43 protein-coding genes, 1 pseudogene and 1 riboswitch (2 of these 45 only partly in view) are annotated in these 57,671 nt (G+C 70.3%); of the genes and pseudogenes, 22 read left to right on the top strand and 22 right to left on the bottom strand.

Translation table 11 applies throughout. The features are described from left to right. Window positions 1-437: the 3' portion of a VOC family protein gene (locus tag ACGFIW_RS18885; protein ID WP_393317414.1), read on the top strand. Its footprint begins 13 nt before the window's first position; 437 of the gene's 450 nt are visible here — the last part of the coding sequence; its start codon lies beyond the left edge, outside the window; its stop codon occupies window positions 435-437. Between the two features lie 111 nt (window positions 438-548). Further along, a complete protein-coding gene (locus tag ACGFIW_RS18880; protein WP_393317030.1) occupies window positions 549-3,245 on the top strand; it encodes an AAA family ATPase in 2,697 nt (898 codons plus the stop codon). Window positions 3,246-3,308: 63 nt separating this feature from the next. Here ACGFIW_RS18880 and ACGFIW_RS18875 read toward each other — a convergent pair whose 3' ends face one another. The 3 genes from ACGFIW_RS18875 to ACGFIW_RS18865 form a co-directional block, all read right to left on the bottom strand. After that, the gene (locus ACGFIW_RS18875) at window positions 3,309-3,956 is read right to left on the bottom strand and encodes an SRPBCC family protein (RefSeq protein ID WP_393317027.1); all 648 of its coding nucleotides are present in this window, start codon (window positions 3,954-3,956) and stop codon (window positions 3,309-3,311) included. Further along, window positions 3,953-4,438 carry an SRPBCC family protein gene (locus tag ACGFIW_RS18870; RefSeq protein WP_393317024.1) on the bottom strand — a complete coding sequence of 162 codons (486 nt, stop codon included), beginning with the start codon at window positions 4,436-4,438 and terminating at the stop codon, window positions 3,953-3,955. The genes ACGFIW_RS18875 and ACGFIW_RS18870 overlap by 4 nt, the downstream gene beginning before the upstream one ends. Window positions 4,439-5,078: 640 nt before the next feature. After that, a complete protein-coding gene (locus tag ACGFIW_RS18865; protein ID WP_393317022.1) occupies window positions 5,079-5,426 on the bottom strand; it encodes a winged helix-turn-helix transcriptional regulator in 348 nt (115 codons plus the stop codon). Between the two features lie 129 nt (window positions 5,427-5,555). On the opposite strand from ACGFIW_RS18865, the gene ACGFIW_RS18860 reads away from it, so the two are divergent. The 5 genes from ACGFIW_RS18860 to ACGFIW_RS18840 are packed head-to-tail and all read left to right on the top strand — an operon-like array spanning window position 5,556 to window position 10,024. Continuing rightward, a complete protein-coding gene (locus tag ACGFIW_RS18860) occupies window positions 5,556-5,906 on the top strand; it encodes a hypothetical protein (RefSeq protein WP_393317019.1) in 351 nt (116 codons plus the stop codon). A 32-nt stretch (window positions 5,907-5,938) separates the two neighbouring features. Beyond that, window positions 5,939-7,150 (top strand): acyl-CoA dehydrogenase family protein, encoded by a 1,212-nt coding sequence (locus ACGFIW_RS18855; RefSeq protein ID WP_393317016.1) that lies wholly within the window; start codon window positions 5,939-5,941, stop codon window positions 7,148-7,150. Further along, window positions 7,147-8,028: a hypothetical protein gene (locus ACGFIW_RS18850; protein WP_393317013.1), complete on the top strand. Its 882-nt coding sequence runs from the start codon at window positions 7,147-7,149 to the stop codon at window positions 8,026-8,028. The genes ACGFIW_RS18855 and ACGFIW_RS18850 overlap by 4 nt, the downstream gene beginning before the upstream one ends. Beyond that, a complete protein-coding gene (locus tag ACGFIW_RS18845; RefSeq protein ID WP_393317010.1) occupies window positions 8,025-9,023 on the top strand; it encodes a HesA/MoeB/ThiF family protein in 999 nt (332 codons plus the stop codon). Before ACGFIW_RS18850 ends, ACGFIW_RS18845 begins: the two co-directional genes overlap by 4 nt. Further along, window positions 9,020-10,024 (top strand): TauD/TfdA family dioxygenase, encoded by a 1,005-nt coding sequence (locus ACGFIW_RS18840; RefSeq protein ID WP_393317007.1) that lies wholly within the window; start codon window positions 9,020-9,022, stop codon window positions 10,022-10,024. The genes ACGFIW_RS18845 and ACGFIW_RS18840 overlap by 4 nt, the downstream gene beginning before the upstream one ends. On the opposite strand, the gene ACGFIW_RS18835 is transcribed toward ACGFIW_RS18840, so the two are convergent. Beyond that, window positions 10,025-10,426 (bottom strand): MarR family winged helix-turn-helix transcriptional regulator, encoded by a 402-nt coding sequence (locus ACGFIW_RS18835; protein WP_393317005.1) that lies wholly within the window; start codon window positions 10,424-10,426, stop codon window positions 10,025-10,027. It lies immediately after the preceding gene. Window positions 10,427-10,483: 57 nt separating this feature from the next. Here ACGFIW_RS18835 and ACGFIW_RS18830 point away from each other — a divergent pair, with 57 nt between their 5' ends. Genes ACGFIW_RS18830 through ACGFIW_RS18810 form a run of 5 tightly spaced genes read left to right on the top strand, consistent with a single transcriptional unit; the run spans window position 10,484 to window position 14,953 of the window. Continuing rightward, window positions 10,484-11,953 carry an MFS transporter gene (locus ACGFIW_RS18830; protein WP_393317002.1) on the top strand — a complete coding sequence of 490 codons (1,470 nt, stop codon included), beginning with the start codon at window positions 10,484-10,486 and terminating at the stop codon, window positions 11,951-11,953. Beyond that, window positions 11,950-13,299, top strand: a complete 1,350-nt coding sequence (locus ACGFIW_RS18825) for an amidase (RefSeq protein ID WP_393316999.1) — start codon at window positions 11,950-11,952, stop codon at window positions 13,297-13,299. Before ACGFIW_RS18830 ends, ACGFIW_RS18825 begins: the two co-directional genes overlap by 4 nt. Next, the gene (locus tag ACGFIW_RS18820) at window positions 13,292-13,477 is read left to right on the top strand and encodes a hypothetical protein (RefSeq protein ID WP_393316996.1); all 186 of its coding nucleotides are present in this window, start codon (window positions 13,292-13,294) and stop codon (window positions 13,475-13,477) included. Before ACGFIW_RS18825 ends, ACGFIW_RS18820 begins: the two co-directional genes overlap by 8 nt. Next, the gene (locus ACGFIW_RS18815; protein ID WP_393316993.1) at window positions 13,470-13,727 is read left to right on the top strand and encodes an acyl carrier protein; all 258 of its coding nucleotides are present in this window, start codon (window positions 13,470-13,472) and stop codon (window positions 13,725-13,727) included. Before ACGFIW_RS18820 ends, ACGFIW_RS18815 begins: the two co-directional genes overlap by 8 nt. Continuing rightward, window positions 13,724-14,953, top strand: coding sequence for a beta-ketoacyl-[acyl-carrier-protein] synthase family protein (locus ACGFIW_RS18810; RefSeq protein WP_393316990.1), 1,230 nt, complete (start codon window positions 13,724-13,726; stop codon window positions 14,951-14,953). Before ACGFIW_RS18815 ends, ACGFIW_RS18810 begins: the two co-directional genes overlap by 4 nt. Window positions 14,954-15,155: 202 nt before the next feature. On the opposite strand, the gene ACGFIW_RS18805 is transcribed toward ACGFIW_RS18810, so the two are convergent. The 9 genes from ACGFIW_RS18805 to ACGFIW_RS18765 form a co-directional block, all read right to left on the bottom strand. Beyond that, window positions 15,156-18,014 carry a glycoside hydrolase N-terminal domain-containing protein gene (locus ACGFIW_RS18805; protein ID WP_393316987.1) on the bottom strand — a complete coding sequence of 953 codons (2,859 nt, stop codon included), beginning with the start codon at window positions 18,012-18,014 and terminating at the stop codon, window positions 15,156-15,158. A 688-nt stretch (window positions 18,015-18,702) separates the two neighbouring features. Next, a complete protein-coding gene (locus ACGFIW_RS18800) occupies window positions 18,703-20,256 on the bottom strand; it encodes an amino acid adenylation domain-containing protein (protein ID WP_393316984.1) in 1,554 nt (517 codons plus the stop codon). Next, complete coding sequence (locus tag ACGFIW_RS18795; protein ID WP_393316981.1) at window positions 20,249-23,122, bottom strand: type I polyketide synthase; 2,874 nt, start codon at window positions 23,120-23,122, stop codon at window positions 20,249-20,251. Before ACGFIW_RS18795 ends, ACGFIW_RS18800 begins: the two co-directional genes overlap by 8 nt. Next, the gene (locus ACGFIW_RS18790; protein ID WP_393316978.1) at window positions 23,119-26,505 is read right to left on the bottom strand and encodes an amino acid adenylation domain-containing protein; all 3,387 of its coding nucleotides are present in this window, start codon (window positions 26,503-26,505) and stop codon (window positions 23,119-23,121) included. Before ACGFIW_RS18790 ends, ACGFIW_RS18795 begins: the two co-directional genes overlap by 4 nt. Next, window positions 26,502-26,780 (bottom strand): phosphopantetheine-binding protein, encoded by a 279-nt coding sequence (locus tag ACGFIW_RS18785; protein ID WP_393316976.1) that lies wholly within the window; start codon window positions 26,778-26,780, stop codon window positions 26,502-26,504. Before ACGFIW_RS18785 ends, ACGFIW_RS18790 begins: the two co-directional genes overlap by 4 nt. Beyond that, window positions 26,780-29,074 (bottom strand): type I polyketide synthase, encoded by a 2,295-nt coding sequence (locus ACGFIW_RS18780; RefSeq protein ID WP_393316974.1) that lies wholly within the window; start codon window positions 29,072-29,074, stop codon window positions 26,780-26,782. The genes ACGFIW_RS18785 and ACGFIW_RS18780 overlap by 1 nt, the downstream gene beginning before the upstream one ends. Further along, window positions 29,067-32,264, bottom strand: a complete 3,198-nt coding sequence (locus tag ACGFIW_RS18775; RefSeq protein ID WP_393316971.1) for an amino acid adenylation domain-containing protein — start codon at window positions 32,262-32,264, stop codon at window positions 29,067-29,069. Before ACGFIW_RS18775 ends, ACGFIW_RS18780 begins: the two co-directional genes overlap by 8 nt. Next, window positions 32,261-33,532 (bottom strand): MFS transporter, encoded by a 1,272-nt coding sequence (locus tag ACGFIW_RS18770; RefSeq protein WP_393316968.1) that lies wholly within the window; start codon window positions 33,530-33,532, stop codon window positions 32,261-32,263. The genes ACGFIW_RS18775 and ACGFIW_RS18770 overlap by 4 nt, the downstream gene beginning before the upstream one ends. Further along, entirely contained in the window at window positions 33,532-34,407 is an 876-nt protein-coding gene (locus ACGFIW_RS18765) for an aminoglycoside phosphotransferase family protein (RefSeq protein ID WP_393316965.1), read from the bottom strand. Before ACGFIW_RS18765 ends, ACGFIW_RS18770 begins: the two co-directional genes overlap by 1 nt. A gap of 1,044 nt (window positions 34,408-35,451) precedes the next feature. Between ACGFIW_RS18765 and ACGFIW_RS18760 the strand changes: the two genes are divergently transcribed. Further along, window positions 35,452-35,823 (top strand): peptidase inhibitor family I36 protein, encoded by a 372-nt coding sequence (locus ACGFIW_RS18760; protein ID WP_393316962.1) that lies wholly within the window; start codon window positions 35,452-35,454, stop codon window positions 35,821-35,823. Beyond that, window positions 35,808-36,677 (top strand): hypothetical protein, encoded by an 870-nt coding sequence (locus ACGFIW_RS18755; RefSeq protein ID WP_393316959.1) that lies wholly within the window; start codon window positions 35,808-35,810, stop codon window positions 36,675-36,677. The genes ACGFIW_RS18760 and ACGFIW_RS18755 overlap by 16 nt, the downstream gene beginning before the upstream one ends. Window positions 36,678-36,683: 6 nt before the next feature. Here the strand turns inward: ACGFIW_RS18755 and ACGFIW_RS18750 are convergent, their stop codons facing one another. The 3 genes from ACGFIW_RS18750 to ACGFIW_RS18740 form a co-directional block, all read right to left on the bottom strand. Next, complete coding sequence (locus tag ACGFIW_RS18750; protein WP_393316956.1) at window positions 36,684-38,981, bottom strand: ATP-binding protein; 2,298 nt, start codon at window positions 38,979-38,981, stop codon at window positions 36,684-36,686. 92 nt (window positions 38,982-39,073) lie between these two features. Then, window positions 39,074-39,703 (bottom strand): 5,6-dimethylbenzimidazole synthase, encoded by a 630-nt coding sequence (bluB, locus tag ACGFIW_RS18745; protein ID WP_393316954.1) that lies wholly within the window; start codon window positions 39,701-39,703, stop codon window positions 39,074-39,076. A gap of 29 nt (window positions 39,704-39,732) precedes the next feature. Next, a riboswitch (cobalamin riboswitch) is annotated at window positions 39,733-39,933 on the bottom strand. A gap of 218 nt (window positions 39,934-40,151) precedes the next feature. Beyond that, window positions 40,152-40,598, bottom strand: a complete 447-nt coding sequence (locus ACGFIW_RS18740) for an Rrf2 family transcriptional regulator (protein ID WP_393316951.1) — start codon at window positions 40,596-40,598, stop codon at window positions 40,152-40,154. Between the two features lie 196 nt (window positions 40,599-40,794). On the opposite strand from ACGFIW_RS18740, the gene ACGFIW_RS18735 reads away from it, so the two are divergent. The 4 genes from ACGFIW_RS18735 to ACGFIW_RS18720 all read left to right on the top strand — a co-directional run bounded on the left by ACGFIW_RS18735 (window position 40,795) and on the right by ACGFIW_RS18720 (window position 43,319). Beyond that, window positions 40,795-41,544 carry an SDR family oxidoreductase gene (locus ACGFIW_RS18735; RefSeq protein ID WP_393316948.1) on the top strand — a complete coding sequence of 250 codons (750 nt, stop codon included), beginning with the start codon at window positions 40,795-40,797 and terminating at the stop codon, window positions 41,542-41,544. A gap of 166 nt (window positions 41,545-41,710) precedes the next feature. Next, the gene (locus ACGFIW_RS18730) at window positions 41,711-42,154 is read left to right on the top strand and encodes a VOC family protein (RefSeq protein ID WP_393316945.1); all 444 of its coding nucleotides are present in this window, start codon (window positions 41,711-41,713) and stop codon (window positions 42,152-42,154) included. Between the two features lie 126 nt (window positions 42,155-42,280). Next, on the top strand, window positions 42,281-42,700 hold the full coding sequence (locus ACGFIW_RS18725) for a nuclear transport factor 2 family protein (RefSeq protein WP_393316942.1): 420 nt from the start codon (window positions 42,281-42,283) through the stop codon (window positions 42,698-42,700). A gap of 217 nt (window positions 42,701-42,917) precedes the next feature. Further along, window positions 42,918-43,319: a nuclear transport factor 2 family protein gene (locus tag ACGFIW_RS18720; protein WP_393316940.1), complete on the top strand. Its 402-nt coding sequence runs from the start codon at window positions 42,918-42,920 to the stop codon at window positions 43,317-43,319. Window positions 43,320-43,398: 79 nt separating this feature from the next. Here ACGFIW_RS18720 and ACGFIW_RS18715 read toward each other — a convergent pair whose 3' ends face one another. Beyond that, the gene (locus tag ACGFIW_RS18715) at window positions 43,399-44,892 is read right to left on the bottom strand and encodes a sulfatase (RefSeq protein WP_393316937.1); all 1,494 of its coding nucleotides are present in this window, start codon (window positions 44,890-44,892) and stop codon (window positions 43,399-43,401) included. 259 nt (window positions 44,893-45,151) lie between these two features. Here ACGFIW_RS18715 and ACGFIW_RS18710 point away from each other — a divergent pair, with 259 nt between their 5' ends. Then, window positions 45,152-45,325 carry a hypothetical protein gene (locus tag ACGFIW_RS18710; RefSeq protein WP_393316934.1) on the top strand — a complete coding sequence of 58 codons (174 nt, stop codon included), beginning with the start codon at window positions 45,152-45,154 and terminating at the stop codon, window positions 45,323-45,325. Window positions 45,326-45,488: 163 nt separating this feature from the next. On the opposite strand, the gene ACGFIW_RS18705 is transcribed toward ACGFIW_RS18710, so the two are convergent. The 5 genes and pseudogenes from ACGFIW_RS18705 to ACGFIW_RS18685 all read right to left on the bottom strand — a co-directional run bounded on the left by ACGFIW_RS18705 (window position 45,489) and on the right by ACGFIW_RS18685 (window position 48,723). Continuing rightward, on the bottom strand, window positions 45,489-46,043 hold the full coding sequence (locus ACGFIW_RS18705; protein ID WP_393316932.1) for a TetR/AcrR family transcriptional regulator: 555 nt from the start codon (window positions 46,041-46,043) through the stop codon (window positions 45,489-45,491). Window positions 46,044-46,288: 245 nt separating this feature from the next. After that, a pseudogene (locus ACGFIW_RS18700) lies at window positions 46,289-46,840 on the bottom strand (maleylpyruvate isomerase family mycothiol-dependent enzyme); the annotation flags it as partial. A gap of 1 nt (window position 46,841) precedes the next feature. Continuing rightward, window positions 46,842-47,807, bottom strand: coding sequence for a hypothetical protein (locus tag ACGFIW_RS18695; RefSeq protein WP_393316929.1), 966 nt, complete (start codon window positions 47,805-47,807; stop codon window positions 46,842-46,844). A gap of 18 nt (window positions 47,808-47,825) precedes the next feature. Next, window positions 47,826-48,368 (bottom strand): carboxymuconolactone decarboxylase family protein, encoded by a 543-nt coding sequence (locus ACGFIW_RS18690; protein WP_393316926.1) that lies wholly within the window; start codon window positions 48,366-48,368, stop codon window positions 47,826-47,828. A gap of 40 nt (window positions 48,369-48,408) precedes the next feature. Continuing rightward, window positions 48,409-48,723 (bottom strand): hypothetical protein, encoded by a 315-nt coding sequence (locus ACGFIW_RS18685; RefSeq protein WP_393316924.1) that lies wholly within the window; start codon window positions 48,721-48,723, stop codon window positions 48,409-48,411. Between the two features lie 346 nt (window positions 48,724-49,069). Here ACGFIW_RS18685 and ACGFIW_RS18680 point away from each other — a divergent pair, with 346 nt between their 5' ends. The 3 genes in view from ACGFIW_RS18680 to ACGFIW_RS18670 are tightly spaced (each overlapping or abutting the next) and all read left to right on the top strand, a layout consistent with a single transcriptional unit that may run on beyond the window. Beyond that, entirely contained in the window at window positions 49,070-50,989 is a 1,920-nt protein-coding gene (locus ACGFIW_RS18680) for an ASPIC/UnbV domain-containing protein (RefSeq protein WP_393317411.1), read from the top strand. Further along, window positions 50,986-51,981 (top strand): enediyne biosynthesis protein, encoded by a 996-nt coding sequence (locus tag ACGFIW_RS18675; RefSeq protein ID WP_393316921.1) that lies wholly within the window; start codon window positions 50,986-50,988, stop codon window positions 51,979-51,981. Before ACGFIW_RS18680 ends, ACGFIW_RS18675 begins: the two co-directional genes overlap by 4 nt. After that, window positions 51,978-57,671, top strand: partial view of an SDR family NAD(P)-dependent oxidoreductase gene (locus ACGFIW_RS18670; protein ID WP_393316918.1) — the 5' portion only. The gene runs 93 nt beyond the window's last position; 5,694 of the gene's 5,787 nt are visible here — the first part of the coding sequence; it begins with the start codon at window positions 51,978-51,980; its stop codon lies off the right edge, out of view. Before ACGFIW_RS18675 ends, ACGFIW_RS18670 begins: the two co-directional genes overlap by 4 nt.

Raw genomic sequence — 57,671 nt, 5'->3', positions numbered from 1 at the left:
GAGTGCCGGTCAGCGATTTGGCGCGGTCGGTGAGGTGGTACGAGGACGTCCTCGGCATCGCGCCGAACGGCGTGACGATCTCGGCGACGAACCCGGCGATCGGTGCGGTTGTCGAGGTAGAGAATGCGTCGATGCGGGCATCCTTCGCGCTGGCCGGTGACAACGTCCTGCTGGAACTCATCCAGTACGACAGCCCGCAGCCGAGGCCCTTCACCGGGCGCAACTCCGACGTCGGGGTGATGCACCTGTGTTTTGAGGTCGACGATCTCGACTCGGCGCACCGCGACCTGGTGCGGCGGGGCGTGCACGTCAACGCCGATCCGGTCGTGCTCCAGGACGGCGATGGCGTCGAAGCGGGGACGCTGGCCGGGACGAAGATCCTCTATCTCCGTGACCCCGACGGCATCCAGCTGGAACTGTTCGAGTTGCCCTCGTAGGAGCGCCGACTCCGGACCGGGCGCCCGTCCCGGTCGGTGCGCTGCTCTGGATACCATCGGTGGGGCCGAACAAACGGAGGGCACCATTCGTCCGGCGACACGCAGAAGTTGATGACAGATATCAGGTCGGGATTGTTCGTCGCTCGCGAGGCGGAGTTGGGCGAGATCGCCTCGGTGACGGTAGCCGCGGCGCGGGGCCGTGGCGGGGCGATGCTCGTTCTCGGTGACGCGGGGATCGGCAAGTCGACCCTCGTCGGTGCGGCCGCCTCGCGGCTCGACGGATGGCGGGTGCTGCGCGCCGGTGGTGTCGAGTTCGAGAGCGAGCTGCCCTACTCGGCCCTGCACCAGTTGTGCGCGCCCGTGCTCGACCACCGCGCTGGGCTCCCCGTGCCGCAGCGGAGCGCACTCGACGCGGTGTTCGGGCTGCGGGCCGGGGCCACGCCGACCCCGATGCTTGTCGGCCTGGCCGTTCTCGGCCTGCTGAGTGCCGTAGGCCGGCGCAGTCCGGTGTTCTGCGTGGTCGACGACGTGCAGTGGATCGACGCCGGCTCGCGGCAGGTACTGGCCTTCGTCGCGGCACGCGTGGCGGCGGAGCGGGTCGCCATGGTGTTCGCAGCCCGCGACGCCGCCTCGGTGTCGGAGCTCGGTCGCCTACCCGCCCTCACTCTCACCGGGCTGACCGACTCGGAATCCCTCACCCTGCTGCGGTATCGGGCACCATTCGGCCACGAGGCAGCGATCGTGCAACGGATCCTCGCCGAGGCGGCCGGCAACCCGCTCGCCCTGGTGGAGTTCGCCCGCGACGCCGGACCGTTCGGGCTACCCGGGGACGCCGGGCACCGCGCCGTGGAACACCGCTTCGTGAGTCGGTTCCTGCGCCTGCCGGCACCCACGCGCTCCGTTCTGGCGCTGGCCGCGGCGGAGCCGACAGGCGACCTCGTTCTGCTGCGCCGCGCGATGGCGGTCCAGGGGCTGGACGCCGTGGACCTGGCCGCGGCCGAGGACAGCGGCCTGTTGGTGGCCGGGCCCCAGGTGCACTTCCGGCATCCGTTGGCGCGTTCCGCGGTGTACCTGTCGACTGGCGCCGGGGCGCGACGGCAGGCACACGCGGCGCTCGCGGCCGCTACGGACGTCGACATCGATCCCGACCGTCGCGCCTGGCACCAGGCGAACGCGATCACCGGCCCGGATGAGGAGACCGCTGCGGAGTTGGAGCGTTCGGCCGGACGAGCACAGCGCCGCGGTGGACTCGCGGCCGTGGCCGCGTTCCTCGAACGCGCGGCCCGCCTGACACCCGACCGGTCGCGGCAGTCCCGCCGGTTGTTGGCCGCGGCCCGGGCGCGGTTGGGCTCGGGGGCACCATCTGCCGCCCGGGAGCTGGTGGACGAGGCCGAGCGTCTCCAGCCGGACCCCGTCGACCGCCGCGCCGCGCGACTGCTGCGCGCGACGATCGACTATCACGTGACGCGCAGCATCCCGGCGACGATCGCGCTCATCGACGCGGCCGACGGCGTGGGGCCCGAGGACGCTCGAGAGACCTACCTGGAAGCCTTCGCGTCGCTCATGTTCAGCGTCGACGAGCCGGGGAGGTTACGGCGGCTCGCCCTGCACATCCGGGAACGGGTACCCCAGCGTCAGCCGCCACGTCCGGTCGACCTGCTGCTGCAGGCGTTGGTCGAGCAGCACCTGCGCCCAGTGGACGAGGCGATGCCGATGATGCGCCGCGCGGTTGACGCCTTCCGGGACCACGCCCGCACACCCGACGCGGATCCGTGGTGGATGGAACGCGCCTGCGTGTTGAGCGTCGACATCGGTGACAGCGACGCCATGGAGCAGATCGCCGACCGTCAGGTGGAACTCGCCCGGGCACAGGGCGCCTACGCGATCCTTCCCCATGCGCTGCGCTTCCAGGCGGTCGGCCGGACGATCATGGGCCGCTTCGCCGACGCGCAGGTCTGCATCATCGAGGCGCGTGCGGTCGACGAGGCCGCCGGGACGTCCAACCTCGTCGGGTCCGACCTGATGCTCGCCGCGTGGAGCGGAGACGTCGACCGGTTCCGCGAGATCCGGGAGAGGCTGCGCGGCTGGGTGGGGGTGAAACCCACCACGCTGCACTACGCGATCGGCGTTCTGTGCAACGGCAGCGGCGACCATGCGGCCGCGCTCGACGCGTTGCTGCTCGTGCGCGACCAGCACCGGCACGGGGCGTACGCCGCCTCCGTCTTCCACCACGAGCTGGTCGAAGCCGCCGCGTACGTTGGACGTCCCGAAGAAGCCAAGGAATCGGCTGAATGGATCGGGGATGTCGCACGGGTCAACCCGAACGCGTGGACGACAGGTGCGCAGCTACTGGCGAGTGCGCTGCTCGACCCGGGGCTCGGCGCGCAGGACCACTACCGTGCCGCGATCAGCCGGTTCGCCGGGAGCAGGATGCGAGTCCACTACGCGCGTGCCCGACTGCTCTACGGGCAGTGGCTGCGACGGGTCGGCCGCCGCACCGAGGCGCGGGTGGAGTTGCGCGCCGCCCACGAGCTGCTCTCCACCATCGGCGCACGCGGGTTCGCCGGCCGCGCCGCCCGCGAACTGGATGCCATCGGCGAGCCGACCCTGGCCGACGACGCCGATCCGCTCGCGGGGCTGACCGCCCGCGAACTACTCGTCGCCCGCAAGGTCGCCTCCGGCGCGGGCACCAAGGAAGTCGCCGCGCTGCTGTTCGTCAGCCCGCGAACGATCGACGCCCACCTGCGCAACCTCTACCGCAAGCTGGGCATCACCTCACGCCGGCAGCTGCGAGAACTCCTCCGCTGAGAGGGCTGGGCCGACCGGGCGCAGATAGGGCCCCGCCGGTACGAGACCGGCGGGGCCCCTGGGTCACGTCAGCGCCGGGCGCCGGGCCCGGTCACACTCCCGTTCGGCACGCGTCTTCAGCTCCGTCAGCCACGTCTCCAGGCCCGCCCCGAGAGCCACGGTGGAGAAATCGACGTTCTGCTCCACCTGGTCACCGCGCCACGTCTCCTCGGTACGCACGAGAACCCGGCCGTCGACCTCGGTGAACGTCCACACGTGCACCCCCTCGTCGATGCGCAGCCCCGCTCCGATCGCCGGGCCGTCCCACCGAAGACACCTCTGGTGTTGGAGCTGCCCGACGGTGGACGTGACGACGAGGGTCGTGGCGGGATTCAGCGCGGTCTCGTCGACCGGTGTCGTCCACCGGAACGACGAACCGGGACGCAGTGGGCCACGATCGAGCCGCTTGCTGGACAAAACAGGCTTCTGCCACGATGGCCAGCGTTCCACGTCGGTCTGCAACTTCCAGACGGTCCGCAGCGGAGCGTCGATCGTCGTCTCCGTCCGATAGCGAATCTGCGCCGCGGTGTCGACGGTCCTTCCCGCACATCGCACCGTCGCGTGGTCGGCACCGACATCGCGCCTGACCTCGGCCCGAGCCGGCGCACCTGCGGTGCCCACGAGGCCGGCCACGACCACTGCCGTCGCGACGGCAAACACACGATTCCTCACGAGGCGGACACCGCCTCGGCGGTGCCCTTGAGCCGTTCCAGCCACATGGCGAGGGTCGTGTCGAGGCCCTCCTGGAACGGCCCAGGGGCGGCATCGACAGGCGGGCCCGCGAAGGACTCCTCGGTCGACACCTCCACACCGTCGCCGGCCGGAGTGAGCGCCCAGACGTGGACACCGAGGACCCCGTCCGGTCCGTCACCGTATCCCCGCCACACGAGGCGTTCCTGCGGCCGTACCTGAACGATCGTCGACTCGATCTCCATGCCCGCGGCCGACCAGCGGAACACGGAGCCCGGGGCGAGCGGACCGGGTGTTTCCACGCGTGCGTACGGGATTTCTGGCAGCCAGGTCGTCCATGCGTCGATGTCGGTGAGGATCCGCCATACGGCCTCCGCCGACGCGGTCACCGTGACGCTGTGGCGGCTGACCACCGGGGCCGACACGTCAATGCCGGCCTCCTCGGCGTCCGTAATGTCTTCCATCGTGAAGCTGCCTCTCTGCGGTTACTGACCATCGGATCGCCGAGCAGGAGTGAGCCGCGGGATCCACACCCGGCAGACGCGATCTTGCCAAGACGGCAACTGCTGCACATCGGCAAGAATCACCTAGTTCGCGGTATGTGGGGCCGCCACGTGGGAATACCTCTTCTTGATCTTGACGGCCACGGCGGCTTCCCGACAGCGGCGTGTCGTCGAAGGCCCCGACTGGCGATCGAGGCCGCGTCGGCGACGAACACGAAGCCGCCGGACGGGGCACCCCGGCTCGTCAGCGCGCCGCACCGTCGCCAACAGCATCCGGCCGGTGGCGCCCTTCGGCGGCCCAGGGGGCATGCGGCCGGCGAGGCGACGTCGTTGCCGGTAGCCGTCGCGGTCGACCCCGACCCGGGTCGCGGCCCCATGGGCTGGAGTCGGCTGCCGACCGCGACGGCGGCCCAGGGCGCCGTGTCGGGTCGATCGCGATCACGACCCGGGGCGGTGTTGACGGTTCGGCACGGCTGCGGGCCCCGATCTCCACCACCAATACATAAAGCACGGCCGCCGCGGTGTTAATCGCGCGATATTCGGGGCCACCGTTTCTTTGGTGCGGGAAGGCGGTCCAGAATAGAGGTTCGTGCGAGAGTCATTAGGGGGTCAACTCCCGGCTTGCCTGATTGGCCAAGGAAAGCACCAGATCGCCATGCGCCGATGCCCATCTGGCAATGCTGTTCATCAACCCCACCATATCTCGGCCTAGCTGGGTGAGCTGGTATTTCACCTGCGGTGGTCGGGCGTCGACGATCCGTCGGCGGACGAACCCGTCGCTTTCCAGCCGGAACAGTGTCTCGGACAGCACCTTGGCCTTCACCGGAGCGAGGGCCCGTAGCAATTCTGCGAATCTGAGTTCGCCGTCGGACAGTGCGCTAAGGAGTCGATAGGTCCACCGTTCACCAATTCTTTTCATGATCAGATTGGTGACATCCAAGGTTGTCATGATTTCCCCCGTTCCTTGCTCACCTCGAAGTTACCATGCATGCGAAAGCGTATTTGCCCACGGTGAAGTGCGACACATTGATGTTGTACTACTTGACGGACCGCACGAATGAGCGTGGGCGGACCGACGGTGATCAAGGAGATGCCGGTGTCAATCACTGCAAGTGACATTGAGAAGTTATTCAATGAAGTTGCCGACCGGCCGGAGCTGGTCGAGGCGTGGGCGGCCGCCGACGCCGATGTACGTTTCGTCATCAGCGAGCCGGACGCGGACATCACGCTGCGCCGCGACGGACGGGTCGCCGACGTCAAACCCACCCACGTACTGCGGATCGCGTGGCCCGACCTGGAACAGATCATCTCGGGCCGGCGCAGCTTCCTGCGGTCGGTCACCGGTCGCCGGCTGACCATGACCGGCCCCGTCCTGAAGTCCCTCGCCGTGGGCCAGGCGCTCACCGCGTTCGACACCCTGCCGCTCTGACCGCCGCCCGATCGTTCCCCCCGGAGAAGCCCATGACCACGACCTTCACCCCGTCCGATCATCCGCTGCTCAACGACGACGAAGCCAAGACCCTGCGCGCGGTCACCGAGTTCGCCCGCGACGACGTGGCCCCCGGCGCGGCCGCCCGGGACGCGGCCGCGACCGGCGAGCTGGACTGGGACACCGTTCGCCGCGGTCACTCGCTCGGCCTGCTCCGCATGGCGGTTCCAGCCGAGATCGGCGGCCTGGGCCTGAGCAACCTGGCGGTCGCGCTGGTGCTCGAGGAGCTGGCCGCGGCCGATCCCGGCATGGCGCTGGTCTTCGGCGCCGCCGGCCTGTTCCAGACGCCCATCCTGATCTCCGGCGACCCTCGCCTGCAGGCGACGTACCTGAGCCCGTTCCTCGGCGACGAGCCGGTTCTGGCCTGCAACGCGGTGGCGGAGCAGGACAACGGCACCGACCTCGTGCTGCCGCAGCAGGCACCGTACGCCCGGGACATGACGTCGGCCCGCCTCGACGGGGACCGGTACCTGCTGAACGGGAAGAAGCGATACATCACCAACGCGCCGGTGGCCACGTACGCGACCGTGCTGGCCAACATCGAGGGCCACGCCGGCTCGACCGGCCTCACGTGTTTCGTCACCGAGCTGAACCAGGACGGTGTCACCCGCGGGGAAACGCACGACAAGGTCGGCTACCGGACGGCGCCGGCCGGGGAACTGATCTTCCAGGACGCGATCGTCCCCGCCGAGAACGTGGTGGGTGACCCGCTCGGCGGCTGGGACCTGAACGTCGCCCAGGGAAACCTGTGCCGGGTGACCTGCGCCGCGGTCTCCACCGGCATCGCGCGGCACGCCCTCGAACGCGCCCTGACCTGGGCCACCGAGCGGGTCCAGGGTGGCCGCCGGCTGGTGGAGTACCAGATGTCCGCCCGCAAGCTGGCCGACATGAGCGCCCGGGTGGCCTCCGCCCGCGCCCTCTACCTGGACGCCGTCATCAAGGCCGACAACGTGCTGCCCACCCCGGCCTACGAGCCGGCCGTGGCCAAGCTGGTCGCGGACCGCGCAGCGATCGACAACGCGGACGCGGCCATGTCGCTGATCGGGGCGCAGGCGTTCCAGCGTGGCGACGGGATGGACCGGGTCCTGCGCGACGCGTACGGCCCGCGGATCTACGAGGGTTCGCCCGAGGCCCTGGCGCTGGTGATCACCGACGAGTTGATCGCCGCCGGAGGGTCGCGATGACCGACGCCGCGACGGCGGTCGACCGGTTTGCCGACCGGGTCCTGCGGATCCACCGTGACCTGTCGTTCAGCGGGCTGGCGGAGGCGATCGACGGGCCGCCGGCCTTCGCCGCGACGTCGCCGGCCGGGCTGACCACCCTCACCGTACGCGGCAGCCAGTTGCCGGAGCGCTACCTGTGGGCGCTGTACGGGTTCCGGTTGGCGCAGTTTCTGCAACGGGGCTGGGCCAGCCGGGACCTGCTCTACGCGCGGGCACTGACCGCGGAGCCGTACACGGCGGCCGCCCGCGACGATTACCACACCATCGTGGTGGAGCGGGCCACCGGCCGCTTCCGTGGCTACGGCACCCTGGCGGCGAGCCGGGACCGCGCGTCGACCGGGCTCGCCGAGCCGGGCCGGCGGCGCTTCGTGATCGAGACGGATTACGGCATCGACCTCGCCACCTTCCTCGGTCCCCAGGTGACCACCGACCGCGTCTGGGAGGGAAAGCGGCTGATCCGGGACTACGCGATGGCGCCCTCGGCGGCGGCCGCCACCGTGCCGTGGCTGGTCTACCTGGGGTGGGCTTCGGTGGTCGCCTCGATCTTCGAGGCCAACGCCGTGGCGGTCGTCGGCGATGCCAAGAAGAGCGGCGCCATCTTCCAGCTGGAGCTGCTCGGATTCGCCGTCGAGACGGTCGACGTCGCGGCCCGGGACCCGGCTCCCGACGATCTGTTCGGCCCGCTGTGGGACCAGCCGGAGCAGTCGCGTCCCTTCATTCTGCGGGACAGCCCGGATCTGCGGCCGACGCTGCGGGCTCTGGGTGAGGTGCTCGCGCAGGACGAGCCTGGTTCCGTCCGCCGCCGGCTCGAAGCGCGTATCGGAAGGGGTGTCTCATGACGATCGTCGACGACGTGGACGACCCGGAGGTCGCACGCGGCCTGGACGGTGACGACTACTACGCGCGGCTGGTCGAGCGCAATCACGGCCTGGTCGACGACTGGCTCCAGCGGCGGATCCGGGCGACCACCCTGCTGATCGCCGGGTGCGGGTCGATCGGCGGCGCCGCCGTGCAACCCCTGGCCCGGATGGGCTACACCCGGTTCACGCTCGCCGACAACGGCGTCTACGAGCTGAACAACCTCAATCGTCAGCACGCTCTCGTGACCGATCTGGGCCGCAACAAGGCCGAGGTCGCCGCGCGGTTCGTCGCCGACATCAATCCGCACGCCTCGGTCACCCACGTCACCGACGGTGTCACCGAGGCCAACGCCGCCGAGCTGGTGGCGGGCATCGACGTGATCGTCGACGGGGTCGACGTGACCACCCCGTCCGGGCTGCGCGCGAAGGTCGCGCTGCACGAGGCCGCCTGCGCCGCCCGGGCCCGGCTCATCACGGCGTGGGACATGGCCGGCACCCTTGCCGTGCAACATTTCGACTACCGGCGGGTCCGCCGGATCTTCGACGGCGAGATCGCCGTCGGCGATCTCGACCGGTTGTCGGTCTGGGAGGCCATCTTCCGCATCGCGCCACGCCGGCACATCCCGCCCGAGATGTACGCGGAGCTCGCCGGTTCCCTGAACGATCCGGATTACCACGTTCCGCAGCTGGTCGAGGCGGCAACGCAGTTCGGATCCCTGGCGACGCACCTGGTGACAAAGCTCGTCGCCGGGGAGCCGGTGCCGCGCACGGTATCGGTCGACGTACGTCAGGTGTCGCGCACCCTGCCGGAACGATGGGCCGGCGAGGCACGACGCCGCGTCGCGCAACTCCGGTTCGTGCGGGCGCTGCCGGGAGCCACCGCGTGGAACGGTTTCGCGCCGCGTCCGCTGTACGCCCTCGGCAAGAACCTCTCTCCTCATGCTCTCGCCACGGAAGGGAACAGACGGTCGTGAACACCACGACAATCGAATATCGCGACGCCCGGGCGTCCGCCCTGGAACTGGCCGAACGGGACGTTCGGCTGATCATCGACGAGGCGCGCCGGCTGGCCGATGACTTCGCCGGATCGACCCTGCACGACGAGCGCCTGCTGCGGCAGATCGAGATGGCCGCGGACGGGCTCGGCGACGCGGTACGGGGACGCCTGATCGCGTTCCGCGACGACGGTGACGACGACGGCGTCCTGTTGGTCCGGGGGCTGCCGCTGGACGAGCTGCCGCCGACGCCCAGCGGAACCGGTACGTCGCCGGCCTGGACCGAGCTGCCGGTGGCCACCGTCGGCCAGCTCATGATCATGTCGCAGCTCGGCAGATCTCTGTCCTACATCGACGAGAAGTGCGGGCAACTCGTCCAGGACGTCTGCCCGCAGCCCGGCGCCGAACAGCGGCAGGAGAACAGCGGCTCGGTGCTGCTGGAGCTGCACACGGAGGACGGGTTCCACCCGAACATGCCGCATTTCCTGAGTCTGCTCGGCCTCCGCGGCGACCACGACGGCGTGGCGGTCACGGTGACCGCCGGCGTCCGGGCCACCCTGGGCGACCTGGATCAGGACACGATCGCCCAGTTGGGCCGGCCCGATTTCCGCATCCGGTACAGCAGTTCCTTCACCGGCGGTGACGAGGCGTGGTTCAGCTCGCCGATGCCGGTGCTCGGCGCGGCGGGCGAGCTGCGGGTGGACTTCCACGCGTCGGAGGGCGTCACGCCGGCCGCGACGGAGGCGCTGGCCAGGCTCGAATCCGCGATGCGCGACAGGCTGGTCGGAGTCGTACTGGAACCCGGAGAGTTGCTGGTCGTCGACAATCGCGCCGCCGTGCACGGTCGCACCGGGTTCCAACCCCGGTACGACGGCACCGACCGGTGGCTGCGCCGATCGTTCGCGGTGACCGATCTGCGCCCGGTGCGGCCTCGCCTCGTGCACGGGCGGGCGCACGAAGCCATCACGGTCGGCCGGTGATCACCGTGGACCGTCGGCGAACAGCCGGACCGTCGCCGGGAGGTCGGCGTCCCGCAGGAGGCCGTCGATGGTGACCGTGGCCTTGGCGAACAGTTCGCGCCCGGAGTCGGTCAGGCGTACCTGTGAACCCCGGCCGTCCTCGGGGGCGGCGGTGCGCTCGACCGCGCCCGCCGCCTCCATCTGGGCGACCAGCCGGGAGACCTGGGACTGGCTGCGGGACACCTGGGCCGTGAGATCCACGAGACGCGTCCAGCCGCGGACGAACGCCAGGACCGCCATCAGCTCGTACGCACTCGCGCACATCTGATGCTCCCGAGCCAGCTCACGCTCGATCGTCTGGGTCAGGTCGTTGCACAGCCGGACGAGCGACAGCCAGTTCACCACCAACGAGTTTCTTGCCACGAGTACCACGCTACCCGACGGGATGAACTCCCATGCACATGCATGTAATTTGTCATCATGACTGATGCTTCTCGCACCTCCGGAACCACGGCGCCCGGCCCGGCCGCACCGGCGCCGGACGCCGTGGCCACGCAGCCCGCTCCCTGGTCGGCGATGGCGGTCGTCGGCGTGGCCCAGCTCATGGTCATGCTCGACTCCACCGTGGTGAACGTCGCCCTGCCCTCGATCGGTCGCAGCCTGCAGGCCGGTCCGGCCGCGTTGCAGTGGACCGTCAGCGCGTACGTGCTGATGTACGGCAGCCTGCTGCTGGCCGGCGGACGCGTCGCGGACGTCGCCGGCCGACGCCGGACGTTCCTGGCCGGCCTGCTGGTCTTCGGCGCGGCCTCCGCGCTCTGCGGCCTCGCCCCCGGCGAGGAGGCGTTGCTGATCGGCCGGTTCGTCCAGGGCGCGGGCGCCGCCCTGCTGTCCGCGGCCGCGCTCTCCGCCGTGCTGGCGATCTATCAGATCCCGGCCCAGCGCCGGGTGGCGCTGACCGCCTGGAGCGGGCTCGGCGTGCTCGGCGCGACGATCGGTGTGGTCTTCGGTGGCCTGCTCACCACGACGTTGAGCTGGCGCTGGGCATTCCTGATCAACGTGCCGATCAGCATCGTGGCCGGCATCGCGGCGCTGCGCACCGTTCCGCCGCTCGCGGCGGCCGCCCGCCGCCCGCTGCGCCTCCCGGTGGCGCTGCTGGCCACCGCCGGCCTGATCGCGCTGTCGTACGGGCTGATCCGGTTGCAGGACGGCGCCGGCACGCCGGCCGCCTGGATCAGCCTGGCCGCCGCGGCCGTCCTGCTCGGGGTGCTGGTTCTGCTACAGGTCAACGCCGGCGACCCGCTGCTGCCGCTGCACCTGCTGCGGCTGCGCACCTACGCCCTGAGCAGCGTGGGGCTGCTGCTCGCGGCAGCCGTGATGATCGGTGGCACCTACCTGGCCAGCGGCTACTTCCAGCGGGCACACGGGCTGTCGGCGCTGAACGCGGGCCTGGCGCTGCTGCCCATGGGGCTCTCGTCGCTGCTGGTGGCGATCACCGTGCCGAAGCTCGTGGGCCGCTTCGGTTTTGCCGCCGTCTACCTGTTCGGGGCGCTGGCCCAGCTCGTCGGCACGGGTGTCATCGCGTTCGGGCCGGACAATCCGGTGCTCGTCGGGGTGGCGCTGGTGGTCATCGGTGCCGGCCTGCCGAGCAGCTTCGTCCCGCTGTACAACATCGGCGCCTCACACGTCCGCCTGGCCGAGTCGGGCGTCGGGTCGGGACTGCTGAACACGTTCAACCAGACCGGCGCCGCGCTGGGCATCGCCGTCGCCGGCACCGTCGCCGCGGCGTACACGGCAACGGCGCTGCGACACGGCACGTCCGCCGCCGGGGCCAGCGTCGACGGCACCCGGGCCGGCTTCGCGGTGCTGACTGTTTGCGCGGCCCTGGCCGTCGTGCTCGCCGCGGTGCTCATCCGGCTCACCCGACCAACGTCCGCCGAGGAGAAGCGATGACTACCGAAACGACGACCGAGTCCGCGTACGAGGCGCTGCGCCGCTGCGCCCGCCGGACCCGGGACCTGGACGCACACCTCGGGGTGTTCGTCGAGGCGTGGCACGAGCGGGCCATGGCCGAGCCGCCGCGGTCCGGGCCGCTGGCCGGGCTCACCCTGGGCGTCAAGGACAACATCTTCCTCGGGGCGGGCCGGGCCGCCGCCGGGAGCAACGTCGTCCTGGCCGCCGAGCAGCCCGAGGCGGTCGCCGTGGCACGGCTGTCCCGGGCCGGCGCCGTGGTCGTCGGCCGGACCACGATGATGGAGTACGCGCTCGGCCTGCCGGGCCCGGACGACGTGCACCAGCCGGTTCGCAACCCGTGGGACACATCGCGGTGGGCTGGCGGATCCAGCTCGGGCTCGGGCGCCGGGATCATCGCCGGTTTCTTCGACGCCGCGATCGGCACCGACACCACCGGCAGCCTGCGCATCCCGGCCGCGTACACGGGCGTGACCGCGCTCAAACCGACCCGCGGCCGGGTGCCCACCAGCGGCACCTATCCGCTCGCGCCCAGCCTGGACACCGTCGGGCCGATGGCCGCCTCGATCGAGACCTGCGCCCGGCTGTTGCAGGAGATGGCCGGCCCCGACCCCAGCGATCCGTGGAGCGCGCACAGGCCGGTCGACGACTATCTGGCGGCCGCCGGTGGCGAGATCGCCGGCCTCCGGATCGGCGTGGACCGGCTAACCGCGTACGCCGACGCGGGCATCGACCCGGCCCAGCCCGAGGTGTTCGACCGGGCGTTGGCCGTGCTGCGGGACGCGGGCGCGGGGGTCGAACCGGTCGAGGTCCCCGGATACCCGGCGCTGAACGCGATCGGCAACGTGATCATGCTGGCCGAGGCGCACGAGATCCACGCCGACGCGCTGGCCCGCGAGTGGTCCCGCTACGGCCGGGGCACCCGCTGGGTGTTCTCGGCCGGCGCCGCCCTGAGCGCGTTCGACTACCTGCGCGCCCAGCGGCTCCGCGACCAGCTCAGCGACGCGGTGAACGCGCTGTTCGGCCGGGTCGACGTGCTCGTCACGCCAACCTGCCACCGCGGGGCACCGGCCATCGCGGACATGTCCGCGCTGGACCCCTCCACCTACCTCGGATCCATGCACACGACCGCGTGGAGCGTCACCGGCCACCCGGTGGCCACGGTGCCGATCGGCCGTACCGCCGACGGTCTCCCGCTGTCCATGTCCATCGTCGGGCCGTACGGCGGCGAGGCGCTGGTCATCCGGGCGGCCGGCGCGTTCCAGCGGCTGACCGACCACCACACCCAACGACCCGAATGGCTCGTGCAGGAGGACGCGCATGCCTGACACATCCGGACACGACGCGTACGACGCCGAGGACGAACAGGCGGTGGCCGCGGCGCACGCGGTCGCCGGCATGCTCGCCGGCGCGATCCGCGAAATCCCCTGTGACCCCGTCCGCACACCCCGGGGCGGGCTGCCGCCCGAGTACCTCGTACCGAATGGAGGAGCCACGCATGGCTGAGATCGACCTCGAAACCGAACTGACCACGATGATCCGGAACGTGAACGGAACCGACCCGACGGTGGCGGAGCCGGCTCGCTTTCCCCCCGGCGCGCTGCTCTACGAGGACCTCGACGTCGACTCGCTGGCGCTTGTGGAGCTGGCCGAGGACATCGAGGTGCGGTTCGCCGTGGCGGTGAGCGAGGACGAGTTGAAGAGCCTCAAGTCGTTCGCGCAACTCACCGAGCACATTCGGGGCGCGGTCGGATGAGCGCGCCCAGTGTCGTGGTCACCGGCTTGGGCGCGACCACGCCCCTGGCCGGAGACGTGTCGGGGACCTGGCAGGCCGTGCTCGACGGGCGCAGCGCGCCGCGGGCGCTCGACGACCTCCAGTGGGTCAAGGACTACGACCTTCCGGTACGGATCGCGGCCCGGCTCGCCGTCGAGCCGATCGACGCGCTGGGCTATCACGACGTGTACCGCCAGGACCGGTGTGCGCAGGTGGCGCTCGTGGCCGCCCGGCAGGCCTGGGCCGACGCCGGCCTCAACGCCGAGAACGCGGACCCACTACGGGTCGGCGTGGTGATCGGCACCGGCTTCGGCTGCGTGGAGTCGTTGCTGTCGCAGCACAGGGCGCTCAACGACGGCCTGCGGGCGGTCGTGCCGCAGGCCGTTCCGATGATCATGCCGAACGGGCCGGCGGCGCAGGTCGGGCTCGCGTTGAAGGCCCGGGCCGGGGTGCACGCGCCGATGTCGGCGTGCGCGTCCGGCGCGGAGGCGCTGGCCATGGGCGCCCGGATGATCCGCGACGGCGTCGCCGACGTCGTGGTGGCCGGGGGCGCGGAGGCCTGTATCACCCCGGTCATCATGGCCGGGTTCATCCGGGCCCGGTCGATGAGCACGCGCAACGACGAACCGGACCTGGCGTCGCGCCCGTTCGACACCGGCCGCAACGGGTTCGTCCTGGGCGAGGGCGCGGGGGCCATGGTGCTGGAACGTGCCGAGCACGCCGAGGCCCGCGGCGCCACCGTCCATGGCCGGCTCGCCGGGGTGGGCATCACCAACGACTCCCACCACATCACCTCGCCCGACCCGGGGCACGGCGGGCAGCTCGGGGCCATCCACACCGCGCTGCGCGAAGCCGGGCTGTCCCCGGCTGACATCGGGCACGTCAACGCCCACGCCACAAGCACGAACGTCGGGGACGCGGTGGAGTCGGGGACGATCACCAGTGCGTTCGGCGCGGACGCGGTGGTGACCGCACCGAAGGGCGCGCTGGGCCACCTGCTGGGCGCGTCCGGGGCGGTCGAGGCGATCATCACGCTGTTGTCCATACGCGACGGCGTGGTCCCACCGACCGCGAACCTCACCGACCCGGATCAGGAGATCCACCTCGACCTGGTCCGCGGCGCGCCGCGCACGCTGGCGCAGCACGCCGCGGTGAGCCAGTCGTTCGGGTTCGGCGGGCACAACGTGGTGCTCGCGTTCACCGGCTGAGAACGAGCCGGCCGGCGACGAGCAACCGGCCGAGACCGAGCAGGCTGAGCGGGCGCCGGGGACGGACCCCCGGCACCCGCTCAGTCCTGCGGCGTGATGGTGAGTGCGGCGGCGTGGATGTGGACGGCACCGGGTACACCGAAGCGCGGTGGACCAACGTGACCTTGCGTGATCTGTGGTTACGGGACAGCCCCGAACGCCCCTAGATTCGTTGAAGTTTGAATCGCTGGTTGGTGCCGGTGCCGGGTGTCCACTGGGAGATGCGGGCACCGTCGGCGGTCGAAGCCTGCCAGACGTCCATTGCCAGACCGCTTTGCCGATTGATGAGTCTGACCACCCCGCCGCCCTGGTCGTCGACCCGCCATTGCTGGCTGGCGGCGTTGGGTGCGTCGGGTTGCTGGGTGATGTCGGCGCCGGTGCTGTTGCTGGCGGCCTGCAGGAACAGGCCGCTGTGCCGCGCCCTGATCCGGAAGTGGCCCGCGTCTGCCGGCACAAACTCGAACTGCTGGTTCTGTCCGCTGCTGCTCTGCCACTGGATCAGCAACCCGCCGGCGGCGGTGGACGCACCGTTGATGTCGGCGGCCTTGCTGCTGTGCTGGGCCACGAGCCGGTAGTACGCACCGACCTCGACCGGCCCCGAGTTGACCCCGGACGCGCGGTAGGTGTGGCCGGCCTGGCCGGTGAACTCCACGAGATCCGCCTCGACCCGCGTCGGCTGGACGGCGCTGCCGCTCGTCTCGTCGCGCAGTTCGAAGGTGCCGGCGAAGATCCGGTTGCGAACGCGGATGGGGCCGGCGCGGTCGGGAACGACGACGAGTTCGATTCGGCTGCTGCTCCAAGTGGCGCCGACGGTGTATCCGCCGCGGCCCCGGAGCCCGGTGACCTGCCCGGTTGGCCACGCGGATGGTAGGGCGGGCAGGAGGTGCAGTTCGCCGGTGTGGCTCTGGAGCAGCATTTCGGCGATGCCGGAGGTGGCGCCGAAGTTGCCGTCGATCTGGAAGGGCGGGTGCAGGTCGAACATGTTCGGTGCGAGCCGGTCGGTGCGTACGAGGTCGCGGAGGAGCTTGTGGGCGCGGGTGCCGTCTTCCAGCCGTGCCCAATAGTTGATCTTCCAGGCGAGTGACCAGCCGGTGCCGTCGTCGCCGCGCAGTTCCAGGGTCTGTCGTGCGGCCTGGTGCAGTTGTGGCGTGCCGCGTTTGGTGATCTGGTTGCTGGGGTGCAGCCCGTACAGGTGGGAGACGTGCCGGTGGGTCCGTTCGGTCTCCACCCAGTCGGCGAGCCATTCCTGGACGTTGCCGCGGGACCCGACCCGCGTCGGTGGCAGCCGGTCCCGGGCGGTTAGTACCTGGGCGCGGTAGGTGGCATCCACGTTGAGGACCTCGGCGGCCCGTGCGACGCCGTTGAACAGGTCACGCAGGATCTGGTTGTCCATCGTCGGCCCCGCGCACACGCTGGCGTTCGTGTGATGTGGCAGCTCGGGCGAGTTCGACGGATTGGTGACGAGGTAGCCGAGCGTCGGGTGGCTGACCAGCGTGTCGAGGAAGAACTGGGCAGCGCCCTTCATGGCCGGGTAGTTGGCGCGCAGGAACTCGACGTCTCCGGTGAACTGGTAGTGGTCCCAGATCATGGTGGCCAGCCAGGCGCCGCCGGTTTGCCACATTCCCCACAGGGCACCGTCGACCACCGACGAGCCGCGCCACGCGTCGGTGTTGTGGTGGGTGACCCAACCCCCCGCGCCGTACTGCACCTGAGCAGTGCGGGCGCCCGTGACCGTCAAATCTTTGATCATGTCGAACACCGGCAGGTAACACTCGGCCAGGTTGGTGGTGTCGGCCGGCCAGTAGTTCATCGGCAGGTTCGCGTTGATTGTGTATTTCGAGTCCCAGGACGGGGCCATCTGGTCGTTCCAGATCCCCTGCAGGTTCGCCGGCTGGCTGCCCGGCCGTGAGGAGGAGATCAGCAGGTAGCGACCGTACTGGAACAGCAGCGCGGAGAACTGCGGATCGTTGACGCTCGCGTGCTGCGCGATCCGCACGTCGGTGGTTTGGTCGGCCGCCGTCGTGCGTCCCAGATCGATCGACACCCGGCTGAACAGCGCCTGATAGTCGGCCACATGCCGGCCGCGCAACTGGTCGAAGCCGACGGCGCGGGCCGCGTCGAGGTGCCGCCGCGCGATGCCCTGGTAGTCGCCGTTGACGGTCCGGTAGTTGACGTAACTGGATCCGATCGACACCAACAGGGTGACGCTTGTCGCGCCGGAGACCCGCAGCGTGCCGCCGGAGCTGCTGACCGTACCGCCGCTCACGGCGGCATTGGCCAGAGCAAGGAACCGGACCTGCCCGGTGATGCCCTCCATGTTGCCGGAAACACCGTCGAGGCCGATCGTGGCGGCGTCCGGGCTGGACACGGTCGTCCGTTGCGGGCTGCCGAACGTGGCGGTGAACGTGATCGCGTTGGCCCGGTCAGCGGTCAACCGCATCACGATCACCTGGTCCGGTGCGCTGGCGAAGACCTCACGTTGAAAGCGCACCCCGTTGAGCACGTAGCTGGTGGTAGTGGTGGCCGTGGTCAGGTCGAGGGTCCGCTGGTACTGCGACGCCCCGCTGGCACTGCCAAAAGCCAGCCGCAGGTCGCCGACCGGCTGGTACGCCAACTGCCCGACCGGACTGCCCAGCATGGTCTGGTTGATCAGATCCTGCGCCTGCGTCCACTGATCGGCGAAGACCCGCCGCCGAATCTCCGCCAGGTTGGCCGCACCACGGGTGTTGGCCGAGTCGTACGGGCCGCCGGCCCACACGGTGTCCTCGTTGAGCTGCAGCCGCTCGGTGTCGACATTCCCGAACACCATCGCGCCCAACCGACCGTTACCAATCGGCAGAGCCCGTAACCAGTCCGTACCCGCCGCCTCGTCGTACCACAGCGCCATGTCGTTGGCTGCCAGCACCTGTGGGGGTGCGGTCGACCCGGCCCGAGCGGCTGCGGTCCAACCCGCCGGCAGCAGCATGACGCCAGCCCCAGCCGCGCCGGCGCCGAGGAGTTTTCTCCGTGTCACTTCAGACATGTTGTCTCCTTCACGCAGCCGAGCGATGCGGCGGCGGCCCCACGTTGACGAGGACGTCGCCTGAGTTTTCGAGGGTGTTACGGCTTACCACATTCATCAGACGTCGCATGTTAACAACGGAAATCAAGGATGGTCAATGCATTGCTGCGGGGCCACACGCGATGCTCCCGTCCCGACCGCCGCAGTACGTAAACCCAGCTCACGTCGGTCGCATCATCGCCCTGCGGAGTCGGCGCGCAAGAGGCGGTCGACTGACGGGTACGCCCCTAAAGATCAGACGTGTCCTCTGGTGGGACCGGTCGGTCCTCGGTGCGCCGCTGCGCAAGATCGTCGAGCTGTGCCTCAACTCCGCCGTCGCGACGCGGCACCGTGGCTGGGCTCGGCCGCCGAGGGCGAAACGTACAGAAAGCACTGCCGAAGAACGTGAGCGATACGGCCTGCCGCCAACCCCGACCGACTGACTGAAGATCACCAGGACGTCGAATCCCCCTCGGCGGCGTGGATCGGCTTGGCTGGCTTCTGACCAAGGCCACGGCCGAGCTGGCGTGGACAACATCGCACTCAAGGCGCTCCGTCGCGGCGTCGAAGCAGGTGACGCACGGGACGATTCCGGCGCCGCGCGATCAGCGGGTGACAGGTGGCGCGCAAGGGCCGCCGCCAGCAACGTCCGGTGCTCTCGCTGCCCCGGTCAGTGGCCGACGGCACCTGGGCGCCTCCTTGGCGGCGCTGGAAGGGCAGCCCGGTCGACCTTGCCGTGCGGACTGGTCGGGATCTGCGCGAGCGCCACGATCCGCGACGGCACCATGTGCTCGGGGAGCCGCTCGGCGAGGTACGCGCGCAGGGCCGGCTCGTCGACGTCCGGCGGGGCACCGGCCTCCAGAACCACGTACGCCACCAGGGACCGGGCCTCCCGCAGCACGACGACGGTGTGGCGGACCACGGGATGTCGGCGCAGCGTCGACTCGATCTCGCCCAGCTCCACGCGCTGCCCCCGGATCTTCACCTGGGTGTCGAGCCGCCCGAGATAGTCCAGGTGGCCATCGGGCGACCAGCGCACCAGGTCACCGGTGCGATAGACCCGCTCCCGGTGGCCCGCCACCCGGGTCTCGACGAACCGCTCGGCGGTGAGGTCGGGCCGGCCAGCGTACCCCCGGGCCAGGCAGCCTCCGCCGAGCAGCAGTTCGCCGTCGACACCGGGGGGAACGAGCGCGCCCTGCTCGTCCACCACGTAGACGGTGACGTTGCGCAGGGGACGGCCGATCGGGACCGTGTCGCCCGGCTCGGGACGCCGGCACTCCCAGGCGGTCACGTCGATCGTCGCCTCCGCCGGGCCGTACATGTTGTAGACGGCAGCGCGGGGGAGCGTCGCGGTCAGGATGTTCACCAGCTTCGGCGGCAGGGCCTCGCCACCGACGAGAATCACCCGCAGTGACTCGCACCGCCGGACGTCCGGCTCGGTCACGAACAACGCGAGCATGGACGGCACGAAGTGCACCATGGTCACGCCGTAGCCCACGATCAGATCCACCAGGGCCTGCGGGTCGCGGTGCGCCTGCGGCGGCGCGACAACCAGGCTGCCGCCCGCCATGAAGGCCAGGAGCAGCTCCCAGATCGACACGTCGAAGGTGTACGGCGTCTTCTGCAACAGCACGTCCTCGGGGCCGACCCGGTGCTCGCCGAGCATCCCGGCCAACCGGTTGACGAGGCTGGCGTGGGTCAGCTCCACGCCCTTGGGCGCACCCGTCGACCCCGAGGTGAAGATGACGCAGGACAGCCCGTCGACCACCTCAGGTCCGGCCCGGTACCGCCGCCACTGGACCGGGGCAGCCGCACGGACCCGTGCGGCGCCGATCGGCTCGGCGGTCAGTGTGCGGACCAGCGTCGGATGCCCCTGCGGCAGGGGTGACTCGTCGACGTCGACCAGGAGCAGGGCGGCCCGGGCCGCCTCCAGCATTGTGCGAAGCCGGTGCGGGGGGTGCCGCGGGTCGACGGGCACGTAGGCCGCTCCCGACAACAGGACCCCCAGCACCGCGATCACCAACTGCGCGCTGCGCTCGGCGCGCAGCGCCACCACGGCCCCGGGCCCGATGCCGTCGGCCGCAAGTCCGCCGGCGACAAGCGCCGCCGCGTCCAGCAGCTCCCGATAGGTCAGCACCGCCTCGCCATGACGTACGGCGACCGCGTCGGGCGTCCGCTCCGCCTGGCGGCAGATGACCTCGTGCACCGGCGCCTGGTCACTCATCGCGTGTGACCTGAGCCGCGATGGCTGCCGGGGTCGGCGCATCAGCCAGCTCGGCGATCTCCAACGAGACCCCGAACCTGCGCCGCACCTGGGCGATCATCCGGATGAACAGCAGCGACTCCCCGCCGAGCCGGAAGAAGTCGGAGCCGGCCTCGACGGTGGCCACCCCGAGCAGGGACCGCCAGATGTCGATGACCTGCTGGAGCACTGTGTCATCGCCCGCGACGGTGGCCTCCGGGTCCGGCTCCAACGTCGGCGTCGGCGTCGGCTCCGCCTCGGCCGGAGCCGTCAACCAGTGTCGTGTCCCGGCGAAGGGATAGGTGGGCAGGGGCACCCGGACAGCGCCGGAGCCGGTGCGAATCGCCGGCCAGTCCACCTCCACCCCGGCCGCCCACAGTCCGCCCACCCCGCTGAGCAGGTCACCTCGTCGGGGTTGCAGCGCCACCATGGCGGCCTGTCGTGCCTGCGGGATCTGCTTGGCGCTGCCGATCAGGCCCGTGCCGGGCCCCACCTCCACGAGGACCACGCGCGACCGGCTCATGGCGGACTCCACCGCGGCCTGGAACCGGACCGGGCTGCGCAGCTGGTCCGCCCAGTAACCGGCTGGACGTCGCCCGCCCCGGCGCAGCGACTGGCCGCTGACACTGCTGATCACGTCGAGCGACGCCGGACGGTGCGCGATGGTCGCGGCCACCGAGCCGAGCCGGGCGGCGGCGTCGGCCATCATCCACGAGTGGAAGGCGCGTTGCGCCGGCAGCACCCGATGCGGGAGACCCGCGGCGTCCAGCCGCTCCCGCAGCAGGCCCACCGACTCGGTCGCCCCGGACACCACGATCACCTCGGGGGCGTTCACCGAGGCGATCTCCAGGCCCGCGAGGTCGGCCAGGTGGCCGCGCACCACGGACTCCGCGGCGAGCACCACGACCATGCCACCCTCGGGGGCCTGCTGCATCAGTGACCCACGTTCCACCACCAGTCGCAGCGTGTCGGGAAGGCTGAGTTCGTCGGCGAGGCAGGCCGCGGCGAACTCCCCGACCGAGTGGCCGATCAGGGCCGCAGGCCGGACCCCCCAGGACAACAGCAACCGGCCGAGGGCGTACTCGTGCAGCACCAGGGCCGGCTGGGTGAGGTCGGTCCGGTGGACGAGGCCCTGCGGATCGGCGCCGATCAGCAGCTCCCGCAGGTCAACGCCGATCAGGTCCCGCAACAGGTCGCAGCCCTGGTCGATGTCGGCCGCGAACGACGGGTACCGCCGGTAGGGCCACTCGGCCATTCCCGGTGCCTCCGCACCCTGCCCGGGGAACAGGAACACCACGTGGGGCTGGCGCAGCGCCACCCGGCCGGGCGCGGCCGCGAGGGCTCTCGCCGCACTCGCCGTATCGTGCGTCGTCACGGCGAGTCGGTGCGTGAAGTGCCGGCGGTGCTCCTGCACGGTCAGAGCGACGTCGGGCAGCGACAGGTCCGGCCGGTCGCGCAGGTGCGCGGCGAGGCGGTCGGCGGCGGCACGCAACGCCTCCTCGGTACGCGCGGAGACCACCACGACGTCCCGCCCGGTCGCCGGGACCACCCCCTCCGCCGACGGAGCCTCGGACAGGACCACGTGGGCGTTGGTGCCACCGAGCCCGAACGAGCTGACCGAGGCCCGGCGCGGCTGCCCGGACGGCACGTTCCAGTCCCGGGCGACGCTGTCCACGGTGAACGCCGTCGAGGAGTCGAGCAGTTCTGGCCGCGGCTGCTTCAGGCCGGCCAGCGGTGGGATCTGCCGGGTGCGCAACGCGGACACCGCCTTGATCAGACCGGCGATACCGGCCGCGGCCGACAGGTGCCCGATGTTGGCCTTGACGGAGCCGAGCGAGCACGGGGCCCCGCCGCCGACGAACACCTCGCGAAGCGCGGCCAGCTCGATGGCGTCACCCACCTCGGTCGCCGTCCCGTGCGCCTCCAGGTAGCCGACCGTCGCGGGGTCGACGCCGGCCGACACGTACGCGCGGGCGAGCACGTCGATCTGGCCGGCGACGCCCGGTGCGGTGTATCCGACCTTCTGCGAGCCGTCGTTGTTGACCGCTGAACCCGAGATCAGCGCAAGGATCAGGTCCCCGTCGCGGCGGGCGTCGTCGGCGCGCTTGAGCGCCACCATCCCGACCCCGCTGCCCGGCACGGTGCCGTTGGCGCTGGTGTCGAACGGCCGACAGGTCCCGTCCGACGACATGATGCCTTTGGGCTCGTACAGGTAGCCGGCCACCTGGGGAAACGCGACGTAGGCCCCTCCCGCCAGCGCCACGTCCGAGTCTCCGGCCCGCAGGCTCTGACAGGCCAGGTGTACGGCGACCAGCGAGGTCGAGCACGCCGTCTGGACCGTGATCGCCGGGCCGCCGAGCCCGAGCCGGTAGGCGATCCTCGTCGCGAGGTGGTCCTTCTCGTTGCCCAGCACCACGGCGAGCAGCCCGTGCTCACGGAGGATGTCCGGTGTGGCCAGCACCTGCTGCTGGAGGTAGTAGTTGAAACCGGCCCCGGCGAACACGCCGACCCGGCCGAGCGGTCTGTTCGTGATCAGGCCACCGGATTCGAGGGTCTCCCACGCGGTCTGGAGCAGCAGCCGCTGCTGTGGGTCCATGATGTCCGCCTCCCGGGGTGGAATCCCGAAGAAGGCCGAGTCGAAGAGGTCGGCCTCCGCGAGCACACCGCGGACGGGAACGTAGGCCGGGTCATCCAACTGACCGGCCGGCACGCCGGCCGCGATCAGCTCACCGCGGGCCAACTGGCTGACGGTGACCCGCCCGGCGACGAGATTCGACCAGTACTCATCGAGGTCCGCTGCCCCGGGGAACCGGCCGGCCATCCCGACAACCGCGATCTCCGTGCTCATCTCGACATCACCGCCACCGTCGTCGTCCGTAGGTGCTTGGCCAGGGCCTGCACCGTGGGAAACCGGTACAGGTCGGTCAGTGAGATCCGCTGTCCGCCCAGGTGCTCCTGCAACCGTCTCCGCACCAGGGCGACAGCCAGCGAGTCGCCCCCGACGTCGAAGAACCCCTCGTCGAGATCGAAATCGTCAGTCCCGAGCACCTCGACCCAGGTCTCGGAGATCAACCTCTCCAGGTCGACCGGGGCCGGCTCGGCGGCGGTCGGCTCACTCCGGCCGGCCGACGGCGCGGCGAGTGAGCCCAACGTGCGCAGGTCGACCTTGCCGTTGCGGTCCAGGGGAAACTCGTTCACGGTGAACCACCGCTGTGGGCGTTCGTACGCCGCGAGCCCTGGCTCCACCGCCGACCGAACCTCCGCCAGCACACCGTCCTCGGCCTTGATCGCGGCACACAGCCGGTCCCCGCTGAGGAACACCACGGCGTCCAGCACCCCGGCCCGCTCCCTGATCCGGCGTTCGAGGTCGACCAGCTCGACGCGGTGCCCGGCGATCTTCACCTGCCGGTCGGCGCGACCGAGGAACCGCAGTCGGCCGTCGGCACCCCAGCGGACCAGGTCACCGGTGCGGTACTCCCGCTCGCCGGCACGCTCGGTGAACGACAGGGCAGTCCGTTCCGGGTCGCCCACGTACCCGTCGGCCAGTCCCCAACCGGCGGTACGCAGCTCACCGATGGCTCCCGGTGGAACGGGTCGGTCATCGTCGTCCACGATCCACACGTCGGTGCCACGTACCGGGGTGCCGATCGGGATCGGGTCCGGAACGTCGTACGCGCCGTCCATGTGGAAGGTGGCGGTGAAGGTCGTGTTCTCGGTGGGGCCGTACCCGTTGGTGACGCGCAACCCCGGACAGCGCTGGAGTACGCGCCGTACGTGCGCCGGCGACACGACGCTGCCACCGGTGAAGACCTGACGGAGCCCGCTGAACGCCTCCGGCCGGTGATCGGCGACGAGGTGGAACAGGCCCGCGGTCAACCAGGCGTGGGTCGTACCCGAGGAACGCAGGAACTCGGCCAGACCGTTCGGGGTCGGCTCACCCGGCGGGTGCACGACGACTGTCGTCCCGTTCGCCAGCGGTACCAGCAGTTCCAGCGTCGACGCGTCGAAGGCCAAGGGGGCGAGGCGCAGCATTCGCAGCCCAGCCCGATCGGCGATCAGGTCCTCGTCGTCGGCCAACCGCAGCACCGCCCGGTGCGGCACGACGACGCCCTTGGGGACACCTGTGGTGCCCGACGTGAAGGAGACGTACGCGGCCGCGGCGGGATCGGCGCTCCGCCGCGCCGGCTCGACGCCGAGGTCGTGACGCTCGCGGTCCAACTCGACAAGCGGGCACCGCCGGACACCCGCGAAGGCGGGGTCGCTCACGTCCCCTCCGATGCGCGCGGCCGGCAGCACCGCCTCGGCGATCCGGGTCCGCCAACTCGCGGGGGAGGTGGGGTCCACGGCGACGTAGGTCGCCGGCACACTCAGGATCGCCAGGACCGCGACCGCCTCCGCCGCCGAACGGGGGATCTCGAGGATGACCCGGTCGCCCACGTCGACACCGCAACCTCGCAACAACTCGGCCTGGGCCAGGGCGTGAGCCCGTAACTCGCGGTAGGTCAACGTCGTTCCGGCCGCGGCGTCGACCACCGCCACCGCGTCCGGTTGTTGGTCGACCTGGCGCTCGAACCGGCTCCAGAGGTCGTCGCCGGTGTCGAACTCCGCGCCGTGCCCGAGGTCACGCAACCGCCGCCGCTGACCGCCGGAGAGTCCGGCGACCTGGCCGAGATCGGTTTCCGGATGACCCGCCAACTCCTCCAGCACGGCCTGGAACGAGTCGGCCAGCTCGCCGATGTCCGCCGCGGTCTGCGCCGAGGTCGCGTACTCGATGGCCAGCCTCGGCCGTGACGACCACGACTGTACGAACAGCAGCGCGTCGAATACCGACCCGTGGCAGTGCCCCTCCCGGACCTGCCACGACCCGCTCGCCGAGGCGAACTCGTCGGGCACCAGTTCGTGGTGTGCGGCGAAACCGATCTGTGCCACGGGGTTACGGCTCCCGTCCACCGTCCCGGCGAGGGCCGTCACCACCCGCGCGAACGGGAGATCCGCGTCCGCCACCGCGTCGGCGAGCGCACCCGCCGTGGCGCGGACGTACTCGTCGGCCCGGAGGTCGTCCTCGATTCGGCAGCGCACCGGGATGATCCGGGTGCACAGCCCGATGACGTCCTCCATCCCGGCCTCGAACCGGCCGGAGGCTGCCACGCCGAGCACGACGTCGGCCGACCCGAGCCGGCGGGCGACGGTGAGCGCCCAGGCCGACAGCAGCACCGAGGTCACAGTGGTCCGGCTGTGCCGGGCGAGCAGGTCCACCCCCTCGGCCAGGTGGGTCGGCAGACCGAACACCACGCGTGCGCCGCGCCCGTCGGCCTCGTCGGCCCGGCGCAGGTCGGTCGGCAAGGTCGCCACCGGTGGGGCACCGTCGAGTCGGTCCGCCACGCGGGCCAGCGCCGCGTCGAGCGCACCCGAGGAGTCCCGTGCGGCGAGCCGGTGACCGATCCACTCCGGCGACGGGCCCTCGGCGGCGAGACCGCCAGGCCCGTCCGCGCAGAGCCGCGCGAACTCGCGCCACAGCACGCCGATACTCCAGCCGTCCACAAGCGCGTGGTGCACCAGCACCGTGATCAGGCTCTCCTCGCCGACGCAGGTGCGGACGAACACCACAGGTGGCTGCTCGAAGGGGCGCAGCAACTCCGGGGCGCGGTGGCCGTACAGCTCGTGGATGGCCGGTACCGCGTCCACACCGGCGGGCAGTGACTGGTGCAGCAACCTCGGTGGGTGCGACGGGGGGAGCACGATGCGGCGTACCGTCTGCTGGTCCTGGCTGAACATGGTGCGCAGCGATTCGTGCCGGGCGGTGAGCGCCTGCAACGCGGCCCTCGTCTGGCCAGGACCCAGTGCGGCCGGCGGCCGCACCGTGAACATCAGGTGGTACGACTGGTCGCGGCCGGCGAGATGCGCCGCGAGCATCGCCTTCTGGCCCGGTAACAGCTCGCGGAGCAGCGGACCCGCGCTGACGTCAACCGGGTCCGGGGTGGTGGGAACGAATTCCGGCGCTTCGGACAGGGCTTCCGCCAGGGGTACCGCCGCGAGCAGCCGCGCGACGTCGACGTCCAGGGCCAGCTCCCGCTGACCGTACGCGGACAGCGCGATCGCCTGGAGGGACGTGCCTCCCAGCGCCGTGAACGACTCCTGTGCCGAGCGCGCCCCGATCTCCTCGGCCGCGATACCGAGCACCTCGGCGGTCAGCGGCATCCAGTCGACGAGCCGGTTGACGGGTCCGGTCACCGCTGCACACCCGCGGCAGCCTCGTCCGCCCGCTCCGGCGGGACCCGGTCCGCGAGGGCCAGCAGGTCACCGTAGCGGGGGTTCTCCAGCACGTGCTTGAGCTCGACGGCGAGATTGAGATCCTGGCGGATCAGCGTGCTCAGTCGCAGGGCGCTGAGCGAGTGGCCGCCGAGATCGAAGAAGTCGTCGTCCTCATGGACGGTCTCCACGCCGAGCACCTCCATCCAGAGTTGCTCGAACTCGGCGACCCGTGACTCGCCCTGTTGATTGGTCATCACAGATGCCTTTCTTTCGCTGTGGCGGGAATGTCGAGGTAGTGGCGGGTGGCGGCGAACGGGTAGCCCGGCACGGGGACCCGGCTGCGGCCCAGATCCAACTCCTCGGCCCAGGGGCCGCCGATGCCCATCTCCCAGAGCAGACCGACGGTGCCGAGCATCTTGTCGAGCCCGTTGGACATCGGTGGTGGCTCGACATCCGGGTGCGGAAGCACCTGGGTGCCGATCTCGAGCCAGGCGGCGGGATCCGGGCCGGTCGTCGGTGGCGCGAACTCTCGGTCGTGCGGCTCGTCGAACCTCGCCACCCAGTAGTCGATGTCGGTGGCCTGTTCGGTGGTGACCGGCGTCCCGTCTCGGGCGTAGAGGGGAGTCTCGGGAGCGGCCAGCGTCGCACCGGTCCGGGGCCGCCGTACCGCGAGGTCGATCCCGTCGCCGAAGGACAGCACGCCTGCCGCGCAGGCCGCCGCGACGGCGCCGACACCCTGGCCAACCATCGCCGCCGGGCGGACCCCCCGGCGGCGCAGGGTGTCGACCCAGGCCAGCGCCAGGGCGAACCGGCCGGCTCGCTCCCGGGTTTCCAGATCGGGGTCGCTGTCGCGGGAACGCAACTCGGTGTAGCCGCGGTCGACGATCGTGCGGAAGTGCGGATCGACGTTGTAGGTGTGCGGGCTCCCCGGCAGCCGTCCTCCGCCGCTGAAGAAGAACGCGACCCCGCGCTCGGCGGCCTGCGCGCTCGCCCGGCGTACGGGCCGCAGTGGCTTCAGGTCCTCGTCCGGCGTCCGGATGACGAACCCTCGCCACGGGAACTCGACCCGGCCGGTCCGCAGGGTGAAGGCGACGTCGGCGAGGTCCTCCGGCTTCGTCCCGGCGACGAAGTCGTTCACGCGGGCCAGGCTCTCGGTGGCCGCCTGCTCGGTCTTGGCCGAGACGAGGATCAGCTCGCTCACCGGTCGGTGCCGTCGGCCGGTGCGCACCTTCGGTGGAGCTTCCTCCAGGACGACGTGTGTGTTCGTGCCGCCGATCCCGAACGAGCTCACCCCGGCGCGACGTACCCCGTCGATGGCTGGCCACTCGGTCGCGGTCGTCGGCACGTAGAGCACCGACTTGTCCAGCTCCAGGGCGGGGTTCGCCTCGGTGAACCGCGCGACGGGCGGAATGGTCCGGTGCTTGAGGGCCAGCACGGTCTTGATCACACCGACCACGCCGGCCGCTGTGTCGAGGTGACCCATGATCGACTTCAGGGCGCCCAACGCGCACGGTGGGTTGTCGCCCCGGTCGGTGCCGAACACCGCCCGCAGAGCGGAGACCTCGATCGGATCCCCCAGGATGGTGCCGGTGCCGTGCGCCTCGATCAGCCCGATGGTGTCCGGGTCGACCCCGGCGACCGCGAGCGCGGACCTGATGGCCGTCGCCTGCCCCTCCGGGCCCGGCGCGGTGAAACCGGCCTTGCGGGCTCCGTCGTTGACGGCCGCGGTCCCGGCGATCACCGCGTGGATGGTGTCGTTGTCCCGCACCGCGTCCTCAAGACGTTTCAGCACGAGGATGCCCGCCCCGTCGGCGTCCACCGTCCCCTGGGCCGCGTTGTCGAAGGTCCGGCACCGGCCGTCCGGCGAGAAGATGCCGCCCGGCTCGTAGAAGTGCCCCCGCCTGGTCGGCGGCACGACCGTGGCCGCCCCGGCCAGGGCGATGTCGGCCTCGTAGGTCAACAGGCTCTGCACCGCGAGGTGCACCGCGACGAGCGAGGTGGAGCACGCCGTCTGCACCGTGAACGCCGTGCCCTGGAGGTTCAACTTGTACGCGATGCGGGTCGCGGCGAAGTCCTTGTCACTGGAGATGAGGATCTGTAGACCTCCGGCGGACTTGACCGCGCGGGCGTTCGGCCACAGGACGTCGAGCAGGTACACGTTCAACCCCGTGCCGACGTGCACGGCTATCCGGTTGCCGTCCGGCGCGATCGGGGCGTACCCGGCGTGCTCCAGCGCGCCCCACGCGCATTCGAGCAGCACCCGCTGTTGCGGGTCCATGAGGACCGAGTCCTGGGGCGAGTAGCTGAACAGACGTCCGTCGAAGCGGTCGTAGTCGTCCAGGACCGAGCGGGCCGGGACGAAGTCCGGGTGGTCGATCACCTCCTCCGGAACGCCCCAGCTGAGCAACTGGTCACGCTCGAAGAAGGTCATCGCCTCGATGCCGTTCTCGATGTTGTGCCAGAAGCGGTCCAGGTCCCGCCCCGCGCCCGGAAGTCTGATCCCCATTCCGATGATGGCGATCCGGTCCTGCCCCTGTTCGTCAGGCATGTTCTCCCCCTCTGCTGATTCGCCGACGCCGGGTGAACTCATCCCGCGCGCGCCTGCGCTGCGCGACCCGGTCGTCGGGGAGCGGGGCCTCCGCTCGTCGGAAGTACGCGGCACAGTCCGCCACCGTGCCGAAGCGGAAGAGATCGGTCACGGAGATCTCCAGCCCGATCTCGGCCATGCGTTGCTGGACGGTGATCAGGGCGAAGCTGTGCCCGCCCACGTCGAAGAAGTTGTCGGTCGGTTCGATGTCGGGCCGGCGCAACACGTCGGCCCAGATGTTGCGGATCCGCGCCGAGAGTGAGTCCCGGACAGCGGTGTCGACCGGCCGCGGAGCGGGCGCGGTCAACCTGCTCTCGGCGACCAGCCGGCGGGTGTCGACCTTCCCGTTGGCGTTCAGCGGGATCTCCGGAACCACGTGGATGCGGGACGGCACCATGTAGCCGGGCAGCTCGTCCCGGAGCGCGGCCCGTAGTTCCCGCTCGGTGCCCACCCCGGGGCCGCAGCGCAGGAACGCGACCAACTCGTCGGCCTCGGCCACGGCAACACACGCCAGGACATCGGTCTGTCGAAGGAAGGCCGCCTCGATCTCCGCGAGCTCCACCCGGTAGCCGCGAACCTTGACCTGCGCGTCCTCCCGGCCCATGTAGATCAACTTTCCGTCCGGGCTCCATCTGACGATGTCGCCCGTCCGGTAGAGGACGCCGGGGCCGTACGGGTCCGGACCGAAACGTGCCGAGGTCAGCTCGGGTGCGCCGACGTACCCCGCCGCGACCAGGTCGCCGCCGACGTAGAGCTCGCCCGGCACGTTCACGCCGGTGGGTTGCCGCTGCTCGTCGAGCACGTAACAGCGGGCGGAGGGCAGCGGCACCCCGATGTCGCCCTCCCGTACGCCGTGCAGCTCGGCGGCCGGCACCTGAACGATCGTGACGTGGATGGTCCCCTCGGTGATCCCGTACATGTTGACGAACACCGCGGGCAGCCGCTTCGGGTCGACCAGCGCGGCCACCCGGGACCAGCTCAGCGCCTCCCCGGCCAGCACCACGTACCGCACGGAGGACCGCTCACGGTCGAGCGAGTCGAACAGTGGCGGCAGCACCCGGTACAGGGCACCGGGAGTCAGGCTCAGGACCGTCACCTCCTCGGCGTGGACCAGCCGTGCGAGGCGCTGCGGGTCGACCAGGTCGGCCTGGTCGGCGATGATGAGCCGGCCGCCCGAGCTGAGGGCCCCCCACATCTCCCACACCGAGACGTCGAAGGAGAAGGAGTGGGCGCCCAGCCACCGGTCGGTCTCGTCGACGTCCAGGCCGGCGGGGCTCGGATCGCACAGGGCGTTGAGGCCCCGGTGCCGGACCATCACGCCCTTCGGCACCCCGGTCGAGCCGGAGGTGTAGATGAGGTAGGCGAGGTCGTCCGGGTCGGGGAACGTCGTCGGCACCGTGGAGTCGCCACTGGCCGTGTGCGCGTCGAGCAGGGCGATGCCGTGCGGTGCGGCCAACTGCCGTGCCAGGTCGATGGTGTCGGGCTCCACGAGCATCGTGCTCGGCCGTGCGCTGTCCACGATCAGATCCAGGCGGTGCCTCGGATATTCGGGGTCGAGCGGCACGTAGACCCCGCCGAGTTTCCACACCCCGAGGATCGAGGCGAGCACGGCCGGGGACCGCCCCAACAACAGCCCGACCCGGCTGCCGCCAGCCACACCGAGGTCGGCCAGGCCGGCGGCGATCCGACTCGACCACTGGTCGAGCTGTCGGTACGTGAGCTGGCGTCCGCGATGGCGGACCGCTACCGCGTCCGGCGACCGGGTGGCGTGCGTGACGAACGACCGTAGGACGGACGGATGATCGACCGGCTCCTGCGCGATCGGGGGATTCCACCCCGTGGTGAGCAGGGCGCGCTCCTCGTGATCGACCATGCCCGGCTCGCCGTCCGCCTCGGCCACGACGGATCTGAGCAGCGCGTGGTAGTGCTCCAGCATGCCCTCGACGGTCGCCTCCTCGAAGAGTTCGGTGCTGAACTCCGCCCGCAGGAACGGCGATCGTGTCGAGACGTCGAGGGTCATCGCGACGTCGAACTTCGCGGCGTCGATCTCGACGTCCACCTCGTGCACCTTCAACCCGCCGAAGTCCGGAACGGTGAAGGTGAAGTTCTGGACCGTGAGCATGGTTTGGAACAGCGGGGCGTGACTGAGCTGCCGCTGCTCGCCCAGGGCCTGCACGATCTGCTCGAACGGCACATCCTGATGACCGAGCGCGGTCAGCGCGGTCCGCCATGTCCTGGTGACCAGATCGGTGAACGTCGGCTGCCCGGAGAGGTCGACGCGCACCGGCAGCGTGTTGACCAGGCAGCCGACCAGGCGCTCCTCGGCCTCGTCCAGCCGGTTCGCCGCCGGGACCCCGATCACCACCTCGGGTTGCCGCGCGTACCGCGACAACACCCAGGCGTACCCGGCGAGTGCGACGGCGAACAGGGTCACCCCCCGGGCCTTCGCCCACTCGGTGAGCCGGTTGATCAGTTCGGGGTCCACCGGCCGGCGCAGCACCGAGCCCTGGAAGCTCAACACGGTCGGCCGAGGGTGATCGGTGTGCAGGGACAACTGCGGCGCGCCGGTCAGCAACTGACGCCAGTGGTCGAGTCGCCTCGTGTTCTTCGACCACATGACCCGCTGCGCCTCGGCGTAATCCACGTAGGACGGGCCGGGCACGCCGGAGGTCCCCGTGTTGTACGTGTCGGCGAGATCGTCCAGCAGCAGGCCGACGGCCCAGCCGTCACAGGCGATGTGATGCACCAGCACCACAAGCGCATGCTGATCGGGGTCCCAGGACGCGATCCAGGCCCGCAGCACCGGGCCGGAGCCCAGGTTGAACGGCCGACGCGCCTCAGCGGCCACCAGCTCCCGCAGTTGGCGGTCCTGGACGCTCTGCTCGACCGGCGCGCGGTCGAGCATCGTGATCTCCGGCTCGGCCGCGTCCGAGACCTGTTGCGTCAACTCGCCGTCGACCACCGCGAAGGAGGTGCGCAGGGCGTCGTGCCTGGCGACCACCCGACGCAACGCCTGAGCCAGCGCCTCCCGATCGAGAGAGCCCTCCATACGCAGGGCGAACGCCACGACGTACGCGGGGTTGCCCGGTTGGAGTTCGTTGAGGAAGTAGAAGCGCTCCTGGGTGAAGGAGGCCCTGCCGGTCCGAGTCATGCCGCCCCCCGTACTTCCGTGACCTCTTCGGCTGGGGTGGGTGCCGCGAGGGCCTCGGCGCTGCGCCGAGCTGCCGGGACGATCAGCCAGGCCGCGGCGAGCATCACCGCGGCGATCACCGCCCAGCCCCAGAACCCCTGCGAGATGACCAGGCCGGACAGGAACACCGGCCCGACGATGTTCTGCGATGCCACATGCAGGTCGAAGGCACCGAGGTACTCGCCCTCCGCATGCTTGGGAGCCAGCCCGAAGGCCATTCCCCACGCCGAGGCCGCCTGCAGCACCTCCGCTATCGATACGACCAACACCGTCACGACGATCGCCACCACGGCCAGGGCCACGTTGTCCGAGAAGGCGGTGACGGACACCGCCGCGCAGCCGGCCGCGATCCAGAGCCCCGCACGACGGCCCGTCAGCGCGGCGCCGGACACCGTCTCCGCGCCCCTGCTCGCGCGGACCTGGAACAGGATCACGAACGCCGTGTTGATCACCAACATCAGCGGGACGAGGAAGGGTGGGACCGAGGTGCGATTGAGCGTCCACAGGGGCAGCACCACCATGAGGACGGTGATGTGCGAGGCGAGGACCGCCGACAACCCCACCACGGCGAGGAACCGCAGGTCCCGCACCGCGCCGAAGGGGCGTGGCCGGGTGGCCGCCTTCCGGGGAGCGCCGACCGGCAACCGGGTCACCAGTGCCGCGGCGAGACCCAGCAGCACGGCCGCTCCCACCGGGATCAGCACCAGCAGGCGCTCGCTGAGTGCGGCGACCGCGGCGATCCCGATGCCCGCACTGAAACCGATGTTGAAGACCGTCCGCATCATGGCGTTCAGGCGGACCCGCTCCCCGTCGGGGATGAGCGTCGCCACCATGGCATTCTCGGTCGGGCCTATCCCGTAGTCGAGGAACGCGATGAGCATCACCAGTACGTAGAACTCGACCGCGCTCTCCACGACGGAATACAGGCCGAAACCGACGGCGACCGCCGCGAACAACGCGAACAACAGCGTCCGCTTCCGCATCCGGTCCGCGATGATTCCGAACAACACCGAGGAGACCAGTCCGGCGAAACCCGCTGCGGACAGGCCGATCCCCACCTCGGCGGCCGACAACCCGACGTGCAGGGTGAAGTAGACGACGCTGCCGCTGAGGAAAACCCCTTTTCCCATTGCCCCGGCGAGTCGGATCGCCAGCAATCTCCGGCGCAGGGAGTCGGCAGGGACCAACCGCGTGAGAAAGCCCGACACGCCGGATCTGGACGTGGCCATCAATACTCACCCCGCCCGAATGCAAGCAGTTCCGCGATGCGTTCCGGGGTATTGGAGCGCGAAGCCCCGAGTGGGGCGAGCGCCCGACACCAGGCGTCCAGCCGGTCGGGATCGAGATCGGCCGCCCGCGCCAACTCGTCACGCCGGAACACCATTTCGGTCCGGTCCCAACCCTCAAGCACATAATCGGCGGCGTCGAAGCAACGTTCGCCGACACAGGCAATCGGACTACGGGCCACCAGACCCCTGGTGTCGGACGCGAGAACATTGCCGAGGTGCAGATCGCCGTGCAACAGCACCCGTTCGGCCGGTGCGGAAAAAAGCTCCGCCGTGATCCGGCGCGATTCCGTGACGTCCAGGCCGCCCCGCTCGGTCCAGCCGTACATCAGCTCAAGCCAGTCGGCGGCCTTTCGGGGCGCGCTCTCCGGGTCGCCGGCCGAGTGCAGCTCGTTGAGGAACAACGCGTAGTCGGTGGGGGACGGTGCCTCCGGAAGCTGCTCCACCGGAACACCCGGTTTGATGGCCTCTAACAGCACCGCTCCCTTGGCAGTGGCGAGGACTGCCGGAACCCGTCCGCTCGGGGCGAACTGCCGCAGCATCGCCACCTCCTCGGCGAGGGCGTAGGTGTCCGGCGCGAGCTTCAACACCGCGTCGCCCAGGGGGCCGGTACAGGCCAGCACCACCGAGGAGACGCCCGAGGAGAAGTCGGCGCCGATTTCGGCACCGAGCTCGGCGCCGATTTCGAGGTCCCACTCTCGGGCCAGGGTCGCCAACTGCTCCGGCAGCGAACCCAACCAGCGATGGTTCACCTTTCCCGAGCGCGCGTAGTCGGCGATCGACTGGAACCGCGCAGTTATTTCTTCCAGATCCAGCAAGAGTGGTCACCTTCCGTGAGTCGCTTTCCGTTGTCGCGCCATTTAAATGCACCTCGGCGCCGTCGGTCCTACGGAGATTGCCGAGGATTGTGGACATGCGAAACTCTCGCTCAAGGCTCACGAGCGTGAGTCAGCGCAGGGTGCACCGTCGGGCCGGCAATTAGACCGCAGGCCAGCAGGGCGGCGCGATAAGGACACGAAGAGTTGTTGCTGGACCGGTTCCTCCTGCGACCGCGTCTTGATCAGGTGAGGTGGAGGTGGGTGGGAGTGACTATTTGCCAATTCGGCGATCTTCCGAACTCCCTCGCATTGCACAGCCTCTCATGATGATCTATAGATGTCTAGCCTTGATGTATTGATCTGATTACCCGCTGCTATGTACTTCGTCGTCATTGCGGCATTTTCGCGGCGATCGTGCTGATCGCAGTGGGTAAGGGGTGCCGTAGGGATCAATGGCGGCGAAGTTCGGGATAAGGCGGCAGTCGGCCGGGATTTCATCTCCGTCAGTGCAAAGTGCGGCATTCGGATCCCCGGACACCGCGGCGACCGGTTCTTCCGTCAGGCCCTGGGCGATATGCGCCGTTCACGCTGGCCTCGCCGGCGTCCCGCCCGTACTCGGCACCGCCGTGGTCGAACGCGAGGACGGTTACGCCCCCAACGGGCGGCTATGACCGGCTCGTCCGCAGCCGGTAGCCGACGCCGATCCAGGAGTTCCACGCTGGTCCAACAGCCGATCAGGCCCAGGAGGGCTACTGGGCGAGCCAAAGTGCCGGTCGTTTGCCTGTTGCTTTCCTGTGCGCGGCCAGGCCAGGCATCGACGATGGACCAAGTCGGATCGACGCAGAGCGATCGACACACCGTGGAGGTCATGAAATGCGAGCACTGCTACGGCGCGTGGGGGCCGTCGGAGCCGGCGTCATCCTGATGACGACGGTTCTGGTAGGGCCGGCGAACGCGGCGGACCTGTCGGCGGCCGGAGGCACCTCCACTGCAACGGCTGCGGAACTGGCGGCAACGAGGGCGTCGAACGGGGGACGGGCAGTCGTGCCCGTCGACAACCTGCTGGCATCCGGCGGGATGGAGGCGTGCGACCCGGGCTCGTTCTGCGTCTGGGTCGACCCCAACTACAGCGACGGACCGGGCCAGTGGCCGAACAGCACCAGCTCCTACTTCGGGTGGGCGCACAAGAGCTGCGGCCTGATCAACGGAGGGACATGGAACAACTGCGCCAGCTCCGTCTTCAACAACGGACAGAACTGCAACATCCAGCTCTATGACGACGTCAACTACGGCACCGGTCGGGGCTACTACAACCTCGCGAAGGGCGGCCACCTCGCGAACCTCAAGCTCGACAAGATGACCGATGGGAGCCCGATGGACAACCGGATCTCGTCGCACAAGTGGTGCACGTGGTAAATCGGTCGGCGGCCCTGGCCGTGGTCGTGGTGCTCGTCTGCGGCGCGTGCGCGCCGCGGCCGGGCACCGCCCCGCCGCCCGCGGACGCACTCACCGAACAGGCCGTCGACCTGGTCACCGATTCTGGCGCGCAGCCGGCTCGGCGGCTGTTGACGACGACGGCCGAGGAGGAGGTCACCCGTCGTTGCATGGCGGGGCTGGGCGAGACCTACCGGCCGTACGTGCCACCGCTCGCCGCCGGCGACGACGAGCACCGGCTGGTCGACCTGCCGAAGCGTCGGTCCCGCGGATACGAGTTCAGCAGCCAGGTGAATCCGCCGAGCGTCGGCCCGGATGCGAAGCGCCCCGCGTTCCAGAAGGCGTTGTTCGGCGACGGCTCGCGGGATCTCGGCCTCACCCTGCCGGACGCATCAGTGGTGAGTTTCCCCTCCGCCGGCTGCGTCGCCCGGGGCCGCGCCGCGGTGTTCACCGACGTCGTCCGATGGGCGCGCGTCGACTCGATCCCGCAGGTCATCGGCAACAGGTTGCGGGACCAGGTGTCGGGCAGCCCGGAGCTGGCAGTGGCCACCCGCCGCTGGGCGAGCTGCATGCGGTCGAAGGGCCTCCCGTACGCCACACCGACCGCGGCGCGCGAAGCGGCTGGTGTCCCGGCGCGAGAGGTCACGATCGCGGTCGCAGACGGCGAATGCGACCTGCGTGCACACCTGACGGGAACCGAGCTGGCGCTGCGCCGCCAGGCGGCAACCAGGTTGCCCCCGGCCGACCGCCGGGAACTGAACGATCTGGCGTCGACGGCCTGCACCGCCGCGAGGGAGGCCGCCCACATCCTGATCCGTCCCGTTCCGACCTGCTGAAAATGCTCAGTTGAGAGCGGCCAGCCGGAGCCGTAGACCCTCGGCATCCTGGTGATTCAAGTCGGTGAGGATCTCCAGCGCCGCGGTCCAGGTGACTCGCGCCTCCTCGGTCCTGCCGAGTTCCAGTTCACTGTCACCGATGTGGGAGAGGACCAGTGCCTCGTTGTACCGGTCACCCATGTCGTGGTGCACCGTCGCGGCCTGCTGGTAGTGGACGACCGCCCTACGGTGGTCACCGGCCTGGCTGTACGCGTACCCGAGGGTGTCCAGCGTCGCGGCCTCGCCATCCCGATCCCCGATCTCGCGCAGCAGCGCGAGCGCCTCGATGCCGGAGCGCAGCGCGCCGTCACGGTCGCCGGTCTTTGCCTGGTACCAGCCGACACCACTCAGCGCGCGGGCCCGGAACGGGCGGTGGTCGGCGGCCGTGTACCGCCGCAGCGCCTCCTCGGCCAGGCGCAACGCCTCGTCGTGCCGGCCGTCGGCATCCTGCATACGGGCCAGATTGCTGTATACATGGCCGGCACCGATCAGGTCACCAACCTTCTCGTACGCGTCGAGCGCGAACCGGAAGTGCCGCTCGGCGGTCTCGACCTCGGTGAGTCGACTGTGAACTACCGCGATGCCCAGATGTCCGCGCGCCTGCCGCGCCGCGTCACCACGCCGTTGGGCGACGGCGAGGGCGGCCCGATGGCCGCGCAGCTCCTCCTGCCAGTGCCCGCGCAGCGACGCGAAGGCCACGAACGACTGACACCACGGGTCGACGTACGCGTCGAACTCCGGCAGCGTCGCGATCTCGAGTACGGCGAGCAGCACCTGGTGTTCGGCGGTGAACCAGTCCATCGCGGCGTCGCGGTCCTTGAGGTGGAGCCGCACCACCCCCGGTTGGCCGTCGGGCACGACCACCTCGTCGCGGTGCGGCAGCAGCAGTCGGGCAGCGGCGGCGGCGATGTGTACGTAGTGGTCGAGGATCCGCCGCAGCGCGTCGGCACGGTCCTGGGCGGTCTCTTCGGTGCCGGCGAGCTCCGCCGCGTAGGCGCGCAGCAGGTCGTGCAGCTCGTAGCGCCCGGGGCGGTGTTCGCGCACGAGATGACATCGGGTCAACTCGGCGAGCCAGGTGCGTACCCCGGGCTCCTCGCAGCCGGCGAGGCTGGCGGCCGCGTCCACCGAAACGTCCGGCCCCGGATGCACGCCCAGCAGCCGGAACAGGCGCGCCGCCGGCGGGGACAGGACGCGATACGACCAGGAGAACACCGCACGGATGTCGGTCCTCGCGTCGCCGATGGTGAGGCCGTCGAGCGTACGCGCCGGGTCGTCGATCTCGGCGGTGAGGCCGCCGACGGTGGCCGCGGGGCTCGTCGCGAGCCGAGCGGCCACCAGTGCGAGCGCGATCGGCAGGCCGTCGCATCGGTCGATGAGCCGGTCCACCGAGGCTGGCTCCGCTGCCACCCGTCGCTGGCCCAGCCGCAGGCCGAGCAACTCCCGGGCCTCGGTGACCTCCATCGGGGACAGCGGGAGCAGGCTCGCCGAGTCGCTGACGATCAGACCGGTGAGGCTGTCCCGGCTGGTCACCAGCACCCGGCAGGCGAGGTTGCCGGGCAGTAGCGGACGGACCTGGTCGGCGTCGCTGGCGTTGTCGAGCACGATCAGCATCCGTCGCCGGTTCAGCAGCGACCGGTACAGCGCGGCCCGCCCCTGCCGGGTGGCGGGAATCTGCGGACCGGCGACACCCAGAGCACCGAGGAAGCCGTGCAGCACGTCGGTCGGGTCGGCCGGCGCGCGGGACGGGTCGAAGCCAAGCAGATTCACGTGCAGTTGCCCGTCCGGAAAGCGCTCCGCGGACCGGTGCGCCCAGTGCAGGATGAGCGTGGTCTTGCCGACGCCGCCGGTGCCGACCACCAGGACGACCGGGCCGTCCGCGGCGTCGAGGGCGAGTAGTTGGGCGGCGCGTCCCGCGAAGCCGGACACCGGTGCGGGTAGCTGGGCCGGACGGATCTGCGCCGGCGGCGGTGCCGCGTCCTGCCCGGCAGCGGTGGCGATACGGTCCTCAGCCGCGTGCGCGGCCATCTCAAACGCGGTCCGGTCGGTGTCGGTCAGTCGGAACGCCTGGGCCAACAGACGAACGGTGCCGGCGCGTGGGGCCGCGACCCGGCCGGACTCGATATAGCGGATATGGCGAACACTCAGGCCGGCCTTCTCGGCCAGCTCTTCCTGGGTCATCAACAATCTGGTGCGATGACTGCGGACGATTTCGCCGAACACGAGGGCCCCCGGACGCGTCAGGCGGCGCCCCCAGTGCGCCCGCATCGATGAGCATCCTAGTGACCGCGTGGTGACCGGCGCAGGTACGACAGGTCCGCACGCTCCGCGATGACGGGCCTTCGAGTCGCAGAACTCGGTCACCGCATCGTCCAACGATTGTGGTGGATCACCGACGACACCGGGCGTCGCTGGCGCCAGCCGTGCCGCTCCAGGTCCGGCGTCTGCTCCAGATGGGTGACCGGGCCGAGGCAGAGCCACGCCACCGGGCGGACGGCGGCCGGGATGCCGAGCAGGTCGCGCAGGAACGGCTCCCGGTAGAACGACACCCAGCCGACCCCGAGTTGCTCGGCGGTCGCGGCCAGCCACAGGTTCTGGATTGCCAGACAGACCGAGTAGAGGCCGGCGTCGGCGATCGCGTGACGGCCGAGCACGGCCGGTCCACCCCGCTGCGGGTCGTACGTGACCACGACCGACAACGTCGACTCCCGTACGCCATCGATCTTGATCTGGGTGAAGCGTTCCGCCGCCGCACCGTCGAGAGTGGCCGCGAAGGTGTCCCGTTCCCGCTGTACGTGCCGGTGGAACTCCTGCCGCAGCTCGGGATCGCGGACCAGGATGAAGTCCCAGGGCTGGGAGAGGCCGACGCTCGGTGCGGCGTGCGCCGCCGTGAGGATCCGGTTCAACGTCTCGTGGGGGATCGGCGCCCCGGTGAACTGGCCACGTACGTCCCGGCGGCGGTGGATGGTCTCGTAGAGTCCGGTGTTCAAGGCAGGCTCCCGCTGCGCTCGTGCCCCTGGCGGGGTCGATGACGCGAGGCCGGTCTTCGGACTCCCGGATCTCCGCTGGTCACCCGCCTTCCCAACCCCGCAGGGTCAGTGGCTGCGTCTGGTACGCGTGGGTGGCAGCTCCCCGGTCACCGCGGCGGGCCCGTGCCGGACTCCCACCGGCTTCCCGATTCTCCCCACTCGCGCGGGGCACCTCGCAACGTTTGTGCCACCCCGCACCATAGTGGCCCCGACGAACCTGGGACGAACCCCGACCTGAATTCGGGATCGGCGCAGCGGTGGGCGGGCAACGGGTCGCCGGCGGGCGGCTCGGGCCGCGACCGACGGTTCGCCCCGAGTGGCCGAAGCCCACCGTTGACCGGCCGGCGGCACCAGCGACGACGTCCGCCGTCGGGACACCCGGTGCCGTCGCCCACACCGCGGCGCGCGGTCAGGCTGTCGCGGGCTGCTGCGCCATCACGTCGCGGAGCATGTCCGCGATGGTGGTGGCGGCCAGCTCACGTCGTACGGCCTCGTCGAGGCGGCCGAAGACCTGGCGCAGGGCCGGCTGGATGCCGAACCCGATCGGGCAGGAGTCGCTCGGTGGTGAACTGTGCAGGGCGAAGAGCGGCTCGTCGTCGCCAACCGCGAGGTACGTGTCGAGCAGCGTGATCGACTCCGGTTCGCGGGTCAGGTGCCAGCCGGCGCCCGCTCCCCGTCGGGACCGCACGAGGCCGGCCTCGCGGAGCTGGCCGAGGCAGCGGCGGATGACCACCGGGTTGGTGTTGACGCTGACGGCGATGCGCTGGGAGGTGGCCACTGCCGCCGCGTCGCGCTGATCCAGGGCCATCCACGTCAACACGTGTACGGCGACGCACAACCTGCTGTTTCCGCTCATCGCACCCATCTCCGCCCGCTCACTGTAACCACAGATGCTACATCGACTCCGTCCGGCATGACCCATTTGTCGCGGCCAGATGTAACCGCTACTGTTACATCAAAGCCTGCGCCGAGGGCACCGCCGTACACCACGGCGACCAGCGGCGGCGCAAGTCCAACCCGCTGGCGACAGCGACACGATGGGAAGGCAGCTCATGGGTCAGCTTCAGGGCAAGACGGCAGTGGTCACCGGCGGCACCAGCGGGATCGGCCTGGCGGCCGCCCGCCGGTTCGCCGCAGAGGGCGCACACGTGTTCATCACCGGCCGCCGTGAGGACGCTCTCGCCGCGGCCGTCGCCGAGATCGGCACCGGCGTCACCGGCGTCCGGGGCGACGCCGCGGATCTCGGCGACCTGGACAGGCTCTACGCAGCCGTCGAGGCGCAGGGCCGGCGCGTCGACGTGCTGTTCGCCAACGCGGGCGGGGGATCCTTCCGCCGCCTCGAAGAGGTCTCCGAGGACCACTTCGACCAGATTTTCGACACCAACGTCAAGGGCCTGCTGTTCACCGTGCAGAGGGCATTGCCCCTGCTGAACGACGGCGCCTCGGTGATCCTCACCGGATCCACCTCCGCGAGCGTCGGCAACGAGGCGTTCGGCGTCTACGGCGCCTCCAAGGCCGCCGTGCGGTCCTTCGCCCGAACCTGGGCCAACGAACTCAAGGGCCGTCAGATCCGGGTGAACACGCTCACCCCCGGCCCCACCGACACCCCTGGCATCACCGGTCTCGCTCCCGACGAGGAGAAGGCCGCACAGCTCAAGGGCTTCCTGACCAGCAAGGTTCCGCTGGGTCGAATGGGCACGCCCGACGAGATCGCCTCGGCCGCCCTGTTCCTGGCCAGTGACCAGAGCAGCTTCATCACCGGCATCGAGCTGTTCGTCGACGGCGGCGTCAACCAGATCTAGGCGACTCCCGCCCGTCGCCGTGGGAGACCACCGATCCGCCCCGGCAGACGTCACACCGTTGAGATACTGAGCCCGAGACCTCGGGAACGCACCGGATGGTCGGGTCCGCGATCGGCAATGGCCGGCGCACGGGCGCCCACCACCACTACTTCCAACAGAGGACATCATGCCCAGCGACACCGACGCCGGATTCGCCCTGTCCCTGCACAACATCACCATCACGGTCAGCGACATCGACGCCGCCGTGCGGTGGTGGCACGACGTCTTCGGGCTCGACGAGACCGCCCGGTCCCGGTTCGACGCCATCAACGCCGACGTCGCCTACGTCGAAGGCCACGGCTTCCGGCTCGAACTGCTCCAGCCCGCCGACGGCTACCGCGTACCGGACATGTTCCTCGACCCGCCGGAGCACATCCGACCCATCGGCAACAAGGCCCTCGTCCTGCGGGTCGACGACCTCGCGCAGGCCACCAACCGGTTCCGCGACCTCGGCGTCACCATCGTCTGGGACCAGGTGGACCTCGGTGACGGAAGCGTCTCCACCGCCATCCGGGACGCCGACGGCAACTTCGTCAACGTCTTCCAATCCGGCGCCAGTCCGGTCGGCTGAGCCGACCCCGCGCCGGGGCGGCCGGGGCCGTGCCCGGATTCGTGGGGCCGGAACCAGCCCTGGCCCCTCCCGGCGCGAGGACGCGACGGCCACCACCAGAGCACGCTTCCCGGAAAGGGACACCAGATGAGAAGCGCAGGCGAACTGATGTTGGCCTACACCGCCACCATCGCCGACCCCGACGCCACGGCGGCGCTGTTCACCGACGACGGCGTCATCGAACTGCCGTACCTGACCTCGATCGGGCTACCGCCCCGCATCGTCGGCCCGGACGAGATCCGCATGTTCATCGTCGGCCTGCTGAAGGTGGTGCCCGACTTCGGTTTCGACACCGTCGAGGTCCTCATCGACACCCCGGACCAAGCCTTCGGCGAATACTCGGTCGAGCGCCGGACCGTCACCGGCCGCGTCTTCAGCCAGATGTACGCCGGACGCCTCGTCGCCGACAACGGCAAGATCACGCTTCTCCGCGAGTCACTCGACCTCGTCCGGGCCGCCCGCGCCGTGCTGCCCAACGGAGTGGCCGACATCCCTGCCGACCAGTAGGCAGGTCCGGCCGCCGACGACGGCGCGGGCCCGTGGTCAACGGCCAGCAAGGGGGTGGTCTCCCACGGGGATTCCCCGCGTCGGCTCAACGAACGCCGCGGGCGGCTTGAGCGACCGCAACGCCGCCCGTCGCCCTGCGGACATCGCACGCGAAGGAAAGACGAACAGCGGGGTCGGGGCACCCGTCTTCCCGCAGGAACCAATGGAGGTAGATACCGTGACAACCCGTGACGTCGTCGAGCAGTTCTTCGGCATGGTCGGCGGCGGCGCCAACCCGGATGACATCGCCATGCTCTTCGGCGACGACCTCGACTGGGACGTGCCCGGATCGCCGTCGATACCGTGGACGGGTAGGCGTTCCCGGCGCGCCGACGTCGCTGACTACCTGCGGACCCTCGGCGCCAACATCGTGCCGGAGGAGAACGTCGACGAGATCGAGACGATCCTGTACGACGGGGATCACGCGGTGATGGTGGGGCGGTTCGGACGCGTCGCTCGCAACACCGGCCGACGGTACGAGATGGCCGTGGCCATGCATTTCCAGGTCAGCGGCGACAAGATCATCAAGTTTCGCCTCTACGAGGACTCGTTTCAGGTCGCCAACGCCTACGCCGAGTAACGCGACTGCCCTTGTGAATCAGGCCCTGGCCTGCGACAGCGCGAGGCCGCAGGTCAGGGCCGTTGCGGTTGATACGCCGTCAGGCCGGCACGTGACCTGCCGTCCAGCACGCCGAGTGGCTGTGGCAGGCGACGTACGTCGCGAGCGCATCGTGCAGCGCGGCCAGGCGGGTAGCCGGGAGCCCGGCGACGATGTTGTCGAGCTGGTGAGGGTCGACCGTCCGGTCGTAGTACTCCCGTTCGCCGTTGGAGTATTCGACGTAGGTGTAGGTCGCGGTCCGCAGCGCCTCGTAGGTGACCGGGCTGCCCTTGCGCCGGTCCTGGGCGTCGGGGTCGTCGGCCGCCTGGTTGGGGCCGTGATGCTCGATCAGCGCCCCCGTCCGCCAGTTGGGTGCCGCTTCGCCCTGGGCGAGGGGAAGCAGGTTGCGCCCGTCGACGTGCGTGCCGACGTCGGCCGCGCCGATGCGCTGGAAGGTCGGCGCCAGGTCGATGTTCTGCACGATCTCGGCACGCTGCGAGCCGGGGACGACGCCCGGTCCGGCGACGACCAGCGGGACCCGCACGTCGGTGTCGAACGCGGTCTGCTTGCCGCCGGTCAACCGGTACTCACCCATGTGGAAGCCGTTGTCGGAGCTGAACACCACGTACGTGTTGTCGGCGATGCCGCTGGTGGTGAGTTGGGAGCGCAGGTTGCCGATCAGTCGGTCGACCGCCTGCACGGACTGCGCGCGCTTGCGGAAGTTCGTGTCCAGGGTGTCCTTTTCCTGTGTGGTCAGCGGGGCGTTGCCGGCCAGCCAGGACGGCGGGTTGGTGGGCAGCCGGTCGTACGCCGGGGTGCGCGGGGCGGTGAGCCCGGGGAAGTCGTCCAGGTCCTGGTTGGCCGGGGTGAACGGGCTGTGTGGGGCGAAGGTCGAGACCTCCAGCAGGAAGGGCGTGTTGGCGGCCGCCGCACGCTGGATGAAGTCCTTGCCCTTGCGGGACAGCACGTTGGTCAGATAGTCGGCCGGTTGGCTTCCGTAGTGGACGACTGTGTGGTTCTCGTTGAGGTCGTAGTTGTACTCGGAGTAGCCGTTGCCCGCCACGTACCACTCCGACCAGCCGGGCGGGACGTACGGCAGCGCGCCTCCCTGGGTGTCCGCCGGCAGGTAGCCGTTGAGGTATTTCCCGAGGAACCCGGTCCGGTAGCCCTTGCCCTGCAAAGCGGTCGCGAAGGTGCGGTTCTCGTTGCCCCGGCCCTTGAAGACCGCGAAACCTCCGTCGGCTCCACCATTGGTGAAGACCCCGGTGTCGTGGGGGAACTGGCCGGTGAGAATCGACGAGCGGGACGGGCAGCACAACGAGTCGGTCACCGTGTAGTTGGTGAAGGTGGCCCCCTCGCTCTGTAGTTGTCGCACCTGCGGCAGGTATCGCACCAGGTTCCAGGCGAGATCGTCGACGAGAACGAAGATGATGTTGGGTGTGGTGGCGGTGGGCGCCGGAGCGGGCTCGGCGCCGCGTGCCGGTGTCCAGGCGGCGAGCAGGGTCAGCCCGGCCACGAGGGTGGCGGCGAGGAGGCGCCGGTAGGTGATAGTCATGCCGCCAAGCCTGGTGAGAATTTGTCAGCATCTATTCAACAGGTGGTGATGATCCGATCAACACGCCGGTAGCCGCACAGCCCGGCCCGGCCACCGTGGCCATCGGGCGAGTGGGCTCTGACCGACGACGCCGATGAGCACCGCCCGAGGTGACAGGCAGCCGACGGATCAGTGCCGCCAGTCGCCTGAGGTGAGGGGAGGGCCGTCCGGCTCGCCGGCCCGACGAGCGGCAGTCCGGAAGACGACGGATACTCGCCTGATGACTGGACCGGATCTCGACCCCGAACAGTATCCGCCCATCGACCCGAGTGAACCGGTGCCCGACGACGCGGGCGTCCTTCTGCCCGGCGCGCCGGACGAACTGCCCGAAGCCCCGGCCGAACCGATGCCGGACGACGGCGGCAACGCCGGCGGCGTGCGCGAGCCGGCATAGACAAGGTCAGCCGATTCTGCTCCCGGCCGTCGAGCGGCGTCCGCTCCTGGCTCCGAGATGAGTGCGTTCACGACACCTGCCGGGAGAGGTGTCAGTCGGGCGTCGTATCGCAGACGCCGGTGCCATGTTGGCGCTGCACGCGTCGCGACCGAGGGTGAATATGTCAGTGTGGGGATTCGCCGGACCGTAGCCCGTCGACGAGGAGCGCGACCATGCGCCGGCCGTAGTCGGGTTCCTCGTCCGGCATCGGCGCACACAGTTTCGCAACGGCGTACAGCAGGTCCTGGGCACTGATCCGGGCCTGGACCTCGCCGCTGGCTGTCGCGGCTTCGAGCAGGGACCCGAGGGCCGGCCCCAGTTTCTGCAGGAGATATCCGGGCAGGCCGTCGAACGCCGGATCGCCGAAGTGCAGGGCCGCGGCAAATCCGCGTTTCGTCGCGACGAACGCGGTGAACCGGTCGAGCCACTTCGCGAGGGCGGCCCCCGGCTCGTGTGCGGCGGCCAGCGCCGGGGCCGCGTCGGCGCAGGCGTCGATCTCGCGCTCGATGACGGCCTTGATCAGGTCCGAGCGCTGCGGGAAGTGCCGGTAGAGCGTGCCGACGCCGACGCCGGCCAGATCGGTGATCTCTTTGGCGGGGGCGTCGACGCCTGCGCTGCTGAAGACCGTCTTCGCCGCTTCGAGCAGGGCCTCGATGTTGCGGCGCGCGTCGGTGCGCATCCGGCGCGGGGCGCGTTCGCGAAGACTGGAATCTGCTGTGTTGTCGGGCACAGCTGTGCCTCCCTCGCTGTTCCGGAAAGGCTTTCCGCATAGCCACGATCCGGCGGAGGTGGGTCGAGGAGGGTACGCAGTGGACCCTTGAGCCGCTCGACCAGTCGGGCGCTGGTCGGCGTCGCCAGGCGTGCCCGAAGTAACGGCACGCCCTCGCCTTCGAGGCGTTCCAGGCCGCGGGTCCGGCCGCCCATGGCGAGGAGGAGCGCCTCGGCCGGCCCGCGCACCAGTGCGCCCGAGCCTGCCGACCAACCCAGGTCTGGCGCATCCAGGCGCAGGTCGCGCAGCCGGCCGCCGAGCGCGAAGCCGGGCGCCGGGCGGCGGGCGAGGTGGTCGAGCGCCGCGGGCAAGCCGGGACTCGGCGCTTCCCGGGCGACGCCCAGCGGCAACCGTATGTCCAGATCGTGCAGGATCACGTCGGCCAGTAGCGGGTCGTAGCCGGAGCGGGGGATCGTGGTGCGCGACGCGGCCCGGCGACGTAGCGTCGCGACGATCTCCTGGGGCTCGCGGCGCGCGATCCGGCGGGTGAGCGCCCTGTTCCACCTGTCGAAGTCCGCGCCGGTGCACACGATGCCCAGGTAGATCTTGGCTTGGCCGAGGTGCAGGTAGGTGATCAGGTGCGCGGCCACGTCGCCGACCGACCAGCCGGTGCACAGGCTGGGCGCGTTCCACTCCGCGGCGGTGAGGCCGTCGAGCACCGTCGCGACGCGTCGGCGCTCGGCGACCAGAACGTCGTGCACGAGCATGTCAGGCGTTCCAGGGTGCTGTGGGGAACCAGATGTAGTCGAGTCGGCCGAGCAGGCGGACGTCCCAATAGATGATCATGAAGAATGCGGCGACCAGGAACGCCACGGCGGTCAGAATCGTCGCGCGGGTAGGGGAGGCGGCCAGCCAGCGCGCGATGGGGCGGCCGGCGAGATAGGACAGGGCGATGAACAGCACCGCCATCACCAGGATGTTGCCGATCGACTGCAGGACGAAGGCGAACGCGCCGTAGCCCGGGTTGTGGGTGGAGGCGGCATGCCGGAACATGTCGCGGAACAGTGGGTACGGCCGTCCGATCAGGAACGCGCCGATCAGCGCGCCCATCAGCACCAGTGGAGCGGCCGGAAAGCGACGGGAGATCGCCGCGAGCGGGTCGCGGACGATGCCGAGCGACGCCAGCCCGAGCACGAGCATGACCGCGCCGATCAGCCCGAAGGTGAGCATCGCCTGGCCGATCCGCGGGCTGATGCCCGAGGTCGGCGCGGTCGAGTACTGCGGCAGCCCGGTGCCCCAGAGGCCGACGATCGCGCCGTAGGCCGCCGACACCGGGATCATGCCGACGGCGAGCCAGCCCAGCGGCTTCACCGTCTGCACGAAGCGGTCACGGCGCGACAGATCCTGGCCGAGCATCGGGCCGACCGCACCGAACGCCGCGATGTTGCAGGCGGTGAACGAGCCGGCCAGTCCGGTGACGAACGCGAAGACGACACCGGAGGCGATGCTGCCGATCGGTGTCTTGTCGGCGTCATGACCGAGTAGGCCGTTGGCGACATTGAAGCCGATGGTGTGGTCGACCAGCTCCGACGACCAGGCGTAGGCGAGTAGGAAGCCGCCGATCGCGCTGAGCAGCACGATCAGCCAGCGGTTACGAGGGAACCAGCCATTAACGAACAGCGACGTCGCTCGGGGCTCGACCTCGGGGCGGACGGCGGTGGGAGCTTGAGTCACGACTTTTCTCCTCGACGGTCAGAGGTATCCCTGGGCGGCGATGGTGCGAGCGCGGTGTGCGTACACCGAGGGGTCGTCCGGCAGCACCGTGCCCAGCCCGTCGACGTACCGGTTGAACATGCAGAACGCCGCGGCGATCAACACCGTGTCGTGGATCTCCAGGTCGGTGGCGCCCGAGGCGCGGGCCGCGTCGGCCTGCGCGAGAGTGACCTGGCGACCGCCGCGCTGCACCGATGCGGCGATCACCAGCAACGCCCGCATCCGGTCACTCAGCGGTGCGTCGTCGGGGTCGGCGCATGCCGCGCTCACCAGCGACATCCCGCCGTTGATCTGCTCGGCAGCGAACGCCGCGTGTGAGGTGTGGCAGAAAGTGCATTCGTTGAGGCCCGACACGTACGCCGCAATCAATTCGCGTTCACCCGCCGGAAAGGTTGGGTGTGGGGCGTGCAGAAGAGCCTCGGCCAGTGCATTCAAATGGGCGGCAGTCTCGGGCCGGAATTTGAGCGGCCCGGTAATGCCGGGATATTCCCTCTCGTCGAGCCCCAGGTCGATGTGTGCCATGAGTCGGCTCCTGATGTGACGCGCGAAAAGTGACCTGGGATCAAGCGTTCTGCGGGGCGGCCGCGCGGCTGCCGCTGACCTTGGCGGCCGGCATCGGGCCGCCGCTGGCCGTGCCGGTCATGTCGTCGCCGTCGATCGTGACGTCGAAGCTCAGCACCATGCGCATCGGCTTGGTGATGTTCTGGTACCAGGTCAGGCGGTTGCCGTCCTGGCTGAGGTCGTTGAGTGTGAGCTGCTCTTTCTCTCCACGGGAGATGCCCTGCAGCACGCCGTCGGCAGTGAACAGCTCCAGCTGTGTGCGGCGGGTGCCCAGTGGCGTCTTGATGGCAACGTCCCAGAAACCTTCAACTAGCACGACGTCTCCCTCTCCGTCCGGCAGGTGTGACGGCCCAGCGCGGGCGCCGAGGTAACGCTAGCCATCAGTGCGCGGTGAGGTATTCGCGATATTGCCATCTTGTGGCGTACCGGCGACGGCAGTGTCGCCGAGCAATGTGAAAGAAGCCTCGCATCGACAAACCTCTGCAAGATGTCGTAGTGACCGCCCCACTGGGCGGCGCCACGACGTTCCGTGGCTCTCGAAAGCAATTGCTGCCGCAATCATCATGCGCTGATGCATGGTCGCGGTGCCTGCCGACCCGGTCCAAGGAGGCCATGCCGTGCTCGCTCAACGCCTGCGCTCAATCAGCCCGGGAATCGTCGCCGTGCTGCTCCTCGGAGCCCTGTTCTTCGTCATCGACAGCCGGGTTTCGGTCGCACACGCGGACGAGACGGCCGCCAAGTACAGGTTCACGGAGATGCCCATCGCCTATCCCGCCGGCTACGACCAACTGGAGAAGAGGACGCTCCGCGACGTCAACCCCACCTACTACCGCATTCGCTCGTGGGTGTCCTCGGTCGGCGCCAGCATCGCCATGAACGACCTGACCGGCAGCGGCCACGCCGACAGCCTCTGCTTTGTCGACACCCGCACGGACAAGGTCGTGGTCACGTACGCCCCGACCGCACCGGAGGCCGACCGGTTCCCACCGTTCATCCTGGATCCGGCGCCGTTGCCGATGGACGTAAAGATGGCCCCGATGGGCTGCGTCCCGGGCGACTTCAACGTCGACGGCCAGATGGACATCATGGTCACCTACTGGGGGCGGGTGCCGATCCTGTTCCTGCACAAGGGCGTCGCGGGCCCGCTGTCCAACGCCACGTACCAGCGCCAGGAGTTGCTGCCGCAGGCATCGCCGGACGGCCGATACCACGGACCCAAGTGGAACACCAACGCCTCGCTCGTCGATGACCTCGACGGGGACGGCAAGCCGGACTTCGTGATCGGCAACTACTTCCGCGACTCCGACGTGCTGGACATCCACGGTCAGGACAACGTCGAGATGACCGAGAACCTGTCCAGCTCCACGAACGGCGGCGGCCTGCACGTGCTGCGCTGGGTGTCGGCGACCTCGGGTGCGAACCCGTCGGTGACCGTCGTGCCGCAGGAGGTCGCCGTGCCGACGAAGGCATCCGGCGGCTGGACGCTCGCGATCGCCTCGGCCGACCTGACCGCCCGGGGCCTGCCGACGCTCTATGTCGCGAACGACTTCGGCCACGACTACGTCCTGAACAACCGCTCCCAGCCCGGCGACGTCCGGTTCACGATGGCATTCGGGGAGCGCACGCCGACCACACCGAAGTCGTTCGTGATCGGCCAGGGCTCGTTCAAGGGCATGGGTGTCGACTTCGGCGACCTCGACCACGACGGCCAGTTCGACATGTTCGTCTCCAACATCACCACCGCCTGGGGCCTGGAGGAGAGCAACTTCCTCTGGATGAACAAGGCCAAGAACGAGGCCGACATGGCCGCGCAGCTCGACAGGCAGGTCGCGCCGTTCAGGCAGGAGGCCCGCCCGCACGGGATGGCGTGGAGCGGATGGGGCTGGGATGTCAAGTTCGGTGACTTCCTGAACAGCGGTAACACCGACGTGGTGCAGAGCATCGGCTTCGTCAAAGGCAAGATCAACCGCTGGCCGTGGTTGCAGGAAATGGCCATGAACAACGACGAATTGCTCGCCAACCCCGCGCAGTGGCCCGACGTCGAGCCGGGGGACGACATCGCGGGCAACCAGTCGCTGGCCTTCTTCGCCCGCACGAAGAGCGGTGAGTACGCCGACATCACCGACAAGCTCGGCCTGAACGCCAAGATTCCCACCCGCGGCGTGGCGACCGCCGACACCCGCGGCAACGGCACGATCGACCTCGCGGTCGCCCGCCAGTGGGGGCCGCCCGCCTTCTACTGCAACGAGTCCGCGACCCTCGGCTCCTTCCTCGACCTGCGACTGTTCCGGCCGTCGCTGTCGGGGGCCGCGGACCGACTCACCCCCGCGTACGGCGCCACCGTCACCGTCACCACCCCGGACGGCCGCAAGCAGGTCAGCCGGCTCGACGGCGGCAGTGGTCACGGCGGCAAACGCAGTTTCGAGGTGCACGTCGGCCTCGGCGCCGTGAACGGCCCGGTCGGCGTCGACCTTCGTTGGCGCGACCTCGACGGCACCCTGCACACCTCGTCCCAGCAGCTCACGACCGGCACGCACTCGCTGGTGCTGACCGACCGCGTCCAGGAGGTTCCGAACCGATGACCACGATCGCCGAACGTCAACAGCCGGTAGCCGCCCTGCCTCCACAGTCTCCGGACAAGGTCAAGCCCGAGCCCGATCGGCGCTACCTGGCCCTGCGCAACTTCGCCCTCTCGATCAGCGTCTTCAACATCTTCGGATACACCCTGCTGGGCTTCGAACAGCCCTGGTTGTGGCCGATCCTCGCGGTGCTGACCGCCTACGCCACCGAGCTCGTCTTCGAGAGGATCAGTGCCTGGGCCAAGAGCCGGCCCCCGCGCTACCGCGGCAACGGCATGCGCGGCCTGTACGAGTTCCTACTGCCGGCGCACATCACCGCGCTGGCCTGCAACATGCTGCTGTACGCCAACGACATGTTCCTGCCGATCATGTTCGCGGTGATCGTCGGTGTCACCGGCAAGCACGTGCTACAGGCCCCGGTGTACGGCCGGATGCGGCACTACATGAACCCATCGAACCTCGGCATCACGGCGGCGCTTGTCGTCTTCGGCTCGTGGATCTCCATCGCGCCGCCGTACGAGTTCACCGAGCGGGCCAACACGTTCTTCCGGGTCATGATCCCGATCATCATCGTGACCGCCGGTACGGTCATCAACGCGTTGCTCACCCGCAAGGTCCCGCTGATCGTGGGCTGGCTCGGCGGCTTCGCCATCCAGGCGTTCCTGCGGCACTGGATCTGGGATGCCCCGCTCTTCGCCGGCCTCGGCGTGATGACAGGCGTCGCGTTCGTCCTGTTCACCAATTACATGATCACCGATCCGGGCACCACACCGGTCAAGGCCAAGAACCAGTTCATGTTCGGTTCGTCGGTAGCCATGGCGTACGGCGTGCTCATGCTCTTCAACGTCGTCTACACACTGTTCTTCGCGGTCGTGGTGGTTTGCGGGATCCGTGGCATCGGCTGGTGGGTCGCTGACGGGCTGCGCAGGTCCCGCGAGCGGCGCGCACAGGCGAGCGCGGAGACACCCGCTCCGGACCTGGCGGTGGCCCGATGAGCGACCGCATCGCCGTCGTCGGCCTCTCCTGCCGTTACCCCGACGCCGAGTCCCCCGAGCAACTCTGGGAGAACGTGCTCGCCGGCCGCCGTGCCTTCCGACGGCTGCCCGACGAGCGGATGAACCAGGCGGACTACTACTCACCGGACCCGGCCGCACCGGACCGCTTCTATTCGTCGATGGCAGCCGTCATCGAGGGCTGGGAGTTCGACCGGGTGAAGTACCGCATCGCCGGCAGCACCTACCGCTCCACCGACCTGACGCACTGGCTGGCCCTGGACACCGCGGCCCGGGCCCTGGACGACGCGGGATTCCCCGACGGCGTCGGCCTGCCCACGACCAGCACCGGCGTGGTCATCGGCAACACGCTGACCGGCGAGTTCAGTCGCGCCAATCTGCTGCGGCTGCGCTGGCCGTACGTGCGTCGCACGGTCGGTGCCGCGCTGCGGCGGGAGGGTTGGGGGGACACCGACGTCGCGCGGTTCCTCGACGAGCTGGAGCCGGTCTACAAGGAGCCGTTCCCACCCATCGACGAGGACTCCCTCGCCGGCGGCCTGGCCAACACCATCGCGGGCCGCATCTGCAACTACTTCGACCTGCACGGCGGCGGTTACACCGTGGACGGCGCCTGCTCCTCGTCGCTGCTGTCGGTGGCCACCGCGTGTAACGCGCTGGCCCGCGGCGAGCTGGACGCCGCGGTCGCCGGCGGCGTCGATCTGAGCATCGACCCGTTCGAGGTGATCGGCTTCGCCAAGACGGGCGCGCTGGCCACCGGCGAGATGCGGGTCTACGACCGCAACTCCAACGGGTTCTGGCCGGGCGAGGGCTGCGGCATGCTCGTGCTCATGCGCGACGAGGACGCGGTCGCGCAGGGCCTGCGCCGGCACGCGGTCATCGCCGGCTGGGGCTACTCGTCCGACGGCAAGGGCGGCATCACCCGCCCCGAGGCCGACGGGCACCGGCTTGCGATCAGCCGCGCGTACGCCAAGGCCGGCTTCGGCATCGACACGGTGTCGTACCTGGAGGGCCACGGCACCGGCACCGCGGTCGGCGACGCCACCGAACTGCGGGCCTTCACCGGCGCGCTGCGGGAGGCCGGAGCCACGACACCGGCCTCGATCGGCACGGTGAAGGGCAACTTCGGCCATACCAAGGCGGCGGCCGGCGTGGCCGGCCTGCTCAAGGCCATCCTCGCCGTCGAGAACCAGGTGATCCCGCCGGCCACCGGGCACGTCGAGGCCCACCCGGTGCTCGCGGAGAAGGACGCCGCCCTTCAGGTGCCGGACACCGCCAGGCTGTGGCCGGCGGGACGGCCGATCCGGGCCGCCGTCTCCTCGATGGGCTTCGGCGGCATCAACGCCCACGTCGTCGTCGAGAGCGTGGCGGCACGCCGGCGCACCACGGTGAGCGCGGCCACGACAGGTCTCGTGCGGTCCCGCCAGGACGGCGAGCTGTTGCTGTTCGACGCGAAGTCGCCAGCGGCCCTGGTGGAGCGGCTGCGCGACCTCGCCGACTGGACCAGCAGACTGTCGTACGCCGAGGTCGGCGACCTGGCCGCCGCGCTCGCCGATGAGCTGGCCGATCGTCCGGTCCGCGCTGCGGTGGTCGCCTCGTCGCCCAAGCAGGCGGCGGAGCGGATCGGGGCGCTGGCCGAGGCCGTCGAGGGTGGCACCGCGCGGATCCTCGACGTGGCCGGTGGCATCTTCTACGGCACCGGCCACACCGCCCCGCGCATCGGCCTGCTCTTTCCCGGCCAGGGCGCCGGCCGGCGGGCCGACGGGGGCGCACTGCGCCGACGCTTCGCCGACATCGACGCGCTCTACCTCAAGTACCAGCCGCCGGCCGGTGTCGACCTGGTCGCCACCGAGGTCGCCCAGCCGCGGATCGTCACCGCGTCGGTCGCCGGCCTGCGCGTGCTGGCCCGGCTCGGCATCGAGGCCACCGGCGCGGCCGGCCACAGCCTCGGCGAGCTGACCGCGCTGCACTGGGCCGGCGCGATGGACGAGGCGGCATTGCTCACCACGGCCGCCGCGCGTGGCCGAGTGATGGCCACGGCCAGCGACGGCAACGGCACGATGGCGAGCATCTCGGCGTCGGCCGACGCAGTCAGGCCGTTGCTGGCCGGCACCGAGGTGGTCATCGCGGGGTACAACAGCCCGCGACAGGTTGTGATCTCGGGAACGGTTCAGGCGGTGGAGCGGGTCGCCGCACTGGCCGTCAGCCGGCAGCTCTACTGCACCCGGATCGCGGTCTCCCACGCCTTCCACTCCAAGGCCGTTGCACCGGCGGCGGAGGCGCTCGCGGAGTGGCTCCGCGGCCAGGCGTTCGAGCCGCTGCGCCGCGCCATGTACTCCACGGTCACTGCCGACCGGCTGGCACCGGACACCGACCTCGCGGACCTGCTGCGCCGGCAGGTGCTCGAACCGGTGCGTTTCGACCAGGCCGTGGCCCGGCTGGCTGCCGAGTCGGACCTGCTACTGGAGGTCGGCCCCGGCCGGATCTTGCAAGGGCTGGCCGCCGACATCGCCCCGGACCTGCCGACGATCTCGATGGAGACCGACAGCATGTCGCTGGCCGGTGTGCTCGCGGCGGCCGGCGCGGCGTACGCGCTCGGCGCGCCGCTCGACCACACCGCGTTGTTCGAGGACCGCTTCACCCGCAAGCTGATCCCCGGACGCAAGCTGTCGTTCTTCGCCAGCCCGGCCGAAGCGAACCAGTCAGGCGACTTCGCGCCGGTGCTCTCCGCCGCGCCATCCGCGACCGAGGCGCCCCGGGTGGCAGACCGGCCGAAGGTGGACATCGCGGGGAGCACCGTGGAGGGCAGCCTCGAACTGCTGCTGCGCCTCGCGGCCGAGCGGGCCGAACTCCCGGTCGGCTCGGTGCGACCGGACAGCCGCCCGCTCGACGAGCTGCACCTGAGCTCGATCACGGTGGGCCAGATCGTCAACCAGGCGGCTCGCGAGCTCGACGTCCCCGCGCCCGCGCTCACCTCCAGCTACGCGACGGCGACGGTGGCCGAGATCGCACAGCTGCTGGACGAGGCGGGCTCGGTCGGCGCGCCGGCCGAGGACACCCCGCGTGAGGTTCTCGGCGTCGCGCCGTGGGTCCGCGCGTTCTCCGTGGAGCTGGTACCGGCCGAGGTGCCGCCGCGCGTGACCGCGTCGGTCGCCGGCCGGTGGCAGCTGGTCACCGCGGGCCCGGGGGACGACGCGGAGCCGCTGCGGGCGGCACTACAGGCGGCCGGCCTCGGTGACGGCGTACTGCTGCACCTGCCGGTCGACGGCCAGCCCGAGCACATCCCGGCGCTGTTGCGCGCGGCCCGTGCGGCGCTCTCGGCCGGCGGCCCGGTGCGGTTCGTGACGGTCGGCACCCGGCGCGGCGCGGCGGGCCTGGCCAAGACTCTGCACCAGGAGCACCCACGGATCCCCACCACAGTGCTCACGCTGACCGGCGCGTTGACGTCCGTGCCGACTGCCGCCCTGGTCGCAGACGTGGCCGGCACAAACGGCTTCAGCGAGGTGCACTACGGGGCCGACGGCACCCGGCGGATACCGGTGCTGCGGGCGGCGACGTTCGCCACGAGCGGTGAAGCGGGTCTCGGGTCCGGCGACGTCCTGCTGGTCACCGGTGGCGGCAAGGGCATCACCGCAGAGTGCGCGCTGGCCCTGGGCCGCGACACCGGGACGGCGGTCGGCTTGGTCGGGCGCTCCGATCCGGCCCAGGACGCCGAGCTCGCGGCCAACCTGGAGCGGTTCGCCGCGGCCGGGGTGCGCTTCACCTACGCGGCGGCCGACCTGACCGCGCTCGACCAGGTCAAGGCGGCGCTGCAAAAGATCGAGACCGAGCTGGGCCAGGTCACCGGCATCCTGCACGGTGCCGGCCGCAACGAGCCGGTCGCGCTCGCCGACCTGGACGAGGCACACTTCCGCCGCACGCTCGCCCCGAAGCTCGACGGCCTCGAAGCGGTGCTCGGCGTCGTCGACCCGCAGGCGCTGCGGCTGCTCGTCACGTTCGGCAGCATCATCGGCCGGGCCGGTCTGCGCGGTGAGGCGCACTACGCCACCGCCAACGACTGGCTCACCGAGCTGACCGCCTCGGTCGGTGAGAACTACCCGCACGTGCGGACGATCGCCATGGAGTGGTCGGTCTGGTCCGGCGCGGGCATGGGGGAGAAGCTTGGCGTGCTGGACGCCCTGACCCGCGAGGGCATTGCGGCGATCCCGGTCACCGAGGGACTGGCCATGCTCGAAGCCGTGCTGGCCGATCCGGCCGCGCCACGGTCCATGGTGATCATGGGGCGGGCCGGTGGGCTGCCCACCATCGCCCTCGAACCAGCCGGGCTGCCGCTGCTGCGGTTCGTCGACCGCGTCCAGGTGCACTACCCCGGTGTCGAGCTGGTGGTCGACGCCGACCTCAGCGCCGAGGACGACCCGTACCTCGCCGACCACCTGCTCGACGGCGACCAGCTACTGCCTGCGGTGCTCGGCATGGAGGCGATGACGCAGGTGGCGTCGGCGCTCACCGGCCGCACCGAGACGCCAGAGCTGGCCGACGTGGAGTTACTGCGGCCGATCGTGGTCGCACCCGGCGGGAGCACCACGATCCGCATCGCGGTGCTCGACCGGGGCGACGGCTCGGTGGGCGCGGTGGTCCGCAGCGCGGACACCGGGTTCCAGGCCGACCACTTCCGGGCCACGCTGCGCTATGACCCGGCAGCTATCGACGAGGACCGGCCGGCGACGGTGGGCCAGGCGCCGCTGCCGATCGATCCGGCCCGCGACCTGTACGGGCCGGTGCTGTTCCAGGGGCGCCGATTCCAACAGGTGCGCGGCTATCTCGACCTCGCGGCCACCAGCTGCGTGGTGCGGCTGTCGGGCAGCTCGGGAGCATCCTGGTTCGGCCGGTTCCGCCCGGGCGACCTGCTGCTGGCCGACCCGGGTACCCGGGACGCGGTCATGCACTCGTTGCAGTGCTGCGTCCCCGACGCGACGCTGCTGCCCGGAGCGATCGAGCGGCTGCGGCTGGCCGACCCCTCCGTCGTGAAGGGGCTGGAGACGGTGGTCATCCGGGCACAGGAACGCAGCCGCGACGGCGACACCTACCTCTACGACGTCGACGTCTGCACCGAGGACGGGGTCGTGGTGGAGCGGTGGACCGGGTTGCGCCTGCACGCCGTCCGCAAGCTGGACGGCCGTGGCCCGTGGCTGCCGGCGCTGCTCGGACCGTACCTGGAGCGCCGGACCGCCGCGCTGCTCGAACCGCGGCTGCGGCTGGTGATCCGCCCGGACGACCCCGGTGCCGACCACCGACGGCAGACCGAGGCGGCCGTGGCCTGGGCTCTCGGCCGGCCGGTCGAGGTCCGCCACCGCCCGGACGGCAAACCGGAGGTCGACGGCGGCCCGCAGATCTCGGCGTCGCACGGCGCCGGGGTGACCATGGTGGTCGCGGGGCACGGACCAGTGGCCTGCGACGTCGAGAGGGCGGTCCCGCGCGACCGTCAGGACTGGGCTGGCCTGCTCGGCGAGGAGAACCTGGCGCTGGCCGACCGGCTGGCCGCCGAGACCGGCGAGAGCCTGGCCGTCGCGGCCACCCGGGTCTGGGGGGCCGTCGAGGCGCTGCGCAAGACCGAGCGGAACACCTCGGGCCTGACCCTGGAGCCCTCGGATCTGTCGGGGTGGGTCGTGCTGCGC

The sequence above is a fragment of the Micromonospora sp. NPDC048935 genome (genome assembly GCF_043197875.1).
Lineage (GTDB): Bacteria > Actinomycetota > Actinomycetes > Mycobacteriales > Micromonosporaceae > Micromonospora.
This window is presented reverse-complemented; position numbering and strand designations above follow the sequence as displayed.

Bases quoted from the DNA above. Each gene is read 5' to 3' on its own strand.
- ACGFIW_RS18880 (WP_393317030.1), top strand. From the start codon at position 549: ATGACAGATATCAGGTCGGGATTGTTCGTCGCTCGCGAGGCGGAGTTG.
- ACGFIW_RS18870 (WP_393317024.1), bottom strand. From the start codon at position 4,438: ATGGAAGACATTACGGACGCCGAGGAGGCCGGCATTGACGTGTCGGCC.
- ACGFIW_RS18865 (WP_393317022.1), bottom strand. From the start codon at position 5,426: ATGACAACCTTGGATGTCACCAATCTGATCATGAAAAGAATTGGTGAA.
- ACGFIW_RS18855 (WP_393317016.1), top strand. From the start codon at position 5,939: ATGACCACGACCTTCACCCCGTCCGATCATCCGCTGCTCAACGACGAC.
- ACGFIW_RS18850 (WP_393317013.1), top strand. From the start codon at position 7,147: ATGACCGACGCCGCGACGGCGGTCGACCGGTTTGCCGACCGGGTCCTG.
- ACGFIW_RS18845 (WP_393317010.1), top strand. From the start codon at position 8,025: ATGACGATCGTCGACGACGTGGACGACCCGGAGGTCGCACGCGGCCTG.
- ACGFIW_RS18830 (WP_393317002.1), top strand. From the start codon at position 10,484: ATGACTGATGCTTCTCGCACCTCCGGAACCACGGCGCCCGGCCCGGCC.
- ACGFIW_RS18825 (WP_393316999.1), top strand. From the start codon at position 11,950: ATGACTACCGAAACGACGACCGAGTCCGCGTACGAGGCGCTGCGCCGC.
- ACGFIW_RS18820 (WP_393316996.1), top strand. From the start codon at position 13,292: ATGCCTGACACATCCGGACACGACGCGTACGACGCCGAGGACGAACAG.
- ACGFIW_RS18815 (WP_393316993.1), top strand. From the start codon at position 13,470: ATGGCTGAGATCGACCTCGAAACCGAACTGACCACGATGATCCGGAAC.
- ACGFIW_RS18810 (WP_393316990.1), top strand. From the start codon at position 13,724: ATGAGCGCGCCCAGTGTCGTGGTCACCGGCTTGGGCGCGACCACGCCC.
- ACGFIW_RS18805 (WP_393316987.1), bottom strand. From the start codon at position 18,014: ATGTCTGAAGTGACACGGAGAAAACTCCTCGGCGCCGGCGCGGCTGGG.
- ACGFIW_RS18800 (WP_393316984.1), bottom strand. From the start codon at position 20,256: ATGAGTGACCAGGCGCCGGTGCACGAGGTCATCTGCCGCCAGGCGGAG.
- ACGFIW_RS18795 (WP_393316981.1), bottom strand. From the start codon at position 23,122: ATGAGCACGGAGATCGCGGTTGTCGGGATGGCCGGCCGGTTCCCCGGG.
- ACGFIW_RS18785 (WP_393316976.1), bottom strand. From the start codon at position 26,780: ATGACCAATCAACAGGGCGAGTCACGGGTCGCCGAGTTCGAGCAACTC.
- ACGFIW_RS18780 (WP_393316974.1), bottom strand. From the start codon at position 29,074: ATGCCTGACGAACAGGGGCAGGACCGGATCGCCATCATCGGAATGGGG.
- ACGFIW_RS18775 (WP_393316971.1), bottom strand. From the start codon at position 32,264: ATGACTCGGACCGGCAGGGCCTCCTTCACCCAGGAGCGCTTCTACTTC.
- ACGFIW_RS18770 (WP_393316968.1), bottom strand. From the start codon at position 33,532: ATGGCCACGTCCAGATCCGGCGTGTCGGGCTTTCTCACGCGGTTGGTC.
- ACGFIW_RS18750 (WP_393316956.1), bottom strand. From the start codon at position 38,981: ATGCGGGCGCACTGGGGGCGCCGCCTGACGCGTCCGGGGGCCCTCGTG.
- ACGFIW_RS18740 (WP_393316951.1), bottom strand. From the start codon at position 40,598: ATGAGCGGAAACAGCAGGTTGTGCGTCGCCGTACACGTGTTGACGTGG.
- ACGFIW_RS18735 (WP_393316948.1), top strand. From the start codon at position 40,795: ATGGGTCAGCTTCAGGGCAAGACGGCAGTGGTCACCGGCGGCACCAGC.
- ACGFIW_RS18730 (WP_393316945.1), top strand. From the start codon at position 41,711: ATGCCCAGCGACACCGACGCCGGATTCGCCCTGTCCCTGCACAACATC.
- ACGFIW_RS18725 (WP_393316942.1), top strand. From the start codon at position 42,281: ATGAGAAGCGCAGGCGAACTGATGTTGGCCTACACCGCCACCATCGCC.
- ACGFIW_RS18715 (WP_393316937.1), bottom strand. From the start codon at position 44,892: ATGACTATCACCTACCGGCGCCTCCTCGCCGCCACCCTCGTGGCCGGG.
- ACGFIW_RS18710 (WP_393316934.1), top strand. From the start codon at position 45,152: ATGACTGGACCGGATCTCGACCCCGAACAGTATCCGCCCATCGACCCG.
- ACGFIW_RS18705 (WP_393316932.1), bottom strand. From the start codon at position 46,043: ATGCGCACCGACGCGCGCCGCAACATCGAGGCCCTGCTCGAAGCGGCG.
- ACGFIW_RS18690 (WP_393316926.1), bottom strand. From the start codon at position 48,368: ATGGCACACATCGACCTGGGGCTCGACGAGAGGGAATATCCCGGCATT.
- ACGFIW_RS18675 (WP_393316921.1), top strand. From the start codon at position 50,986: ATGACCACGATCGCCGAACGTCAACAGCCGGTAGCCGCCCTGCCTCCA.